At 42.7% G+C, this 57671-nt stretch carries 48 protein-coding genes (2 of these 48 cut by a window edge); 17 read left to right on the plus strand and 31 right to left on the minus strand.

Annotated features, from left to right (window positions below):
• The 6 genes from ACSBL2_RS16995 to ACSBL2_RS17020 form a co-directional block, all read right to left on the minus strand.
• Nucleotides 1–776 carry the 5' portion of a hemin-degrading factor gene (locus tag ACSBL2_RS16995; protein ID WP_442587743.1) on the minus strand. 253 nt of this gene lie to the left of the window's left edge, so 776 of the gene's 1029 nt are visible here — the first part of the coding sequence; its start codon is at nt 774–776; its stop codon lies beyond the left edge, outside the window.
• Nucleotides 777–788: 12 nt separating this feature from the next.
• Complete coding sequence (locus ACSBL2_RS17000; RefSeq protein WP_442587744.1) at nt 789–1571, minus strand: heme ABC transporter ATP-binding protein; 783 nt, start codon at nt 1569–1571, stop codon at nt 789–791.
• A 4-nt stretch (nt 1572–1575) separates the two neighbouring features.
• Nucleotides 1576–2622 carry a FecCD family ABC transporter permease gene (locus tag ACSBL2_RS17005; RefSeq protein ID WP_442587745.1) on the minus strand — a complete coding sequence of 349 codons (1047 nt, stop codon included), beginning with the start codon at nt 2620–2622 and terminating at the stop codon, nt 1576–1578.
• Entirely contained in the window at nt 2622–3485 is an 864-nt protein-coding gene (locus ACSBL2_RS17010; protein WP_442587746.1) for a heme/hemin ABC transporter substrate-binding protein, read from the minus strand. Before ACSBL2_RS17010 ends, ACSBL2_RS17005 begins: the two co-directional genes overlap by 1 nt.
• 112 nt (nt 3486–3597) lie before the next feature.
• Nucleotides 3598–4668 (minus strand): HmuY family protein, encoded by a 1071-nt coding sequence (locus tag ACSBL2_RS17015; RefSeq protein ID WP_442587747.1) that lies wholly within the window; start codon nt 4666–4668, stop codon nt 3598–3600.
• 33 nt (nt 4669–4701) lie between these two features.
• Entirely contained in the window at nt 4702–6795 is a 2094-nt protein-coding gene (locus tag ACSBL2_RS17020; protein ID WP_442587748.1) for a TonB-dependent receptor plug domain-containing protein, read from the minus strand.
• Nucleotides 6796–7094: 299 nt separating this feature from the next.
• Here ACSBL2_RS17020 and ACSBL2_RS17025 point away from each other — a divergent pair, with 299 nt between their 5' ends.
• Nucleotides 7095–9461: a mechanosensitive ion channel domain-containing protein gene (locus tag ACSBL2_RS17025; RefSeq protein ID WP_442587749.1), complete on the plus strand. Its 2367-nt coding sequence runs from the start codon at nt 7095–7097 to the stop codon at nt 9459–9461.
• A 257-nt stretch (nt 9462–9718) separates the two neighbouring features.
• Nucleotides 9719–10837: a hypothetical protein gene (locus tag ACSBL2_RS17030; RefSeq protein ID WP_442587750.1), complete on the plus strand. Its 1119-nt coding sequence runs from the start codon at nt 9719–9721 to the stop codon at nt 10835–10837.
• Between the two features lie 116 nt (nt 10838–10953).
• Here the strand turns inward: ACSBL2_RS17030 and ACSBL2_RS17035 are convergent, their stop codons facing one another.
• On the minus strand, nt 10954–12246 hold the full coding sequence (locus ACSBL2_RS17035; protein ID WP_442587751.1) for a sensor histidine kinase: 1293 nt from the start codon (nt 12244–12246) through the stop codon (nt 10954–10956).
• 334 nt (nt 12247–12580) lie between these two features.
• Between ACSBL2_RS17035 and ACSBL2_RS17040 the strand changes: the two genes are divergently transcribed.
• From ACSBL2_RS17040 to bioA, 5 genes are all read left to right on the plus strand, one after another.
• Nucleotides 12581–13204, plus strand: a complete 624-nt coding sequence (locus ACSBL2_RS17040) for a hypothetical protein (protein ID WP_442587752.1) — start codon at nt 12581–12583, stop codon at nt 13202–13204.
• Nucleotides 13205–13215: 11 nt separating this feature from the next.
• Entirely contained in the window at nt 13216–14343 is a 1128-nt protein-coding gene (locus ACSBL2_RS17045; protein ID WP_442587753.1) for an aminotransferase class I/II-fold pyridoxal phosphate-dependent enzyme, read from the plus strand.
• A 105-nt stretch (nt 14344–14448) separates the two neighbouring features.
• Entirely contained in the window at nt 14449–15069 is a 621-nt protein-coding gene (gene bioD / locus ACSBL2_RS17050; RefSeq protein ID WP_442587754.1) for a dethiobiotin synthase, read from the plus strand.
• 53 nt (nt 15070–15122) lie between these two features.
• Nucleotides 15123–16106 carry a biotin synthase BioB gene (bioB, locus tag ACSBL2_RS17055; protein WP_442587755.1) on the plus strand — a complete coding sequence of 328 codons (984 nt, stop codon included), beginning with the start codon at nt 15123–15125 and terminating at the stop codon, nt 16104–16106.
• Nucleotides 16107–16186: 80 nt separating this feature from the next.
• On the plus strand, nt 16187–17473 hold the full coding sequence (gene bioA, locus ACSBL2_RS17060) for an adenosylmethionine--8-amino-7-oxononanoate transaminase (RefSeq protein ID WP_442587756.1): 1287 nt from the start codon (nt 16187–16189) through the stop codon (nt 17471–17473).
• A 102-nt stretch (nt 17474–17575) separates the two neighbouring features.
• Here the strand turns inward: bioA and ACSBL2_RS17065 are convergent, their stop codons facing one another.
• From ACSBL2_RS17065 to ACSBL2_RS17095, 7 genes are all read right to left on the minus strand, one after another.
• Nucleotides 17576–18424, minus strand: coding sequence for a substrate-binding domain-containing protein (locus ACSBL2_RS17065; protein ID WP_442587757.1), 849 nt, complete (start codon nt 18422–18424; stop codon nt 17576–17578).
• 346 nt (nt 18425–18770) lie between these two features.
• Nucleotides 18771–19637, minus strand: a complete 867-nt coding sequence (locus ACSBL2_RS17070; RefSeq protein ID WP_442587758.1) for a glycosyltransferase family 10 domain-containing protein — start codon at nt 19635–19637, stop codon at nt 18771–18773.
• A 91-nt stretch (nt 19638–19728) separates the two neighbouring features.
• Nucleotides 19729–20220: a hypothetical protein gene (locus ACSBL2_RS17075; RefSeq protein ID WP_442587759.1), complete on the minus strand. Its 492-nt coding sequence runs from the start codon at nt 20218–20220 to the stop codon at nt 19729–19731.
• Nucleotides 20221–20340: 120 nt separating this feature from the next.
• Nucleotides 20341–20979: a hypothetical protein gene (locus ACSBL2_RS17080; protein WP_442587760.1), complete on the minus strand. Its 639-nt coding sequence runs from the start codon at nt 20977–20979 to the stop codon at nt 20341–20343.
• Nucleotides 20980–21125: 146 nt separating this feature from the next.
• Nucleotides 21126–21770: a hypothetical protein gene (locus tag ACSBL2_RS17085; RefSeq protein WP_442587761.1), complete on the minus strand. Its 645-nt coding sequence runs from the start codon at nt 21768–21770 to the stop codon at nt 21126–21128.
• 161 nt (nt 21771–21931) lie between these two features.
• On the minus strand, nt 21932–22573 hold the full coding sequence (locus ACSBL2_RS17090) for a hypothetical protein (protein ID WP_442587762.1): 642 nt from the start codon (nt 22571–22573) through the stop codon (nt 21932–21934).
• 109 nt (nt 22574–22682) lie between these two features.
• Nucleotides 22683–23246 (minus strand): hypothetical protein, encoded by a 564-nt coding sequence (locus ACSBL2_RS17095; RefSeq protein WP_442587763.1) that lies wholly within the window; start codon nt 23244–23246, stop codon nt 22683–22685.
• A 286-nt stretch (nt 23247–23532) separates the two neighbouring features.
• Here ACSBL2_RS17095 and ACSBL2_RS17100 point away from each other — a divergent pair, with 286 nt between their 5' ends.
• From ACSBL2_RS17100 to ACSBL2_RS17110, 3 genes are all read left to right on the plus strand, one after another.
• Nucleotides 23533–23766, plus strand: coding sequence for a helix-turn-helix domain-containing protein (locus ACSBL2_RS17100; RefSeq protein WP_442587764.1), 234 nt, complete (start codon nt 23533–23535; stop codon nt 23764–23766).
• Nucleotides 23767–23785: 19 nt separating this feature from the next.
• Complete coding sequence (locus ACSBL2_RS17105) at nt 23786–24403, plus strand: hypothetical protein (protein WP_442587765.1); 618 nt, start codon at nt 23786–23788, stop codon at nt 24401–24403.
• 290 nt (nt 24404–24693) lie between these two features.
• Nucleotides 24694–26889, plus strand: a complete 2196-nt coding sequence (locus tag ACSBL2_RS17110; RefSeq protein WP_442587766.1) for an ATP-binding protein — start codon at nt 24694–24696, stop codon at nt 26887–26889.
• A gap of 25 nt (nt 26890–26914) precedes the next feature.
• Here the strand turns inward: ACSBL2_RS17110 and ACSBL2_RS17115 are convergent, their stop codons facing one another.
• Nucleotides 26915–27847 carry a 2-dehydropantoate 2-reductase gene (locus tag ACSBL2_RS17115; RefSeq protein WP_442587767.1) on the minus strand — a complete coding sequence of 311 codons (933 nt, stop codon included), beginning with the start codon at nt 27845–27847 and terminating at the stop codon, nt 26915–26917.
• A gap of 288 nt (nt 27848–28135) precedes the next feature.
• On the opposite strand from ACSBL2_RS17115, the gene ACSBL2_RS17120 reads away from it, so the two are divergent.
• Nucleotides 28136–28489: a hypothetical protein gene (locus tag ACSBL2_RS17120; protein WP_442587768.1), complete on the plus strand. Its 354-nt coding sequence runs from the start codon at nt 28136–28138 to the stop codon at nt 28487–28489.
• Between the two features lie 34 nt (nt 28490–28523).
• Here ACSBL2_RS17120 and ACSBL2_RS17125 read toward each other — a convergent pair whose 3' ends face one another.
• The 10 genes from ACSBL2_RS17125 to ACSBL2_RS17170 form a co-directional block, all read right to left on the minus strand.
• Nucleotides 28524–31466 (minus strand): DNA polymerase III subunit alpha, encoded by a 2943-nt coding sequence (locus ACSBL2_RS17125; protein WP_442587769.1) that lies wholly within the window; start codon nt 31464–31466, stop codon nt 28524–28526.
• A gap of 3 nt (nt 31467–31469) precedes the next feature.
• Complete coding sequence (gene dinB / locus ACSBL2_RS17130; protein ID WP_442587770.1) at nt 31470–32627, minus strand: DNA polymerase IV; 1158 nt, start codon at nt 32625–32627, stop codon at nt 31470–31472.
• Nucleotides 32628–32732: 105 nt separating this feature from the next.
• Nucleotides 32733–33356, minus strand: coding sequence for a hypothetical protein (locus ACSBL2_RS17135; RefSeq protein ID WP_442587771.1), 624 nt, complete (start codon nt 33354–33356; stop codon nt 32733–32735).
• A gap of 117 nt (nt 33357–33473) precedes the next feature.
• Nucleotides 33474–33653: a helix-turn-helix domain-containing protein gene (locus ACSBL2_RS17140; protein WP_442587772.1), complete on the minus strand. Its 180-nt coding sequence runs from the start codon at nt 33651–33653 to the stop codon at nt 33474–33476.
• Between the two features lie 4 nt (nt 33654–33657).
• Nucleotides 33658–35082 (minus strand): hypothetical protein, encoded by a 1425-nt coding sequence (locus ACSBL2_RS17145; RefSeq protein WP_442587773.1) that lies wholly within the window; start codon nt 35080–35082, stop codon nt 33658–33660.
• A 237-nt stretch (nt 35083–35319) separates the two neighbouring features.
• Nucleotides 35320–35847: a hypothetical protein gene (locus ACSBL2_RS17150; RefSeq protein WP_442587774.1), complete on the minus strand. Its 528-nt coding sequence runs from the start codon at nt 35845–35847 to the stop codon at nt 35320–35322.
• Nucleotides 35844–36407: a peptidoglycan-binding protein gene (locus ACSBL2_RS17155; protein WP_442587775.1), complete on the minus strand. Its 564-nt coding sequence runs from the start codon at nt 36405–36407 to the stop codon at nt 35844–35846. The genes ACSBL2_RS17150 and ACSBL2_RS17155 overlap by 4 nt, the downstream gene beginning before the upstream one ends.
• The gene (locus ACSBL2_RS17160) at nt 36326–36718 is read right to left on the minus strand and encodes a hypothetical protein (RefSeq protein ID WP_442587776.1); all 393 of its coding nucleotides are present in this window, start codon (nt 36716–36718) and stop codon (nt 36326–36328) included. The genes ACSBL2_RS17155 and ACSBL2_RS17160 overlap by 82 nt, the downstream gene beginning before the upstream one ends.
• A 96-nt stretch (nt 36719–36814) precedes the next feature.
• A complete protein-coding gene (locus tag ACSBL2_RS17165) occupies nt 36815–37471 on the minus strand; it encodes a DUF6266 family protein (RefSeq protein WP_442587777.1) in 657 nt (218 codons plus the stop codon).
• Nucleotides 37472–37795: 324 nt separating this feature from the next.
• Entirely contained in the window at nt 37796–38569 is a 774-nt protein-coding gene (locus ACSBL2_RS17170) for a hypothetical protein (protein WP_442587778.1), read from the minus strand.
• Nucleotides 38570–39131: 562 nt separating this feature from the next.
• Between ACSBL2_RS17170 and ACSBL2_RS17175 the strand changes: the two genes are divergently transcribed.
• Nucleotides 39132–39809, plus strand: coding sequence for a hypothetical protein (locus tag ACSBL2_RS17175; protein ID WP_442587779.1), 678 nt, complete (start codon nt 39132–39134; stop codon nt 39807–39809).
• A gap of 254 nt (nt 39810–40063) precedes the next feature.
• Here the strand turns inward: ACSBL2_RS17175 and ACSBL2_RS17180 are convergent, their stop codons facing one another.
• Nucleotides 40064–42442 (minus strand): redoxin domain-containing protein, encoded by a 2379-nt coding sequence (locus ACSBL2_RS17180; protein ID WP_442587780.1) that lies wholly within the window; start codon nt 42440–42442, stop codon nt 40064–40066.
• 255 nt (nt 42443–42697) lie between these two features.
• On the opposite strand from ACSBL2_RS17180, the gene ACSBL2_RS17185 reads away from it, so the two are divergent.
• Nucleotides 42698–44635: a discoidin domain-containing protein gene (locus ACSBL2_RS17185; protein WP_442587781.1), complete on the plus strand. Its 1938-nt coding sequence runs from the start codon at nt 42698–42700 to the stop codon at nt 44633–44635.
• A gap of 143 nt (nt 44636–44778) precedes the next feature.
• On the opposite strand, the gene ACSBL2_RS17190 is transcribed toward ACSBL2_RS17185, so the two are convergent.
• Nucleotides 44779–45174 (minus strand): hypothetical protein, encoded by a 396-nt coding sequence (locus tag ACSBL2_RS17190; protein WP_442587782.1) that lies wholly within the window; start codon nt 45172–45174, stop codon nt 44779–44781.
• Between the two features lie 241 nt (nt 45175–45415).
• On the opposite strand from ACSBL2_RS17190, the gene ACSBL2_RS17195 reads away from it, so the two are divergent.
• From ACSBL2_RS17195 to ACSBL2_RS17210, 4 genes are all read left to right on the plus strand, one after another.
• Nucleotides 45416–47233, plus strand: a complete 1818-nt coding sequence (locus ACSBL2_RS17195; protein WP_442587783.1) for an O-antigen ligase family protein — start codon at nt 45416–45418, stop codon at nt 47231–47233.
• 105 nt (nt 47234–47338) lie between these two features.
• Nucleotides 47339–47656, plus strand: coding sequence for a hypothetical protein (locus ACSBL2_RS17200; protein ID WP_442587784.1), 318 nt, complete (start codon nt 47339–47341; stop codon nt 47654–47656).
• A gap of 75 nt (nt 47657–47731) precedes the next feature.
• Nucleotides 47732–48076 carry a hypothetical protein gene (locus ACSBL2_RS17205; protein WP_442587785.1) on the plus strand — a complete coding sequence of 115 codons (345 nt, stop codon included), beginning with the start codon at nt 47732–47734 and terminating at the stop codon, nt 48074–48076.
• Nucleotides 48077–48131: 55 nt separating this feature from the next.
• Nucleotides 48132–49274 (plus strand): 6-bladed beta-propeller, encoded by a 1143-nt coding sequence (locus tag ACSBL2_RS17210; protein ID WP_442587786.1) that lies wholly within the window; start codon nt 48132–48134, stop codon nt 49272–49274.
• A gap of 235 nt (nt 49275–49509) precedes the next feature.
• On the opposite strand, the gene ACSBL2_RS17215 is transcribed toward ACSBL2_RS17210, so the two are convergent.
• The 4 genes in view from ACSBL2_RS17215 to ACSBL2_RS17230 are tightly spaced (each overlapping or abutting the next) and all read right to left on the minus strand, a layout consistent with a single transcriptional unit that may run on beyond the window.
• Nucleotides 49510–50970 carry a TolC family protein gene (locus tag ACSBL2_RS17215; RefSeq protein WP_442587787.1) on the minus strand — a complete coding sequence of 487 codons (1461 nt, stop codon included), beginning with the start codon at nt 50968–50970 and terminating at the stop codon, nt 49510–49512.
• Nucleotides 50967–53999 (minus strand): efflux RND transporter permease subunit, encoded by a 3033-nt coding sequence (locus ACSBL2_RS17220; RefSeq protein ID WP_442587788.1) that lies wholly within the window; start codon nt 53997–53999, stop codon nt 50967–50969. The genes ACSBL2_RS17215 and ACSBL2_RS17220 overlap by 4 nt, the downstream gene beginning before the upstream one ends.
• A complete protein-coding gene (locus tag ACSBL2_RS17225; RefSeq protein ID WP_442587789.1) occupies nt 53996–57163 on the minus strand; it encodes an efflux RND transporter permease subunit in 3168 nt (1055 codons plus the stop codon). The genes ACSBL2_RS17220 and ACSBL2_RS17225 overlap by 4 nt, the downstream gene beginning before the upstream one ends.
• A protein-coding gene (locus tag ACSBL2_RS17230) for an efflux RND transporter periplasmic adaptor subunit (protein ID WP_442587790.1) crosses the window boundary here: on the minus strand, nt 57164–57671 show its 3' portion. It continues 479 nt past the right edge of the window; the window shows 508 of its 987 coding nt (coding positions 480–987); its start codon lies off the right edge, out of view; it ends in the stop codon at nt 57164–57166.

A 57671-nucleotide genomic window follows, 5' to 3' on the forward strand; every position in this document is an offset into this window, starting at 1 on the left:
CTGCCGGTATGGATCTGTATACATCCGGGGCTTCCGGTAAACACCATGATATGCAGGTCCTGTTCGGCAGCCTGATGAAGAATATGCTTTAAAGAATCTGTGCTCATCTTCTGGGCATGGCCTGCCGGGGCCAGCTCCAGGCCTTGTGTCCTGCTCAGGCCAAACTTGCGCAGCATGCCATGGAACTCATGGGTATCCTTCAGGTTCAGCCAGCTTTCCTGAAAACCTTCCCGGTCAATTTCTTCCAGTGGTTTTTCCGGGACGATCTTTTTGTCCTTAAGGATCACTAGGGGAACGGACTGATCGCTTTCCTGGAATTTCAGCACCAGGGCATCATATACTTCTTCCCTGCTGTCTTCCACGAGGTAAATTTTATGCACCGCTTCCCCATCCTTACCAAAAAACTGCAGGCTCTTCCTTCCGTTTTCATTGACGGCAAAGGCAGATGACCAGACCATCATAAACAGCCTGAGGTCAATATCAGGGTTAACAGCCAATCCCATAGGGCCAGAAAAAGTAACATTGCTGTATACGCCTTTGCGCTCATGCACGCAATCATCATTGCGGGTCAGCGCCATCACCCTTCCGATTTCTTCTACCGAAAGCAGGATATCCCTGAATTCATTGCGCAGCCGTACCACACCTGCCCCGATGCCCGTGGCGAGCAGTTCTGCTTCGGAGCTGCCCAGTTGTTTCGCAGCATCCCTGATCCTTAATTTTGGCTGTTCTATTTTCAGTGCATCCCACTGATTTTTAAGTGCTATTGTCTTTTCCATTCTTCTCAATTTTTAGGTTTGTATCATTGCCGGAATCACCAGCGGGCAGTCATACCCTTCGCAAGGCATCAGCTTGACATGGATGCTGAAGGTTTCCTGTATATTTTTGGCGTTAATCACCTCCAGGGGGCTCCCTATGGCCACCATACGCCCATTTTTAAGCATCAGGATCTGGTCGGCAAAACGCGAGGCGAAGTTGATGTCATGTAAAATACAGACCACGCAATACCCTTTCGCCGCCAGCTGATGCGCCAGTTCCATCACCTGCTGCTGGTAAAGCAGGTCGAGTCCGTTGGTCGGTTCATCGAGGAACAGGCAGGCATCCTTACAGTCGTACACCTGTGCCAATACGCGCGACAGCTGTACCCGCTGCTGCTCCCCACCGGAAAGGGTATTGTAATCCCTGCCGGAAAGGTGGCTGATTCCCGTTTCTTCCATGACCTGCTTCACAATTTCTATATCGGTCGCTGCCGGCTGATGGTCAAAATGGGGGTACCTGCCCATCATCACCAGCTCATGCACCAGAAAGGAGATCGAAAGCGTATTTTGCTGGGCAAGGACTCCCCTTTGTTTGGCCAGTTCAGCAATTTTCCAGCCCTGGATATCTTTGCCCCTGAACAGGACCTGTCCGCTGCTGGCCGACATTTCCCTGCACAGCAGTTTCATCAGCGTGCTCTTTCCTGCTCCATTGGCACCGAGGATGGCGAGCATTTCACCCGGACGGGCAACAAAGCTGAGGTTACTGAGCAATTCTTTTTTTCCAATCCGGTAAGTAAGTTGTTTGGCCTCAATCATAAAATTACACTTTATTTTTATTACGCTCGGTAATAATGATATATAAAAATACCGGTGTACCGATCATTGCGGTTAATATCCCTATAGGTAACTCTGCTGGGCTCACCATTGTTCTCGCGATCAGGTCTGCCAGGGATAACAAAGCCGCGCCCATAATGGCCGAACCGGGAATCACCAGCCGGTGATCGGCACTGAAGCCCATCCGCAGGATATGCGGGACAATCAGTCCGATAAAACCAATGAGCCCTGCCACCGCAACGGAAGCACCAACGGCAATCGTTGCCAGTACCATGATGATCCTTTTCAGCAGCACCACGTCTATCCCCATGTGCAAGGCCTGCGCATCGCCCAATGCCAGGACATTCAGCGATTTGGCAATAAATGGAAGACCTGCTACCGGAATAAGAATAAATGGCAGAATACCGGTAACCGTAGCCCAGCTTGCCCCACCCAGACTCCCCAGGTTCCAGAAAGTGATGGTCCGCAGTTGTTCATCGGTCGCCACATAGGTCATCAGTCCGGTGAAGGCGCCTGTCAGCGCATTGATGGCGATACCAGACAGCAGCAAGGTGGTAATTACGGTCTTTCCATTCCGCATGGATAGGCTGTATACGACCATTGTGGTGATGCAGGCCCCTACAAATGCGGCCAGGGACAAGGCATAAAAACCGATTGCCCCTGTCAGCATTTTAAAAACCTTTACTTCCAGCACAATCATCAGCACGGCAAAAAGCGTCGCGCCGGAGGAAATCCCGATCAGTCCGGGTTCCGCCAGCGGATTTCGGAACAAACCCTGGATAGCCGCTCCGGAAACCCCTAGTCCTGCACCGATCAACACCCCCAGCATTACCCTTGGCAAGCGTATATTCAGCAACACTGCCGCCTGCTGGGGCTGAAAGTTAACGGATTCGGATAAGCCTGTTTTATAAGACAGTATCGACAGCAGTTCCGGTACCGTCATCTTTACTGCTCCTATGCAGCAAGATAAAACGATCACCCCGAGCAGGACAACCCACAAAAAGGTAAGGATGAGTCCTGTGTTTTTAACCATTATTTAATTTTCGCAGCCAGCTCCTGGATGGCAATACCCAAACGGGGACCAAAACTGCTGAGCAGCTCTCCATCCATCGTGATGATCTTTTTGTGCTTACCGGCATTGGTTTCTTTCACCCCCTGCACCTTCGCCAGCCCTTCTGCGCCACCCAGACTTTGCAGTCCGCTGTCAAACAGCAGGATGACATCAGGATTCGCTTCTACCAATGCTTCCGCCGTCAGCGGTCTGTAATCTGCAAAAGCAGTCACGGCATTTCTGCCGCCGGCCAGCGTAATCGCTTGATCCACCTGTGTCCCTGTACCGCCAACCATCATGGTTCCTGTACCCCGGGCATAAATAAACAATACCTTCGGGCGTTTCACCTGGTCTTCGGCCAGTTTCACCTTCTGCATGTCAGCTTCCAGTACTTTAATGATCGAATCCCCTTTGGCTGGCTGCTGCAGGCTATCTGCCAGGGCATGGATCAGTGTTTTTGTACCTGCAAGGGAATATTCCTGGTCCAGCAGCAACAACTTTACCCCTGCTGCCCTGAACTGTTCCACCAGTGCCGGTGTAATTTCTTTTTTAATCCCTACTACCAGGTTGGGCGATAAGGCCATTACCCCTTCTGCATTGATATTTTTGTTATGGCCCACTTTGGGTTTTGCTTTCAGGCTTTCCGGGTAATTACTCGTGACGTCTGTCCCTACAATATTTTTTTCCATTCCCAATGCGGCAATCACCTCAGACACCGAGCCGCTAAGGGATACGATTTTAGTGCTGTCAGGTAAACCTGCCTGCTGTTCATGGCCTTTTGGATTGCTCTGGCAGGCGGCCAGCACTGCGATGGCGGCCATTGCCGTTAATCTGATTAATTTCATTTTTTTACGTTATTTCCTGTCGGGTAAAACCTTGTGGTTAAAGTATTTTATGCCATAAAAGGCGGCTTCCAACGACAATGAAAGCCAGCCTTTTCAAACACAAACCAAATCTTTAACCTTTTTTAACCAATTTATATTCAATTACGGGTTTTCCACGTGTACCCCCATCTTCGGCAATAAAGCTGACGAATTTCAGTTTATAGACATTTCCTGCAGCATCTTTCAGCACATAGAAACGGTCTGTCAACACTCCCAGCACGGCACCGGCTTCACGTGCAGAGGTGACCCTCCATTTGCTTCCGATAGCTTCCCTTGTACCCAGGAAGGTCACACCAGCGATATTTGACTCCGCAAAGGCAGCATAGGAAACCGTACTGGTCAGCACCTCCCCGGCAGTTACGCCACCAACAAAATTGATCAATACCAGATCAGAAAAAGTGTAAGGGATAGTTGCAGAAGCTTTGTAAGTCGACAGGCCCCATTGCAGGTCCCAATCAGCTTTTAAAGGCTCAACAGTTGCAGCGCCGGTGACAAAAGACACCGCTTTAAAGTTATAAGCAGCGTCTTTGGTAATGGTCAGCGTTTTAAACGTAGTCTCGTTGATTTTCGCATACTGCAGGGTATAACCTGCACCATTGCGGATCACGCGAATCTTTTGCCATCCGCGGGCACCTGACAAGAGGCCGGCGGTACCGCGGTTAACGAGATAAACTTTATTTTCCGCATCAGTAGCAGAAACAGCAGCGATCACTGTTCCGTTTAAATAAGCGGACGTATTTCCGTCCACCGCGTCTACAGCGCTCATGGCTCCTGCACCCTGACCAAGGCTCAGGGAAGTTCCCAGTGCCAGAGAATCTGCTGCAGTCACCAGGTTCAGGTCTGTTTTATCTATAGCAATGGCTGTAGCGCCAACGGAAGGGTTAAGGATCACCCTGAAATCCGTTCCGCAATAGAAACCCAGGTCCCAGGTCTCGCGGGCTACAGAAGTTTGTTTATCGGTACTGAAGTCTACAAAGACACTGTTTCCAGCGCTTGCGCCAGTTTCAGTACCGATAAGGCCGTTCAATGTCAATGTACTTCCATCAGATGGAGGAACAACAACAATGGGATCGCTGTCTTTTTTACAAGCCGTAAAAGCTGTAGCGATACATAAAAATGCAATGAGTTTAGTAAATTTATTCATGTGATATTTTATATTATAAGGTTGGTATGTTTGTTATTTTTTCGTCCAGTTAAAGTTCAGTCCCAGCACATAAGACCTGCCATAGTTCATGATTACCGGTCCCTCCCCGCTGGAGTGTGCCACCCCGGTATTTGCTGCCGTATTGCTTACCGTAGTGACGTTCAAGAGGTTATTCACTCCTGCATTCAGCGTCAGCGAGTTCCCTATCTTCTTGGTAAACATCAGGTCGGCCATACTGAAAGAACCCGTTTTAGCCAGCCTCACATATTCCGGATGGGTTCCATCCGCAGCGATCAACTGATAAACAGGTTTCCTGCCAAGAAACTTATACGCCAGGTTAACAGTCGTTCCACCCAGCTTTTTAAAGGTATAACTGAGGTTTGAATTGACTTCCGGTGTCCACACAAATTCAGGAGTTTCTCCATATTGTGCTGCATTTTCGCTGTACTGGTTATAGGTCCCTATGACCGAGAAACCCAGGGAGAACTGGAAGTTATCGCTGAACACTGTATTCTCCCATGTTCCTCCGGTAGTTTTATAGGTATTGATGTTCAGCAGTGTCGTCGCCGTTGGATCTACCGTATCTACCGCATAATCAATTCTGTCATGAAAAATATTATAAAAACCATTCAGTACAGAGCGGAAATGGGTAGCCTGCGCATTCATTTCCGTCAAGGTCAGGGAAGCATTAAAACTGTCTGAGGTTTCTGCCTTCAGGTTTTCATTGCCATAGATCTTGTGGCTGGCATCTACAAAGTTATAATACAGCTCTCTCAGTGCCGGGGAACGGAACCCGTTGGCATAACCGAAACGCAGGTCCAGTTTTTCATTCAGCCTGATTTTTGTGTTCAATGAGGGGATTGCGGGTGGGGCATCGTATACCGAGTTACTGATAAAACGAAGTCCCGGACGCAGGACGAGGCCTTTCAACAATTCTATTTCAGAAGAGATAAAGAAGGCATAATCGTTGATCGTTGGTGTACCACTAATCCTTGCCCCGTCGGAATGGTCAATATTGATATCTATTCCGGGCTGGAAGGAAACCCTGTCCGATAATTTATACTGTAAAGTAGAACGGAAAGTGGCAGACCTGAATTTATCCATATCCTGGGTGCCCTGGGCCGTCGACAGTGTTTCCTCTCCGGTAGAATAATCATGTATATTCGTGATGGTCCTGCGTTGCAAATTAGAAAAGGCAGCCACTGCATTCCACTGCAGGCGTTCGCTAAACCGGTAATCTCCCTGTACTTGTTGTGTATACCTGTTGGTCACATATTCCGCTTTCAGGGCTTTAAAATTTCCGGGATTATAGGCCTCCTGCGCATAGATATGCTCATTTGCATAATCCATCCGGTACCATACATTGAATTTATCATTGCTGTATCCCAGTTTGGTATTGGCCATCCATTGTTCTTTTGGCTTCCAGCGGTTAGACTCAGCGGCAATAGAAGCGGCCTCCTCCAGGGGTTCAGGGGCATTAAAGCCACCAAAATCATTGTGTGTCAGCCCCGCCAACACACTGAAACCTTTCTTTTGCCAGGATCCCCCCAGGTGCTGGATATGCTGCCCCTCATTTGAAAAAGGCGAATACTCCTTTCCTACCGTTTCTTCCTGTACCCTGGCATTGATGCTCAGCGTTTCTTTACCTGGTTTTTTGGTGATGATATTGATCACGCCGGCAAGGGCATCGGAGCCATACGACACCGACAGTGGTCCTTCTACAATTTCTATGCGTTCTATTGTATTGATATCAATCTGGTTCAAGCTCTCGCGGGTATCATTCCTGTCCACCAGGGACACACCATCCAGTAAGACCTTCACGTTACGTCCGTCCATTCCCATCAGCTGCACATTGCTGGTCCCTAAAGTCATGTCATTGGAAAACCTGAAACCCAGTTCCGTGCTCAGCACCTGCTGCAGATTTGTGGCGGCGCGGAGGCGGATTTTTTCTGCACTGATGATACGGGTTTGGTAAACAGAATTCCTCAAAGACTGGGGAGCGTATTGTCCGGTGATGACCACGTCTTTCAGGTGATGGTCAGCTGCCGAGGACTTCCCTGTTTTTTCCTGGGCATAGCCAGTTCCAACACCCATACACGCTAACACGAAGAAAACACCTGATTTCATGAACAACTATTTAGAATCTTTTTAAATAACTCTGCAAGTATAGCGACTTATCAAGAATAAATCCAAATAATATTTCAAATAATCCGCAATTCTTTGGTTAAAAGCTCGATAACAATAAATGATCTCCATCACCTATGACCGGAATCACACGAAAAGACATCCTCCCCTGCGTTACTTTCCCGCTCAAACAACATTTCCTCCGGAATTAGTGTATAACAATTCTATTACCTATTTTTGTCGCGCCCACAAAGCACCTTTTCTGCATCCGGGTGACAAACAAATTTCTTCTTACAGCCTACATGACAACAAAAAGTTCATCTTCATCAGCTATCCGTCTTGCCCTGGTTTTGGTATTGCTGTGCTTTTCTGCGGCCCCTAGTTTCGCGCAGAAAAGCAAACAGTCGGCTTTAGCGCATGACCTGGCCATCCTCAGTGATTCCGCCACCTTAACCAAAGGGGACTACCTTTCCCATCTTGAAAAAGTATTCGAAGCGGTGAATAAAGTCCCTGTTACGGTAGCTTCGTTCAAGAAACTGGTCCCGATAGAGGGTCACCTCAGCCAGGACGAAGCGGCGATCGCTTTGCTGAAGAGCAGGCTTACCCAGAGTGAAAGAACACTCAACCTGCAGAACCTGCAAATGGACCAGACCTTACTGGAAGAGCTGCAGAGCAACAATAAAGACTGCCTGAGCGACCTGGACGAATATGAAAAAGAATTAAGGGAATTAAAAACAGAGATCCTGAACCTGCGTAAAGACTCGGTTATCATCAAGATCTTCACCCAGCCTTCCATGAACAGCCTGTTTAAAGATCAGTTTGCGGAGCTGAAGAAAAAACATGTGGTCATGGACAGCCTGCTCAAAAATACCACCCTGACCATCAATAACCTTCAGGCACGTACTTCTGCCAACCTGATCAACATCAAGGAGCTCATGTACCTGACCGACAGCCAGCTCAGTGCAGTCAGCATCCGTGCATTCGGGAAGGAACGCCGGTACATCTGGGAACCGACCAACCGCAGGGCCAACCGCAGCGAGGGCTTCCGTAAATTCATCAACGGGGAACAGCAGATCTCCGGGTATTACTTCGTATACACCCGCAGCAGCAGGGCATTATTGCTTTTCACCTGCCTGGTGTTCTTCTTCTGGGTATTCTTTAATTTCAGGAGCCTGAAACAGCGCGACAGGTTGGATGCCGTGGTGGATTTCCGTTTTTCCTTCCTGAGTCCCCATCCCTACCTCATTACCTTCATCATGCTCTTCACGCTGGCACCGGTATTTGACCTGGGTGCACCGGCCTTATACATCGAAGGGGTACACCTGCTGCTGGCGGCACTGTTAACCCTTCTGTTTTACAAAAAACTACCGCGCAGGTTATTCCAGCAGTGGTGCCTGTTTGTGTTATTTCTGCTGGCGCCGGTTATCCTGCGTATCCTGGGCATGCCCCCACGTTACCAGCGCTGGCTCCTGCTGTTTTTAAGCAGCAGTGCCACCATCTACGGCATCCTGGTCTGGAGAACACTGGAAGAGAAATCCAGGCGGTATAAAGTACTGCTCAGCACGGGATGGATCTATGTCACCTTTGCGGTAATCGCTACCTTCTGCAATATTTTCGGGCGTTTTACGCTGACTGGCATTTTCTACAATACCGGGGTAAGCGCATTCCTGAATGCGGTCTCTTTAACGATCCTGGCGAAAATGCTGGTCGAGGCCTTCCTGCTGCAAATGAAAAGCAGCAGGATTAGGAAGGGGTATCCGGAGTATTTTGACTGGAAGCCGGTCATCGCCGGACTCAAAAGGCTGGCCGGCATCGCCGCAATCATCATCTGGTTTGTTATTTTCACCACCAACCTCAACATTTTCAACGGGTTGTACAGCTCGGTCATGGAAGCGCTTACAGCAACACGCACCATAGGCAGCTTCTCCTTTACCTTCGGGGGGGTGGTCCTCTTCCTGGGAATCATCTGGACGGCAAACTTCCTGCAAAAATACATCGCCTACTTCTTTGGGGATACGGGTGATGACACTTTTGAAGACAACAAAGGGGAACGTTCAAAATTGCTTGTTACACGACTGGTCTTACTGATTGGCGGTTTCCTCATTGCTGTTGCCGCTTCGGGACTGCCGATCGACAAGATCACCGTGATCCTGGGTGCACTTGGTGTGGGTATTGGTCTGGGTTTACAGAACATCGTCAGCAATTTTGTGTCCGGCATTATCCTGATCTTCGATAAAACCATACGTATCGGTGACGTGGTAGAACTGAGCAACAAAAAAGGAAGGGTGAAGGAAATCGGTGTCCGTGCCAGCACCCTGCTGAGCGATGAAGGTGCTGAAATCATCATTCCCAATGGGGCCATTCTATCCAATAACATCATCAACTGGACACTCAGCAATAACCAGATGCGTGTGGACATGGCACTATCCATTACCAAGCCCTTCGATTCCACGGAAGTCATCAGCCTCATCCGGGACATCATTGCCGAAAACAGCAATGTTTTTATCAATAAGGAACCGGTGATCATGATCAGTCCCGTGAGTAAACTGAACAGCGACGTAAAAATATATTTCTGGTGCAAGGACATTTCAAAAGCTGACCTGACAAAAAGTATGATCAATGCACAAATATTTGATGTGTTTGAAGAAAAGGGAATTGAAATTTTATAATTTCGTCAAAATATTTATAAAAAAAACCAGGCTATCCTGCTTAAACAGCAAGGTGAAACAGGAAGGGCCTAAATTTATATTCAAATGAAGACAATCCTAAGCCTAACGCTAACAAACAGCAATGAATAGGCTTATGATCGCTTCATCACCTTTAAAAAAAATATATTCTGATGAAACCATCATAAGCCTACCGCTGACAAACAGCAATGAACAGGCACATGATCGCTTCATCACCTTTAAAAAACAACTATACGCTGATGAAAACAATCATTCCGGTAAAATCCAAAAAAGAACTCGGGGCATTCATCGATTTTCCGCACGACCTGTATGCGGGAGACCCGAATTATGTTCCGGAGCTGTTTATTGCCCAGAAAGACCTTTTAACCACCCATCCTTTCCATAAACATTCTTCATTGCAGTGTTTCCTTCTATACGACGGAACTAAAATCATTGGCAGAATTGCAGCGATCCTGAACAATAGCCACAATACCCTGAACAATGCCAGTGATGGTTTTTTCGGATTTTTCGACTGTATAAACGACCAGGCTGCTGCCCAGTTGCTGATGACAACTGCAGAAAACTGGCTGAAGGAAAAAGGGGTAAAAAACAAAATCATTGGCCCTGTAAACTTTTCTACCAATGAATCCTGCGGATTACTGATTGAAGGTTTTGACTCCCCTCCAGTGGTGATGATGCCTTACAACGCGTCTTACTATCCTGCCTTACTGGAAGGTACAGGCCTGAAAAAGCAGGTAGACCTGATTGCCTGGAGATTTACCGGCGACAACTACGATGACCGCTCGGTGAAATTAATGGACAGGCTGGAAGAACGCCTAAAGCGCAATGAGATCACCATCCGTAAGATCAACATGAAAAACTTCAAACAGGAAGCGGCAAGCCTGCGTGAGGTGTACAACAAGGCCTGGGACAAGAACTCTGGTTTTGTTCCCCTCAATGACGAGGAATTCGACTACCAGGCGAAAGACCTTAAACTGGTCCTGGATCCCGACTTCTGTCTTGTTGCGGAGCAAAATGGCAAGCTCATCGGTTTTGGTGCTGCCATTCCCGACATGAACCAGATACAGATCAGGATCAAAAAGGGAAGGTTATTCCCCACGGGAATTTTCAAGCTTCTTTTTGGCAAAAAGAAAGTCACAGGGATCAGGATCTTACTGCTGGGCGTGGTAGATGGCTACCGCAAAATGGGTATTGAAGCCTGTTTATACGGAGGCATCATCAAGGCGTACCGGGCTAAAGGCTTACAGTATGCTGAAGCCGGATGGACGCTGGAACACAATGATATGGTGAACAGTGCGATCGAAGCGATCAAAGGAGATCCTTACAAGAAATACAGGTTATACGAGAAACTGGTGTAAGCGGCGGATACTATTATTCTACCGCATTAAAAACGCAGTTATCCTAAAAAAAAGAGGTTGTCATCAGCCTCTTTTTCTGTTTCCGGGAGGAAGACAAAAAGGGATAGAAAAACGATTTAGTCCTTTTGGAAAGTAAGCAGGAAGGTTGTTCCTTTCCCCTCTTCACTCTCCAGGGAGATGGTGCCATTCTGCAGTTCCACATAACTCTTTGTCAGGACCAGCCCCAGTCCCACTCCCTTTTCGTTGTCGGTCCCGAAGGTAGACTGGCTTTTAAGCGAGAAGATCTCTGCATGGTTCTTTTTGGCGATCCCAATTCCAGTATCCCTGATCATGATGGTAAACCGGAGATCGTCTTCACTGTACTCGATCCAGATCTTTCCTCCTGAGGGGGTAAACTTAATGGCATTGTTCAGCAGGTTACGTACCACGAGCTGCATCATATCGGGGTCTGCAAACATGGTCAGGTCAGAGCTCTCCGGATAATTCAGTTCTATGCCCTTTGCTTTCGCCTGGAGGAACTGTACCTGCAGGGTATTGTGCAATACCCGGGATACGCTGAAACGGACGAGGTTGAGGGAAATCCCATCCATCTGTGCTTTCGTCCAGGACAGGATATTGCTCAGCATTTCTGAAGTTGACTTCGTAGAATGCAGCAGGTGGTCCTGAATATTTTCCTTCTCTTCGTCCGTCAGGTATACCTGTTTAAGCAATTCCAGGTAATTTTGTATAGAGGCCAGGGGCGACCGTAAATCGTGCGCCACGATAGAGAAAAGCTTGTTCTTGGATTCATTGAGGCTGACCAGTTCAACCTCCCTTACATCCGCCTTACTTTTTTCATTGTAATAATTGTCCTTGATATAATAGGTCACCAGGGCAAAGAACATGAAAATCATGAAATAGGCCTGTCCCTGGTCGATCAGGCGGATCGCATCATTGTCATAAATCGGCATTATCCATTCCGGATGAAGGAACTCTGCTGTCAGCAACCCAAAAAGAATCAGGGCACTGGTCGCCAGCCAGTATTTGAGCTGATATTTGGGACAAATGACCGCCAGGATAAAGGTAATGGCCAGCACCAGCAACAGGGTTACCCCTTTTTCCCCTCCACACACAAAATAGGCAACAATACATTCCGTATAGGAAACAAATGCAAAAATAAAGAGACTTATATTCATTCTATCCCTGAATCTGGATAAATAAAACGCGAATATCAGTACAGGAATAAAGGCAAAGGTAAAATAGACGATACCGCTGAGCCCCACAAAAAGGGATGCAGTACCATTGACAAGCATGATCAGGGAAGCCATAAGGGCCACCGCATGAAAAATACGGCTTTCTATAGAAAATACACCGGAATCGCCGATCCATTCATTCCATATACCTGCTATATTTGTTGACTTGCTTTTCAATTTATATTTATAAGTAGCAAATATATAAAATAAACTGACTGTCAACTAACAATCAGCATTCTTTCAGCGCTAAATATTGGATGTTTCCGGCTTTTTTGAGCGCATTTATGGTAAGATTTATAAATTTCAGCTGCCTGGTGGTAGAATGGCCCATTCCCTAACATCTTCCCCCGGACGCCTGTAGATTTCCTTTCAGGCAATTTCCACAGTTCCGCAGGCCATTTAACTGCAGATTCCAATTGTCCAACCCAACCGGACCACCCATAAACTTAAAACTGGCTCCCGTCAGCTATCCGGCGAGGTCATACTTTTGGAAAAAAACCAAGAAAGAACCATGAATATTGAAGAGCTATTAAGGCACATTGTAGGGGAACAGGCACTGCATGCCAGGTTCCTGAATACGCTGTCCCTGCAGGAAAACATCGGGGCAAGGAAAATATCGGCAAGTGAACTCCCGGAAACGACCACCTATATGGTCTTGAAACATGCAGCCGAAGAACACCGCCATGCGTATTACCTGAAAAAGCAGGTAGCGAAACTGAGTCCCGGGCAATTCCTTACCTATGAACCGGACTACCTGCTTGCCCCCCGCGGCAGCCGGTTGTACCTCAACAAGCTCGATCTCGAAACCAGCAGGTACCTGAAAAATACGTTGCGGCTAACCGGGGCAGACTTAAAATTTGGTGCCTACCTGCTGGTCACTTATGCCATAGAAGTCAGGGCAGACTACCTCTACCCCATTTATCAGCAGGTGCTGAATGAAGTCAAGAGCACAGTAAGTGTCAGGAACATTATTGTAGAAGAGCAGGGGCACCTGGAAGAAATGATTGAGCAGCTAAAAAGGTTCTCTTCCGATTGGGAACACCATGCCAAAATCATCACTTTGATAGAGGAAAGACTTTATCACCACTGGATCACTGACTTGGGCAGTGCCGTTCACTATTCCCCTAAGTTTTAAAAATACAAGTGATGAAGGCCACACTGCTGATGGAAAAAAAACTGCAATTCCGCAAAGACGATTTTGCCTGCCGCAAGCTGCAGGTGGTATCCAACCTCATTGATTTCAGCTCCAATGATTATTTAGGTCTATCGAGATCAGAAACTCTACATCAGCAAATTAAGGAATCGACAAGCAAGAAAGGAAAAGCGAAACTGGGATCTACGGGCTCCAGGCTGATCACGGGAAACACGGCTTACGCCGAAGAGCTGGAAGAGGAAATTGCAGCGATACACCAGGAAGAAAACGGACTGATATTCAATTCAGGATATGCAGCAAATATGGCCCTGTTCTCCTGCCTGCCACAAAAAGGAGACACCATCCTTACTGACGAATACATCCATGCCTCGGTCATAGATGGTGCGCGGCTCAGCTTTGCCCGTCGGATCAAATTCAGGCACAATGACCTGGACGACCTGGAAAAAAAACTCAGCAGCCTGGAGGGAATTGTCTACGTCGCAGTGGAATCTGTCTATTCCATGGAAGGGGACAGCCCCGATCTGCTTGCGGTCATGAAACTGTGCCAGACCTACCAGGCCCAGCTGATTGTAGACGAAGCCCATGCATTCGGGGTCCTTGGTACCGGACTGGTCGACCAGCTGGGTTTGCAGGGACAGGTATTTGCCCGGATCATCACCTTTGGGAAAGCACTGGGATTACATGGGGCCATTATCGTTGGCCCACAGCTGCTGAAGGACTACCTCATCAACTTCGCCCGCCCGCTCATTTACAGCACCGCCCTACCCTTAGACAGCCTCATTGCCATAAAAACTGCCTACAACTTTATGCTTTCCCAGAAAGACCTGCAAAGAGACCTGCTCAGGAAGTCGGAATTATTTGTGAACCATATGCCTCCGCAGTCCTTATTGTTCAGCACACGCAATCCCACAGCCATACAATGCGTATTTATAAGCGGGAATATTCAGGTAAGGATGCTGAGTGACACCTTGCAACATGCCGGTTTCGATGTGAGACCCATCCTGAGTCCGACGGTACCTGCCGGAAAAGAGCGGTTGAGGATCTGCCTGCACCTGCACAATACCGATGAGGAAATCCTCTCCCTGTGCAGGGAGTTCAGCAAGGTCAGATTAATCCCCTGATCCCCTCAATTTTAGCCCGTTTTTTATACTGGTCTCAGCTCCTCCCTTTTTCTTTCCCCTATTCAATTTTTTCTTTCCACTCATTCAAACCAAATAAACATATTGATGAAGATCTTCGATACCGACCATACCCCATTATTTATCACCGGCATAGGAACCAACATTGGAAAGACCATTGTTTCCGCGGCACTGGCCGAACAGGAAAAAGCCGACTACTGGAAACCTGTGCAGGCGGGGGATCTGCACGACAGTGACAGCGACAAGGTCCGGCGTTTGCTTTCCAACCGTCAGTCCTTCATCCACCCCGAACGGTTCCGCCTGTCCCTGGCCGCCTCTCCGCATCAGGCAGCACGCCAGGAAGGGATCTGCATCCGGCCGGAAGATTTCAGTCTCCCGGTTACCCGAAACAAACTGATCATTGAAGGTGCGGGAGGATTATTCGTCCCCCTCTCCAATGAATTTTTAATGATAGACCTCATTCGTCAGCTGGGGGCAAATGTGGTACTCGTGGTCCGCAATTACCTCGGTTGCATTAACCACAGCCTCCTCAGTCTACACGCCCTCCGGCATAGTGGCCTGTCCCTAAAACTTGTGGTCTTCAATGGCGCATTTGACACCGACACACAGGAGGTCATTATGGACCATTTGCCAGAAAATACGGCATGGAAACAGCTGACAGAAATTCAAGCACCCCACAAACAACACCTAAAAAACGCTTTCAAATAAAAAAACTAATTTTATACTATTCAAATACTTACAAATCCTATATAAACAATAAGATGAACACAAAAACCCAAATCAGAAACGACTGGACCCGAGCAGAAATACAGGAGATTTACCATCAGCCTTTGCTGGAACTGGTATACCGGGCGGCCACCATCCACCGGGAATTCCATCATCCGGGAGAGGTTCAGGTCTGCACCTTACTCTCGGTAAAAACGGGCGGTTGTCCTGAGGACTGTTCTTATTGCGGACAGGCGGCGCGTTACCACACCGGTATCAAAGTCAAAGCATTGATGTCAAAAACGGATGTGGTCGCCATTGCACAGCGGGCAAAAGATGCCGGTTCCTCCAGGTTCTGCATGGCTGCTGCATGGCGTGAGGTAAGGGACAACCGCGACTTCGAAAACATCCTGGAAATGGTTAAAGGTGTCAATGACATTGGACTTGAAGTCTGCTGCACCCTGGGCATGTTAAGCGAGTCGCAGGCAGAAAGATTACAGGAAGCAGGACTATATGCCTATAACCATAACCTGGACACCTCTGAGGAACACTACCAGGAAATCATCAGTACACGTACGTTCAACGATCGCCTGTCCACCCTCAACCATGTACGTAAGGCAGGCCTCTCTGTTTGCTCCGGGGGCATCATCGGCCTGGGGGAAACGCATGCCGACCGGATCAACATGTTACACACCCTTTCCACCCTTCCCCGGCATCCTGAATCTGTTCCGGTCAATGCGCTGGCCAGAGTCAAAGGAACTCCCCTGGCCGACCTGCCGAAAGTAGATTCCTGGGAAATGACCAGGATGATTGCCACGGCAAGGATCCTCATGCCAAAATCCATGGTCAGGTTAAGTGCGGGGCGTGCAGAAATGAGTACCGAAGAACAATCCTGGTGTTTCATGGCCGGTGCCAATTCCATATTCACCAGTGAAAGCGAAGAATTGCTCGTCACTCCAAACCCAAGGCTGGACGACGACAGAAAAATGTTTGAGGTACTTGGGTTGAAGCCTATGGAGAAAAAAGTCCCTAAAGATTAGCCTAACCCAGCCCTTAACCCAAAAGAAAATAACAAAAACAACAACTTTAAGAACAACACCTTACTCCACTCAACTACACTATGAGTTTAACCAACAGCGCGTATATTGCGAGAGATGCCAAAGTCATCTGGCACCCCTATACCCAGATGCTCAATGCCAGGCCCCCCATCCCCATCGGGCGGGCGGAAGGCAGTTATTTATTTGATCTGGAGGGCCGGAAATACATCGATGCCGTCTCCTCCTGGTGGGTCATCCTTCATGGCCACTCCCACCCTTTCCTGGTTTCCAGGGTCACCGAACAATTGAAAAAACTGGACCAGGTTATCTTTGCGGGGTTCAGCCATGGGCCTGCCATTGAACTTGCGGAAAAGCTGCTGCAGCTCTTACCTGCAAACCAGGAGAAGGTATTTTATACCGACAATGGGTCTACCGCCATTGAAGTTGCCCTCAAGATGTGCCTGCAATACTGGTTCAATAAAAATCAGCCAAGAAAAAAAATCCTTGCTTTCCGCAACGGATACCACGGTGACACCTTCGGTGCCATGTCTGTCAGTGCAAGGGGTGCCTGGACTTCTCCTTTTGCCTCCTTATTATTTGAAGTGGTCTTTATCGACCTGCCCACAGCAGAAAACATAGCAGGGCTCAAAGCTTTTATTTCCGGCATCAGCGATTCCCTGGCCTGCTTCATCTATGAACCGCTGATACAGGGATCTGCCGGCATGGTCACGTACGGCGCCATGGAACTGGACCAGCTCATGCGCCATTGCCGTAGTTCAGGAATATTCATGATTCAGGATGAGGTATTCACCGGCTTCGGCAGGACAGGGAAAAACTTTGCTGCCGACCAGCTACAGGAACAACCGGACATCATGTGTTTTTCCAAGGGACTCACCGGGGGCATGATGCCTTTAGGGCTGACCACCTGCAGTCAGGAGATCTATACGGCCTTCCTCTCGGAGGACCAGTTAAAGACCCTCTTCCATGGCCACTCCTTCACAGCGAATCCACTCGCCTGTGCAGCGGCGGCGGCGAGTATAGACCTGCTGTTAACGGCAGAGACCCAAGCCCACATCCAGCGGATCTGTGCAAACCATACGGCCTTTGCGAAAACCATTGCCGGCCACCCGAAGTTAAAAGAAGTGAGACAGAAGGGAACCATCCTGGCCATGGAGTGGGCGGTACCTGGTGGCAGTTCCTATTTCAGTAACTTAAGGGACCAGCTGTATGACTTCTTCCTGGAACACCACATCCTCATGAGGCCATTGGGGAACGTGTTGTACATCCTTCCCCCCTATTGTATCAGTGATGATGATTTATCAGTGATCTACCACACCATCCACCTGGCCCTGGAAAAAATATCATGGTAACCAGCTATGTTTAAGCATCACCTGCTGATTCCTATAAGAGCAGGATCAGCTTAACAGATCCTGCTTCCTATAAACAAACGCACTAATTAAAAAACAAAGCTCTTATAGTGAATTGCGGATATTCACTTCGAAAGGGACCGCCACATTCCGTACTTCATTGTCCAGTACACAGGCTGCGGCCAGGCTACCCATCATTTCCACATCTGATGACACTGTCGTAATCCCATCAAGGATCACTCTTTTCAGCGGACTCTCCCCATAGGAAACCAGGCCCACATCCTTACCTACCGTTAACCCCACTGCTTGTACCCGCTCAATCACCGATACCAGGTCTTCCTCCTGCAGAAAGATATAGGCCTGTCCAAAGCCAATAGGGCACTGTTCCGGGTAGTCAATCACTTTACCGGCAAAACCATAGCGGTCGCAAAATCCCCTAAAACCTTCCACAATCTCTTTTGCAAAATGATTTGATCCCGGAACAAGGATCAGCAGACCATAATGAACCAGCCGGTCGTACAACTTCTCCATCGCCTCAAAAATATCGCTCTTCACATCTGCATACACAGAAGAAACGGCACCCTCCATCCCACTCAGCTGTTTATCCAGCAACACCAGCTTATCTCCTGACACCTTCCTCAGCAACTTCAGGGGACACTTATTACCGACATTAAAATGCAGAACAATAACCACTTTATCATAGGCCCCATGTTTCTCCAGTAAGCGCTTCCGGAAAGCCGGAAAGTCATTGTTATAAATGTACAGGTCCACAAGGGCACGATTGTCCAGTGCTTTTATAAAAGCATCGAAAAGCACTTTTGTATGTCCGCTAAAGCCATTCATCAGCAACAGCACATTAACCCTGGGTTTAGCTATGACCATCCCGGCCTTTGCCAGTTCCTTGCGGGCAATTTCCACTGTTCTTCGCGGAAAATCTTTGATCAACTTTTGCATATAAAAGAATTAAATCGTGAATCTGCCAGCGCAGGCTGGTTTTTGCTGTGCATATAGCCCTGCAGCACCCAGAAAGAAAACAAGAAAAACTACACTTACTTTATCCCTCAGCTGCATACCGATCGATTAAACTGCAGATAGAAAATTGCCGGGGAATTCACTTCGGCCAAACCGGTGACTTTTGGGGATCCAACGGTTGTGGCCATTGTATTCAGCAGGAAAACTGCCGGGAGAGGACGTAATTTCAATTTCATGGGATAGCCAATTGTTCAATAACAGTTCTTAAGATAGTGGTGCTTTTAAGAACAACCTCCCAAGGAAAAACAAAATATTTATGCACCGGCCTTCAGTCCAGCACAATATCCTTCAACCGGGTATATAAATTGAACTCGTTCCTGTAAATATCCCTGTTCAGGGAAGAACGCGGTGCAGGTTTGCTGATCATCTCCCTGATATCCTCAATAATCGTCGGGCTATCTATATCTATTGTCCTGAAATAGCGCTCATCATAAACCTCGGCGATATTGGGTGCACCATAATAAATAGGTACGGCATGGTACATGGCGCAGTCAAAAAACTTCTCGCTGATATAATTCTTCTCATTTGCACTTTCAATTGCAATGGAATACTCATAGGGGATCAGTGCGCTGTACTTATAATCGGGAGCACCTTTATAGCGAGGGTCATTGACCTCCAGGTTCCTGCCGAAGATATCCACGGGGAGGTCGGACTCCAGGATTTTATTCAGCAGCGCGATTCTTTTCCTGTAATTTCCGTACCCCTTATTCCTATTCGACACCACCATCGACACCTTTTTCTCCTTTTGTACGCTGGCCACAAAATCCATCAGCTGGTACTTCACCCTGTCATTGTAAAACATATATGAGGGGGAGGTAATCACCATTCCACCGAGATTGATCTGGAGGGTCTGTTCAAAAAGCCCGGGATCGTGGATCAGCAGGAAATCACTTTCTTTCAGAAAACGGTTATGCTTGTGCAACACGCTACAGGAAGGCTGCTGCACCACCGTAATGATCCCGGCAGAAGCCTTTATTGGCTCATCCGTCTTATCGAACACCACGGCAAAATCATAATCGTCCTCCAGGGTAAAGGACAACTGGTTATCATTGACCATATAATTGTAGACAAATCTTTCCAAAAGTGCTTCAGAAGACGCATTGCAGGAGAAAAACCTTAGCTTCATACCCATCATACTTTCAGTTTAAGTTACGCAATCAGATAAAGGGGATCCCCTTATCTTTCCATTTTGAACCATTTGTCCCGGCCCGCCTGACAACGTTCGGCTACCAGTTAAACTCCACCTTTTCAAATAATTTGGGTACGCCCATCATCTCAGGGCTATCCATTACCTTGATATAAAAACACTCCTTAAATAAAAAAAGGGGCACCCGCAGCAGGAGTGTTTCTTCCGGTTCCGGTGGGATATCGTTAGGGGTCACATCGAAGGTGATGCATCCATAGCTGATCAGGAAATTCAGCCTGTGTTTTCCATACTCCACGGGAAAGGCAGTCAAGGACCTCATGGTACTGGCAAGGTCGGGAAGGACCCACCTGATGGGATTAAAATAAAGCACGTAAAACTGTTCCGGGAGGTAGCGTACCCTACGCTTAAAATAAGTACTTAATCCTGCCCTCCTGTTCCGCGTTTCCGGCATAAAATGAACAAATTCTGGTATGCCAGTTTCTGTAAAAGGATAGATGATAATACCATTCAGCTGCTGTAAAACACGGTTTTGAGCTTCTGAATAAGCTAAAAATGAAAATTTCCCACACATATTGATCAAAATAATTTGCTTTACAGATCCGCATTAATCTGTTCACTCAATCACCCGATACAATTTACAAAGAAAATAAAACGGTATTGCTGCAGGTTCATTTTAGGGACTTTTATACCTTCAGTCCCCACTGCAATTATAACTGTAAAAGAAATAATTCCCCTTGACTGTCCGTACCAGTTTACATCCGCACTGGCTTTCACAATAACTGTCCAGCACCAGCTGCAGGCAATAGGGACTGATGACAAACTTCAGGAAACGGTTGATAGAGGTAAAGATATCCAGCGGCGAGCGCAGCTTGCGGAAATACCCGTCGCGGATCAGCACCTCCACCATATCGAGGAGGATCAGCAGGTCATAATCCCGTATCCCACTGAAACCGAGGAACACGCGCCGGCCAATATACTCCTGCAGCACAAAGCGGATCTTCCGTTGATGTTCCCGTGTAACGGAAGCACAGGTATAGGTACAGGTATCGCCGGCCAGATTTTTTTCCATACTGATTTTCACCTTATCATCAATGATCGTTTCCGGCATAAAACTGGTATAATCATTTTCCTCCAGGGCCAGGGCAATCCTGCTCAGTTCAGTGACATGGTAACAATCATGGTCAAAACACTCCACCTTTGCAATATAATTTCTCGGGCGGCCCAATAAATAAGAAAGTTGTTCTGCGCTGTACCCTTTGGCAATCCTTTTGATCATCACCTTATAAATGATCTGGAACTGGGTTTCTGTAATCTCGGATAGGTAATTCATTTCCATAAAAAGATGAATTGGACAAAATTTCGCTGTTTACTGGTGGCAAGTATAAAAGTTTTATCCAGAAACAAATATGATCTTGAACACCTATCGGAAAATGTCTCCATTTTATGGGCCTCAGTCCCGGGCCGGCTATCGGGACACTAACATAAGCCACTATAGCCCTGGTCCTTCACATAGGTAAAAAAACCGGGACGCATCACTTTAATCAGCTTAAAATCGTACACAGCGTCGCAGGCTTCTTCCAGTAAAATCATCAGGCCATAGGGATTCACTTCCATCTGCAGCAGGTCATTGATATACAGCAGCACATCCATGGCCAGCATGGGCTGGTCAAAGAGGCCATCGCGCGTCATCAGGTATACCGCATCCACCACGACACTCAGGTCATAGGCACCAATTACGTACGACTCCAGTTTCACCGCAAGGCTTGCAGGTTCCTGCACCAGGAAGCGGGTAATGGCAACGGTTGCCAGATAGGCAGTACATACATAGGTATTGTATCCGCCGATCATGGATTTCTCCATGCCTACCCGAACCATTTCAGCACCATCCTGCGTATTCCCACCCTCAGCCTCTTCCGGGATCCCCAAAAGTTTAATCAGTTTATTGACCACTGAGGGAGGGTAAGACCGTTCCCTGAAAAACTCAGCATTATCGATATAATCACAGGGTTTCCCGATCAAACAGGAAAGCAGTTCAGCACTATACCCTTTACGGATCCGGTTGCACATCACATGGTGTACAGTTTTCAGCGTAGCCTCCGTTACTTCAGCCCAATGCATCATAAATAATCATCTTTGGTTCAAACAAAGATTAAATATAAACAGGCTGAATCTATTCTGCAAATGCAGGATTCCGGATAAACGTTTTAGTCACAGCAATTTAGCTTAAAAAACTTTTCCACATGCGCTTATATTGGGCCCGCTAAGTCCATCGCCTGCTGCCATCAGCCCTGCTCAGGTGCATCAGCCACATAATACTGAAAACCTTTACTTTCTATGGAGATCAGCTTCTTATCTCCGGGATGTTCTTCATACTGGCTGAGGACGAACTCAAAATTATTGGGCTCCACCAGGAAAGTAAAGGTATCCTTGATATAGGCCAGGGTTTCGAATGGCAGGCGCGGTTCATCAAAATAGCCATCACGGATCATCACATCAATAGTTTCCAGGATCGTCGTCAGTTCATAGACTTCAGGGTCATTGCCGGCACCATAAAATGGCAGTTCCATATTTTTCGAGACCATATACATCATTTCCACTCCCCCATCCTCCGTATACATGAAACATTCCTGGTGCAGGAAGTTGTCCTGCCATTCCACTTTCATGCTGGCTTTCACCAGGTCATCGGGTTCACCTGCGGAGATCAAACTGAGGTAATCTTTCTGGTCGAGGGCTTTGGCAATATGCTCCAGCACATCAACGGGGTAACACTCCTCATGGAAAGATTCTACTTTTGAGACATAATCATTCGGTTTACCGATCAAAAACGACAAAGTCTCGGCACTGTAGCTTTTCAGTGTTCTTTTATTAAAAACGTTACGGATCACATAAAGATGAGATCTTTTTACTTCTACTATATCGACCATTTAATTAATTGTTAGGCTAATTATCGTACAACATTGCAAATCTAATATTATACCTAACAAATGCAAAAAAAAATATGAGCTTCTCGGGCCGATTTTTTTATCCCCTGTTTCAATACAGTCCCAGGGTGATTTCAATCTGATTATCAGGTATCAGATGGAGCTGGGACAGCTGCTGGGCCATATAGATACCGGTCAGCCGTCCATTTCCTTCTACGGCTACATAGGGGCCAATCTTATCTACCGCCAGGAGGGTAATTCCTTCCAGTTTCACTTCATTTTTTTTCAAGGCCTGATAAATTCCGGAAACCCTTTTATCGAGGTTGGGGAAATGGTGAATATTTCTTGCGGCATCGGCAATCAGGAAACTCCCGTTTGTATTTCTTTCCCAGCCTGGCAATTGCAGGGTATAAATCATATCCAGGTCAGATTTATTGATTTCGAGGATAGCCTTGTGCCATTTGATATATTGGGAAAGTGAATCGACCAGCACCTGCTTCAGTTCCAGCACCAGTTCAATCCCTTCCGATTCCAGGTACCTGCTGCCGGATTGCAGCTTCGCCAGCGTATCTGCCCGGTAAAACTCATATGCGGGATTAAAGAATTCAGAATATACTTCTCCGATCGCCCAGCGCTTGAGTACTTCATGGCGGTCAATTCTTTCGATGATCTTCATTGGCACATATTGGTTTTTCAGTGGTTCCTATGGAAACAAAAAAATAGGCACAGGAATATTTAGTTGCGGCAAGATACATATAAAAGCAAGCTAAATCGTATTAAAAATTAATAAAGAGGCAAATGTCCTTATTTATTAAGCACATATAAACATCGAAACACATACAAAGACCACAACCAGCAGGCAAAACTTAGGTCATCCGGGAGCTGAATGGCCTTAAAAAAAAATTAAAATGTGGTATTATTGCCACTATTTTATTATTTAAAATACCCAACTTTTGGAGTTTATGAAACCTAACCATCAAAAATATTACAGGACGATTGGTGAGAATATCCGGAGGATCAGACTTGAACAGCAATTGTCACAGCAGCGGCTGGCGGACAACTGTGATAAGGTAGACCGGGCAAAGATCAGCGATATTGAAAATGCCAAAGAGGACTTCATGTTCTCTACGCTGCTGGATGTTTGCGATGCATTACATATACAGTTAGCGGAGCTCATTACCGAGCATCCCAAATAACGTTCATAACTGGTTCCCTATGTTTTCCAACACGTTCCTCTTCAACAATGTTTTTGCGATCACGGCAACCTCCCTGCGGTCCAGCCTTCATTCCTTTGCCGGTTCCCTGTTCAGCTACACGGTAGAGAATGAGTTTAAGGACCTCAAAACCCTGGTCAACAGGAAACACCTGGATCCTTCCACACTCGAGCTCATCCAGGATTCCCGGGATGGTCTCACCAGACTATGCTTTGAATACTTCATGGAAGCCAACCTTACGCTGGAAGGCTGGCTGAGCGAGCACCATCTCGACGCCTCGGCACTGGAAGCTTCAGCCATATTGAAAGAGGCCACAAAGGAATTCATTGACACCTTTAGTATCGGGGAATTAAAAAGTGAAAACCTGAGGGACAGCCTGATCAACCTGCAGGAAGCTGCATGGGACCTGATGCAGACCACCTATGCCCTGTGTTTTTTATTCCTCCTGCAGAACCCCATTGTCCTGTTAAGGACAGAAGAAAATGCGGAAGAACAATTCCAGCAACTGATCCAGCACCATAATTCCTATAACAAGCCCCTGATTATCCTGGGGATGGGCCTGGCGGAAATGTTTGTCGACATCGAAGAGACTATCCAGCACCGGCTGCTCAGCAGTTAACCGCCAACACCTGTTCTGTATCCCGGCACCCGTATCTCCTCCTTCAGCACACCGTACCCGGAACTATAATCTCAATATGTTGAACCATACTGTCAATACTTCAAACCACACTGTCAATCTTTTGAACCATACCATCAATATTTTGAAGTATATCCCTCATATTTTCAAACTGAACTCTCAATAATTTCATGGAATTGAAAAAATCTTACTATATATAAATATATTTGGTCAAGTAATTGCGCATACACCAATCTTACCGCATACCCCTACATCTCCTAATAAATTCTGATATGGATAATACTTTTGGTATTGACATTATTCCTGATAATGACGTCCAGCGTATTGAAGCGCTAAAACGATACAAAATTCTTGACACCCCGCCAGAGCATTCCTTCGACAACCTGGCAAAACTGGCGGCACGGATTTTCAAAGTCCCGGTTTCCCTGATTTCCCTTGTCGATGCCGAACAGGTATACTTCAAAGCCAATATCGGGATGGGAAAGGCCACAGGTGCCGCACGTGGGGTAAGCCTATGTTCCCTTGCCGTGCTCAACCCTGAAGTCACGGTATTTGAAAACGCACCTGAGGAGCCATGCCTGCTCAGCAATCCGAATGTGGCGGGGAAATTCGGGCTAAAGTTTTATGCCGGGGCACCCATCACCACTCCCGATGGTTTTCTGATCGGCACCCTTTGTATCATTGACCAAAAGCCGAGAACATTTTCCGGGGAAGACCGGGAAATCCTGAAGAGACTCGCCGGGGTGGTCATGGATGAAATCGAGCTGCGCCTATCTTCCATTGAAGAAGCAGAGAAACTGCAGTTGCATATCGAGGAAATTGCGGCCATCAATGAAGAGTTGCGCACTTCCAATGAAGAACTGGTCCATACAGAGCTCATCCTCCACAACAGCATCAATGCACTATCCCTTAGTGAGGCGAGGGCAAAATATATGATTGCAGATGCACCTGTAGCGATTGGGGTACTGACGGGAACAGCGCTGATTGTTGAATCAGCCAATACAAAAATCCTGGAGCTCTGGGGTAAAACCAATACCGTCATCAATCAACCCCTGCATATCGCGCTTCCTGAACTCGAGGGGCAGCCTTTCCTGGGCATCCTCAAAAATGTCCTCCTCAGCAATACCCCTTTTTTCGGGAATGAGCTCAAGGCCTTCCTGGTACGCAACGGGAGACTGGAGGAGGCCTATTTCAATTTCGTCTACCATCCGGTTAAGGACAGCAGTGGGCAAGCGGCCAGCATCATGATCGTGGCGACCGAAGTCACCGAACAGATCCGTTACCGGCAGGAAATTGAGGATTTAAATCATCAGCTTGCCGCGATCAATGAAGAAATATCCTCCACCAATGAAGAGCTCTTATCCGCCAACCTGGAACTGAAGGCCGTGCAGGAAGACCTGCTTGGCACCAATACCCTTTTGGCAGCCAGTGAAGAGCTGAAGAACATTGCCATTGAACAGGCCAAGCTGGGCATCTGGTACCAGGACACACTGAGTAAGAAAGTTATATTTTCCAATCGCCTGAAGGAATTTTTCGGCTACTACACCGATGAAGAAATGTCCTATGAAGCCACAATTGCCCAGATCAGGGAAGACTACCGGGACAATGTAGTCAGGGAAATGGAACTGGCCATTGCCAATGGAAGATCCTATGACATGGAATATCCGGTGGTTGAATTCAGGAGCAAACAGCTGCGCTGGCTCAGGGCCACCGGCAAGCTCAACCCTGCACTGAACGGAAAGGAAGCTTACTTCTCCGGGACGATGATCGATATTACGGAACAAAAAGAAGACGACCAGCGGAAGAATGATTTCATCAGCATGGTTAGCCATGAGCTCAAGACCCCGCTGACATCCATGAACGGCTACATTCAGATATTGGCACTTAAAGCAGCCAGCAATGCCGACACTTTCGCTGCCAGTGTACTCGAAAGGGCCGGAAAGCAAACAAAAAAGATGACCACCATGATCAATGGTTTCCTCAACATGAAAAGGATGGAAACGGGAAAAATACCCATTTACAAAAGTGTTTTCGACATGGCGGAACTGGTAAGAGAAACCGAGGAAGAAACTATTGCCACCATTTCCAGTCACCGGGTAATTTTTGCTCCTGTAGCGCGCACTTTTCTTGAGGCCGACCGGGATAAAATCGGGCAGGTCATCAATAACCTCATCAGTAATGCCGTCAAATACTCTGCTGAAGGCAGCACCATCCATGTGGCTTGCACAGGCAAGGGCAATACGGTACAGGTCAGCGTAAAAGATGAAGGTATGGGGATCAGCGAACACGACCAGGCCAGGCTTTTTGACCGTTTCTACCGTGTAGAGCGCAAAGAAATGGAAACCATTGCCGGCTTCGGCATTGGCCTCTACCTCTGCGATGAGATCGTCAGGAGGCATGGCGGCAAGATCTGGGTAGAAAGTGTGCTCCAGGCCGGATCAACCTTTCATTTCAACCTGCCTTGTTAATTCCTTTAAACGCTTCAGCAGTACCTCATCCATTGTCCCCGGGAATATGCGGCAGCGAAGTCAATTCCTGCAGCTCCTGGTACAAGGCCTTCGCTGTTGCCATGTCAAATCCTGCGCGTGCTGCGGCAAGGATTGGCCTCTGATACATATATTCCAGTTCCAGAGGTCTGCCATTGTCATAATCCAGTTTCATGCTGGGCAGATAAGGCCTCATCTTTTCGGTAAAGGCAATCATCTCTCCCACCAGGGAATCCGGAAGGGGAACACCGCAGGAAACGGCCCCTTTAACCACCTCCGACATGATCGCCCTGCATCTTTTCAGGTCCTGTGCATCTGCTAAAATCTCTGCAGTCGTTTTATCCAGCACCACGGACAAGCCATTGAGGGCGACATTCCAGATCAGCTTTTTCCAGCGCAGATAGCCCAGGTTTTGGGTGGTGGACCGCACCCCTGCTGCATTCAGCAGACCAGAAAACTCTTCCAGCGCAGCAGCCTCCTGTACGGTATAGCTGCCAAGGTCGAGATTTCCATAATCCTGGTGCACCACAAGGCCGCTGGCCTCCTTTTGTGCGGCAATCTGTGCTACTCCTCCGGCAATACTTAATCCGGGAAACTGAGCGGCGAGATCTTCCTCCATACCCAGTCCATTCTGAATAAGGATCACCACCGTATCTTTCTTGAGTAGCGGAGGAAGGAGATCCTGTAACACCTTCTTGTTCTGTGTAGTTTTCAGGCAAACAAGGATCGTGTCTGCCACTGGCATATCTGCTGTATGCTTAAACGCATTCACCTTTGGCAAAACGACATCCCCATGGACAGCAGAGCGCATGTGCAAACCATTTTCCTTCACATATGCATAATCGCTGCGCAACAAAAAATCAACCTCATGCCCTGCATTTGCCAGCATCATTCCATAATAACTGCCTATCGCACCTGTACCTATCACTGAAACTCTCATATCCTGTATTTGTTTACCGCCTGTTTTACCATCCTTTATCCTATCGGAAGCCGGACTCCTGCTGCAATAATATACATAAGAATCCGCTTATCAGAAACCTGGTATCTTTTTTATGTTGCTGCTTTTATGTTGCTGCGCCATATCAACTGCCAATTCTACCTTCCACACGCTCCCTTTCGATAAATGGCTGCTTCGCTCCATCAATTATCCCCCCTTTCATCAACAACCGCTATAAATTTACCTTCTTCTTTCCTGTAAAATACTTAAATTGAGCAAAAATCCTTTTTTATGGCACTGAACCAAATTCTTCCTAAAGTATTTTATGCAGACATCCAGATCGGACTCCAGTTCTTCATTGAGGGGCTGGGTTTCAGCCTCAACTACCATGACGACAGTCTGTACATTGTTAAACGCGATGACATCACCTTCCTGCTTGTCCATTACAAGGAATTTGAGGGGGAAAAACCGGAGATCCGGATTGCGACCGATGACATTGAAAGTATCTACCAGGAAATCAGGGAAAGGGCACCTGAGATCCTGCACCCCAACCTAAACGTCATCAAAAACCAGCCCTGGGGACTAAAAGAATTTGCGACGCTCGACCCTACGACCACCTGCGTCATTTTCCAGCAGTCGATCTGACAGCAAAGCCAACAGAAAAGTAAATGGGCTTTGCTTAGTCCATTACCGGATTATCTGCGATCGGCAGTTTTGCGAACTTGCTCACCTCGATGCTGGGGAAGCCAAAATCATCCACTACTTTGCCCAGGATCAGGTAACAGCCTGTGCCGCGGAAAGGATATAGCGGGGTCGTATTCGGAAAATGTGTCGTATCAAAGAAATTCCCGTCGGCATCCAGGAAGGTACCGAACCACATCTTCTTGTTATTTTTGGTATGCACTGTTTTCTCGCACACATACAAACCCACCATTTTCACCGTTTGTCCCACATACGCCATCAGGTCATTCGTGCGGATATCCCCGCGGTATGCAGTTTTCAACAGGTCGAACATCGACAGGCTTACCGGAAAGCCCAGCAATTCCAGTTCATGGTAGGCATCCTCCAGCGCAGTATTCAGCAGTTCAGGCAATTCATAATTTTTCGCTTCCACAGCAAACAGCTCTGCCTCATTCACCGCTTTCTTCTTAGCGGCCAGCAGCATATGCACCTCCCACAACAACGTCTTCTTGCTCTTCTTCGTAAAGCGCATTGCCCCTACGCGGATCAGGATCACGGCCTGTTCCAGTCCAATAGACGTGCGCTTCAGAAAATCCTCCAGGCCAAGAAAAACACCGGCAGTCCTGCGTTCCCGGGGAATCAGTTCCATCAGCTTCTGTTCCAGCCCTTCCACGCCCACCAGCCCCAGGTAGGCATGCCTTCCTGAGATCGACACCACGGCCGTACTGTGGTTTACGCAAGGCAGATGCAGGACCGCCCCGGCTTTACGCAGCTCATGTACATACAGCCAGCGTTTATAAAAACCACCATAATTATTCAGCACGGCCACCATAAACTCCATGGGATAATACGTCTTTAAAAAAAGGCTCTGATAGCTTTCCACGGCAAAACTCGCTGAATGTGCCTTTGAAAAGCTATAGCCTGCAAAGCTCGACACCTGCCGCCACACTTCATTGGTCACCTCAGCGGGGCGTCCAAGCCTAGCGGCGCCCTCATGGAATTTCTCCACCAGCTTATCAAACTCTATCCTGGAGCGGTATTTCCCGCTCATCCCCCGCCTTAAAATATCCGCATCCGATCCATCCATCCCTGCATAATGGATACAGATTTTAATCACATCCTCCTGGTACACCATCACCCCATAGGTCTCCTTCAGCTGTTCTTCCATCACCGGATGCAGGTATTTCACTGTTGCCGGGGCATGGTAATGCTGGATATAGGCCTTCATCATTCCCGATTGTGCCACTCCGGGCCTGATAATCGAACTGGCGGCAACCAGGGTCAGGTAGTTGTCACATTGCAGCTTGGTCAGCAATTGGCGCATTGCCGGGGATTCGATGTAAAAACAGCCGATCGTATCTCCCGATTTCAGCCGTTCGTTCAGGGTGGGATTCTCCATGAAAGCCTTCACCTGGTGGATATCCAGCCGTTCCTGCCGGTTTTCCTCCACCAGTTTAACTGCTTCCTTGATATGGCCTATCCCCCGCTGGGAAAGGATATCATACTTATCGTAGCCAATCAGCTCCGCCTCGTACATGTCCCACTGCACCGTAGCCATGGCTTTTGGCGGCAGGTCCAGTGCCGTATAATAGGTCAGGGGTTCTTCGGAGATCAGCACTCCGCCGGCATGGATACTCCGCTGGTTCGGCATATCCCCCATGATCTCATAAATCGCCAGGATCTTCTTGAAAGTCAGGTTATCCCTGTTGAATACCGACCTTGTCGGATCCGTAAACCCATCGATCTCCGACTTGGGCAAGCCCATCACTTTACCGATCTCGCGGATCACCGACCTATCCTTGAAGGTCGACATCGTTCCCAGTAAGGCGGTATGCCGGCTGCCATAACGCTTAAAGATATAATCCTGCACATCCTCGCGCTGGTCCCATGAATAATCAATATCAAAATCCGGGGGACTGCTCCGTTGTTCATTCAGGAAACGTTCAAAATACAGGTCCAGTTCAATCGGGTCGACATCCGTAATCCGTAGGCAATAGGCCACGGTACTATTCGCGCCTGATCCGCGGCCCACATGGTAATACCCCTGTCCCATTGAATACCTGATGATATCCCAGGTAATCAGGAAATAGGCGGCAAAATCCATGGCAAAGATCACCTTCAACTCCTCCTTCACTTTTTTCAGCGCCTTGCTGTTCTTTTCCCCGTAGCGGTACACCATCCCTTCCATCGCCAGCTTCGTCAGCAGGGCCTGGTCGTCCGTTTTATGGCCTGTAAACGTCCTGCGGTTCAGTTTCATCTTCCCTTCGGGATAATCCATTTCGCAAAGGTTCATCAGGTTCCGTGTATTGTCCAGCATAAAACTGTATTTCGAAAACTTCTCCTCCAGTTCGCCGGGGTCCAGAAACTTATCCGTCTCCCTGCATTTATCTTCCGGTGCCACCTTGGTCAGCAATTCGTTCAGGTCAATTCCCCTCAGGTACTCATGCAAGCGGTATTCCAGCCGGTCCGCAACAACCACCGGCTGCAAAGCCAGCAGCCGGGGTTTCAGCTCCTTCAGGTCGGCCCCAAAAAGCGTATGCAGCTGGTCAAAGCGGACCCCGATAAAATGGCCGTTTTTCAGCTCCCCTGTATACCCATAGGGATAAACAAAAAAGGCATCCGGCAATTCCGGGGCTTCATCGGGCAGTTCCTTCTGCTCCAGGTTATGGAAAGTCAGGAATTCATTCAGCTGCCTGATGCCCTCCCTGTTTTTGGCGATGCCGATATAGGACAGGCGGTTATGCTTCCGGAACTCGATCCCTCCGATGGGTTTCAGGCCCTTTTTCCGGCACCAGCGCATCAACTCCATCAGCCCTGTGGAATTGTTGATATCGGTCAGCACCAGCTGGTTGATCCCGCGTGCCATGGCCTCATCCACCAATTTCTCAATAGACATCGTGCCGTAGCGGAGGCTGTAATGGGAATGGACATTCAGGTACATCGCTTAAATATCTATGTCCATCATTGAAGCCCTGGTCACCGCTGCCTGTCCGAAGCGGAGGCGGATTTTATCGAGTGCCTGCACCAGCGCATACTGCTCATTCGATTCACTGTACAGGTCGATCTGCTCAAAACCCGAAACCAGATTAGAGAAACGTACCCCGATCAGGCGCAGCAGCATCCTTTTCTGGTACACCTGGCGGAACAGTTCCTTTGCTTTTTCGATCAGTACGCTATCCAGTGAAGTATAGGGGATCGTCACCTGTTTGGTCACATCCTCAAAATTGGAATAGCGGATCGTCACGGTAATGCAGGCCGTCAGTTTCTTTTTCTGCCGCAGCTGGTAGGCGATATCGATCACCATGGAAGCAAGGAGGTTATTGATCAGGGTGACGTCTATCGTATCCGCCTTAAAGGTACACTGGGTGCCAATCGACTTTTGCTCCGTAAAGGGGACCACTGGAGAATGGTCAATTCCTTTCGCTTTTTCCAGCAGGGACAGGCCATTTTTTCCCAACAGGTTCTGCATCTGGTTGGGATGGATCTGTGTCAGTGTCACTATTTTTTTGATGCCCATATCGCTGAGCCTGATAAAGGTCTTTTCTCCCAGTCCGGGGATTTTCCTGATCGACAAAGGGTTCAGGAAAGGCTGCACCTCCTCCATCCTGACATTCTTTTCCCCTGCGGGTTTACATTCATTGGTCGCCATTTTGGCCACCGTCTTGTTTACCGACAGGCCGAAAGAAATGGGCAGGTGGAGTTCATGGATAATCTTCTGCCGGATCTCCTGGGCATACTGCATGCAGCCGTAAAAGCGGTCCATCCCTGTCATGTCGATATAATGCTCATCGATACTCGCTTTTTCGAAGAGGGGGACTTTCTCGCGGATGATCTCGGTAATTTCCAGGGAGGCTTTGGAGTAGGTATCCATATTGCCTTTGATAAATATGGCATGCGGACACAATTGCCTGGCGAGCTTGGAGGGCATGGCGGAATGCACGCCGTATTTCCTTGCTTCATAGCTGCAGGATGCGACCACCCCCCTTTCAGAAGTTCCGCCAATGATGACTGCCTTTCCCGCCAAAGCAGGATCCTTACGGACTTCGACCGACACGAAGAAGGCATCCTGATCCATGTGGATGATGTGCTTATCGCTTTGCATAATTTGAAGGTTTAACCCCACAAAGTTATACTAATATTTTTAGTAAATCGTTATAGCGATATTCTTTTTTTAGTATTTATACTAAAATGTTCAGTATAAATACATTCAGGGTTCAGTCAGTTGCTGCTGAACCCTTTCCAGTTTTCTCGTAATGGCCGAAAGACGGGTGGATACATCATGTTGATGACCTCCCTCAAAGAGATAAGCATGCGGCATATAGATATACCATTCCCAGTACACTTCATCGGTTTCCATAGTGATCTTACCCGTTTCCAGGAAAGCATACATTGCCGAGTACAGCCCTCTCAGGCTGTACAAATATAACATCATGTCATTTAAGGTGACTGCATAACCAGTATCTTCCCCGCCCGTCTCCTCCCGGGTAAAAATGGTATAGGTATAAAAAATCTCATGCACAGTTGCGGTATATTCGGTCGACTCCAATAGCTTCTCCAGATGGATATGATATGTTTTACATATCCAGGATAAGAGGGCATAAATTTTTTTGCTGAACTTCCTGAGCAATTGAGAAGCCTCATCATCCAGTTCTTCCACCAATTTGGCCATCTCCTGTGTTGGCTCAAAGGAATCAAATTTTCCTTTCAGCTGATCATACTCCCCTTCCAGGGCAATCCGAAAGATCAGACTGATCATTCCCATGCCCGATAAAGCCAATACTGCGGCTACGATGGGCGTAACATCTTCTGTCTTAAATTTTACTATTTTCATTGGTAAATATTGTTTTTTAAAGGATATGAAGCTATCATCAGCATTCTCAGTTGCTGTTTTTCAGCGGTAGGCTCATGATGGTTTCATTGGTAAATATTGTTTTTTAAAGCTAATTTGCTATTCACCCAGCCGGCGGAGCAAACTGGCCACATCTTCCCGGTGATAATAATAGCCTGCACCCACCTTATTTTTCGGGAGCAAGCCTATCTTTCTCCATCGCGAAATGGTTCGCAGGCTTTTGTGGAACATATGGGCTAAATCATTTGAGTCGTAAACCTCTCTTTTGAGTTCTTTCATCTCCCTATCCTTCCACTTTTAAGTCCATCACCTCATGAATGAATTCGTTCAGGTGCAGGAGATCTTCCATCAGGTGGATACCATCCAGATAAGCGGCAATGCTAATGACCAGGGCATTCCCGGAATGCTTTACCACAAAGATGTGTTTTGCCCTGAGCATCTCCTCAATCCCCTCCGGCAGGCATCCATTTTTAAGTTCCAGGTAAAAGAAAAAACCTGCTTCCTGCTGCAACCGCCTCTGCTTCCATAATTGAGAAGAAGTAAGCACCCCCATAGCCAGTTTCCTGTTCGATCTCAACTGTTTTTGCACCTTCAGCTCATAGAGCATTAACAGGCGGCTTTGCAGCAGTTGGTGCACGGAATATAAATCTCTCAGGTTCACCAGGGGGCCAACAGTTTTGAACAGGTTCTTCAGTTTATTCATTAACCCGGTTCTGGCCACAACGATATTCAGTTCCATCAATACCGGGTGTGCGTGCGACAATGGCCTTATATACACCGTATTCCTGCTGCATGCCTGAGCATGCTTCATTAAAGGATGATGTTCATTTGCATGAAAAGCGGCATCCCTGTCATCTTCTATCAGCGTAAAACGGAATTTCCCCTGAAACTCCATCAAACGGTCAATCCTTTCCATCGTCATCGTTTGCCTATAGGGAACACTGGATCTGCTCCGTAAATAGACAGTCCCAACCATCTTTTCGGTCAACAGTGCTTCCAGTCGCTCCATATCAATCCCATCGGGATCTGATGTGATCACCATCACTTTAAATCCGGAGGCCTTCACCACATCTATGATGGCGGAGGGTGTAGTATCGGCTACGACAAACACTTTTCTTGGATTAAGCATCGCAATGCAGATGTGATGAATGAGTTGGGTATAACTCTGGGAATAATACAACTCATTTCCCTGATAGGTTGTACAAAGGGCATTGTTGACCAGCATCACCAAGGCGTTCTCCAAGTGGGGAAGCATTGTTTCGAACTTCGTTTCATCCGGCAGCGCATAATCTTTAAACCTTTTACTGAGCTGGATTTCCAGACCTTTCACTAAGCGGTCTGTCGGAGGAACGCTATTTTTGTCAAAGCGCTTCTCCCTGGGACGATACATAATTTTAGGGATTTCCGGGGTTTGCTCAGCAGCAGTTGTTTTTTTGCCCACAACATGGCTACCATGGCCTTTTCTGGTCCCTATGACCCGGTATTCATTCTTCAGGATATGCCAGGCCAATTCTATAGTCGCTCTGCTGCATAGGGTGCCCAGGTGTTCGGATATTGCTCTGTTGGTTGGTAATGTCGTGCCCGGCAGCAATATCCTCTTCCGGATAGCACGATTGATCTGTTTTGCGATGATCCGGGCAACCGATTGCTTGCTGCAATCTGCCGGAATTTCGACATCTAAGATTCGTACCCATAATGGAGATAACATACTCAATAAATTTTTATAACGCAAATTTATTAACAGAATTACAGTTTACACACAGCTAAAATAGAAAATAACTTTCCAAACAATCCTTTACTACAGTTTCCAGAATCCGAATTGATGAAAGCATTCCACCTATTTAAAGAACAAGACTCAAAAAATCGGTCTCTACACCCCCGCTAAGCATGATCAGAAAGATGAACACGATGGGTATGGAGAAGAGAAGGAGGAGAAAATCAGGCGCTAATCAAATCCACACTTTGACGTAAAATCCTTTCTTTTATATAAAAATAAAACCGTTACGGCCAGGATCATCAGGACAAGAATACCCAGGGCATAAGCCGGTTTACGCTGGACAGCCTTCTCCACCTGCCTGGATTTTGTTTGAAGCTGCTGACTTGCGGTAGCAGTCACCGACGTCTGCTGAGCTGATGATGTACTCCTGAGCGCTTTGTGACGGGTAGATTTCTGGAAGTCACCGTTCAGCTTAACGCTATCGGCCTCCCCTTCAAAGCCTTTTCCTTCGCTTAGGCTAAATCTGCCTTTCGGCCAGATCAGGAGATGGAAGCTGCCGGCCGCCGAATCACTGTCCTTCTCCATCTGTATCATTTGCTCCCGGTTCGCTGTTTCCGTTTTTGATTGCTTTTCAATTTTCAACAGGGAATCCTGCGTCATCGCCTCCTTTGATTTGTTCATTTGTCTGAAAGCACCGCAACTGTACAAAGCCAGGCCCATCAGTGCAAAGAATTGTATCCCATATTTTCGTTTCATTTTTTCAGCTCCTTTCCTTTTACCCAATCCGCTATACGGTAAATGGTTCTGATATGCCGTCTTTTTTCGTAAACGCCATCTCCTTCCCTGCTTCCGCTGCTATTGGTATTCCCTTCCAGACTAATGATCCAGTCGCCATCCAACTTTTTAATCAGCCCCACATGTGCAATCCGCTGATGGGTAGAAAAATAGACCCCAAAAACATTACCGGGGTTAGCCTCTTTTGTCACTCGTGTGGCGGGGAAAAGCGCGGGCGACCAACCCGTACGCGGTGCTTTGAATCCTGCCCGGGCATACACCCAGCTCACAAAAGCAGCGCACCATGGCTGTCCTTTTTTGAGTTTGACACAAGCGAGATAAGCCTCCACCCTTATCCCATCATTATTGCCTGTAAGTTCCCTCACGCCCAATTCCCGCGTAGCGATAGCCAACAATTCATTTCGCTGCGAAACCAACTGTTGCTGATGCCATCGTTTTTCTAACAAATTGCGATCAGGCAGCCCAGTGCTGCCAATAAAAGCAAAGCAAAGGAGGCATAAAAGAAGATTAATTGTTGCCATAGCGGTAGATATTTAAATTTTGACACCATTAGTTCAAGTGAAGGGAGCTGCAGGATCATCCAGAACCGCTGCAAGAGCCACCAGCACAAGGCGCAGACCATAAGGAAACTGATCAGACTGATTAAGATCACCAGCCAGATGCCCTGGTCAACGCCACCTGCTGTTTTATCTATGCCGTTCAGCAGCAGCGGCATATAGAACCACAAGATCATTAAGGAAACGAAGAGCACTATTGGTGAGGAATACCACGAAACTGGAGACACCTGCAGCTGATCCTCCTCAGCATTGGGGTTAAAATATTTTATATTCATGATTTCTGATTTTTATTGTTGTCATTCTGTTTTGTAGGGTAAGAAGCCATAGCGGAGGCGCCCCCGCTATGGCTTCTTCATACGGACTTAAAGCATTTAAGCAATCAGCTTAAAGCTGCCCAGGTAAACATCCCTGAAGGCTCTCTTATGATCTGCTGATATAAATACCAGCCAGGCATGCACATTGCCGCCCAGAAACAGTTTGGGATAGGTGATCTGGCATTGACCGTCTTCCCTCTTTGCCACAGCCATTCTGGTGTAAAAGATTCCCTCAGCTTCTGAATAGGCAACGACTGCAGCCTGGTCTGTACCCATCATGTTACCCGCCACCATGTCTGCTTCTTCTGGTACGTCCCAGCTCAGGTCTACCAGACGAGTAGCGGATGGAACAATACTGACATTGGTTACCGTATTCAGCTTTACACTTGTCAGCCTCACTTTACTGTAATTGAGACTAAAATCGGGCGACACCCCGGTGATCGCATTATCCAGGTGGTAGCGCACTGCCCTGTTCATCGCTGAAGTCGACTTTTCTTTCGATTGGTAGCCGAGTTCCACGATGTTTGCGATGGTCGGCAAAAATTCGGTAACGATTTTGAATCTGCTTCGCTGGTCCACCTGCGACTGTACAGCCGGCTTAGAGGATTTTTTTGGTTTTGTTTTCATCACTTCCTGGTCGCGATAGGTACACAATACCACCGGACCAACTTTACCTGAAACACTTCCCAGTATTCCATTACTAACGATTCCCATTTTTCTAAAATTTTAAATAAATAATTCTGTGAATTCAACGTGGCTACTACCGGTAGGTTAAAAACGTTGAGTCAAACTTACGGTAAGAACTGACGATTGCAGCTCATTCAGCTCCGCGTGTCCACATTTGTCCGTTCATGTCCACATTTGTCCTGTTTGAACTAACTGTTTAGTTGATTTTTTTCAGAAAAAACTCCTTCCGTACTACCGCCCAGGAATTGTCCTGGAGGCTGTAAAAAAAACATAAAAAAACCGCATCGATTTCGAATGCGGTTCATGGTTGTCTCTAACCTTTATGATGGTATTGGCGCCTGCATGATGAAATTAAAAACACAGATCCATCTCCTGCCATAGGATTTTTTTGCTTTCCATATACACTCCTTGAATCATCCGGGCAGCAAGAATCCCTCCTACGTTCAGTCCGGGATCCGCTACTTGTTTTTTTCTGTTAAAGTATTCCATACTTGCCGCTATAATGTACAGGCAATCATTGGGCACATCAAAGCTAAAAGACAGCCCGTTCAGGTCCTCATTTTCATTAAGCACCATCCTAGAATGTCGTATCGTTTTTTGGCTGATCAGCCCTTTGTTTAACCTCATCAGTATCATGCTGAACGTAAGTTCACAGGAAGTCACCCCCCTGGAAAATTTGAGCGTGCGTGGAATTTCACGTTCATCGAAGCCAAGGGTAAGCACTCCATCATTCACCTGCAATGTCAGTTCTCCGGGTAAGCGGTCTGCCAATCGCCGCTCCCCATTGAAATCAAAGCCTGTCAGTCCATGGAAACTGTCTTTCATCAGCCGGTACTCATTGACTAGCTGATCACGGCATTGGATCAGCAATAGATTGAGCGTTGCACTAAGCCGGGAAGGTACAGAGCCATCACCTGCTATTTGAGTTTCCAGGTTTAAGGCACTCCTGATCCAGCCACTTAACGCACTTGCAAGTCCAAAGGTTGTTGAAGCCTGTTTGGTTGCCATCGTTTGTTTAACTGTACCTGGTGCTTTCTTTGCAAGCACCTGTTGCGTGTTTCCTCTTTTTTTAAGGACCGTTGGTCCAATAACTCCGCGAAGGAATTTCCCATCAAATTTAGCCATAACTGATTTGCATTTATTTTTGGATCAAAGTTATAACCGGCATCCAGGAAATCTACCCGCGGCTGCAAAAATGGATTAAAATAACAGCCATTGTCTGCTCCTGCGTCTCAGCAGACCAGCAACAAACAATTGATCAACTGTCGCCAACCATTGGGGAACCGTTCGCTCCGCCTGCGTGTCAACTGCGACTTGACTGCGACTTTTGAGGGGGTAAAAAACACTAGTGATTTTTACACGGACTTTTCTCGGAAATAATACGCTACTGAGTCGCAGCCTAACCGAGGACGTAGCGGGCAGTTCCCGCAGACATCACGGAACATCCGGGAGCTGATCATTCCCTTTTCATCCTGTTCCCTTATTTCAGGGAAAGCCTGGCAAAAACGGATTACAAAATTGACTAAGGAATTAGTTCAAACAGGACAAACGTGGACATGAACGGACAAATGTGGACACGTCCGTCAGAATCTTTGGATTTTTTTGATTTGCACCCTACATTCGGTTCATGAATCGGCTAAAACGGTAGCAAACCAATTGAAACATTTGTTAATCTAAAACAATTAAGATGAAGAAACCTTCCAGAAAAGATCCGTTTGATTTGAATTTAACTTTCAGAGGACTAGGGAACCTGGTTACTGAGCTATACGACAATATTTACGAGTATGCTTATGTTTTCACTTTCAAAAGATCGATGAAGATGTATCGTGAAGAGTTTTATGATGCCTATGAAGTTCCGATAGACGATCTGAGTTTTTTTAATAACACAGGCGATCCGTATGTAGAGCACTGTATGCTGGTGTTCGAACTGCTGGCAAAATACAAAATCCGGTTGCGGGAAATTTTCGGTCTTGATGAACTGTGCGACCTTGAAGATGAGCGTGTCATACACGAAGCAAAAAGGTATGCTCCATATATGTTGCTCTATAAACATTCAAAAAGTTACAAGCGCCTGAAGCTGTATTATGAACGGCAACTGAGCGAGTGTTGCCTTTGTTTTTTCACCTATGCCTGTATGTTGACGGCACAACGTTACCAGATCCCGCGACAGTTGATGAAACCATATGATTCTCCGGACGGGAGCTGGAAGAGGCTACTTAATGATGAAGATTATCAGGTAGCATTGCTGATTGATTTGATCAGTGACCTGAAAAAATGCCTGGCAGACCTGCGGGATATCATGAATAAACAAATGGCAAAAACCATTGCCAGGCGGAAGAAAAAACCCATCACAGCCGGGGTTTAAGATATATCTTCCGAGAAGAATCTCTCTGCTGGCCATTCAGGGAGAAATAGGCCCTGACTGTTCATATGAATAGTTCAGGGTCTTTTTTTACATGATCAATAAGGAGGTTACTGCTTCATCAAGCACAGTTCAGGAATTAAATTAATAACAAGAAACGCTGAAATCATAAGTTTATCAAATAATTTTCATGTCCATCCCTATCTTGTCACAGTGGTTTTCACGTTCCAAATCAATTTCCCCCCACATTCTTTAAATTAGATTCCCCAAGCAAGATACTTTTCCACAATGGCCCTATAGTCCTGACTATAGGGTATGACAACAAAAACGCCTATAGGGAGAATGAGAACCTTTTTAGGATAGCTGCTCACATGATATTTTTTTTGCACCCGTTCGTCGGACATCAAAACGTCAAAAGAATACTTATTATTTAACATAAATTTCGAAACATATTCTTTTTTGTCAAAACAAGCAATTGTTTTGACCAACAATTCACTACTCTTATTCTGATTATGAAGATTTTCAATATACTGGATCTCATTGATACAAGCTTTGCACCAAGTCCCCCAGAAGTCGATAAATATATGCTTATTGGCATACTTCGTATTACTAAACTCCTTTCCATACCTGTCATATAAAACAAAATCAGAAGCTTTTGGAAGCTTTTCTTTCAATGACTTTCGGAAATACATCTTAAAATCTTCTCCAGGATAGATTTGATTATATTTATTTTGCAGATCTACATATCTTTCTGGTTCTAATATAACCATGTCCAGGAGCTTATCTAATACTTTGTCAGCAGTATTCTTATCAGCAACATCATTTTCAACAAACAACTTATTATAATCAATGTATGGCAGGAAATAATATTCATTTTCTATCGAGCCATTATCAGCAAGTAAATCTTGCTGATCTTGCATATATTCACTTGCCAGTTGCAGAAATCCAGGATTTGCGGGAAATAAAGAATTCTTCCTAAAATAAGCATCTGACAAATACTTACGTAAATAAATCCTCTGATCACGCAAATGGTTATTGAAGAAAAAGTCGCCATAAATGGCTTTTGCTTTTTCTGTGGCAAGATCACTTAAACTACTTTTAAGCATTTCGATAGTATAGTCGATATAAATATTCTTAACAGAATCGGGTCTGTTTTGCAGGGTTAACTCATCGAAAATCAATAACCTGTAGCGTCCATAATGACTAAAGACACCATTATCTTTTTTTTCCAGGATAGCTTCTGGATCGGAATCAACAGGAGTTAGTTTTAGAACAACATACGATCTTAAAGAGCCTAAGATTTCTGTTAGCTGCGGTATTTTAAATGCCTCCATTTTTTCAAGTAGCAAATGTGCTGCCCTTAATGTATCAGTATCCTTAGAATTGAAGACCGATTTTGCAATTTCTGAATGTATAAATTCGGCTAATAAATGAGTATTATCGATATAATAACCATTACCCCTGAATTTATTAAAAAAAAGTTTTACACTTTTTAAAAATTTTTCCCTGTTGCCAAGATGATATTCACATTTAGATTTTTCAATAACTTGATAGCCTTCTATGAGGCTGTCGACAGGAATTTCCGCAATAAGATCCAGATAAGCCTTATAATCCAGAAATTGAAGAATACCCAATTTTAGGGCCTTATATTTAAAAGTCTGCCGCCGTAATGTGTTATCCAGAGAATCAAGCTTAGTGTAGATGATCTTGTCTATTCCAGGCATTCCCCTTTTTGAGTAGTGAAACGCTTTTAAATCTTCCAGCCCCCTCATCGCTGTGTTAACAGATGAATAATAGTTTTCCAGATCAAGGCAGGTATTTACAGTAGAAAATAAAGAGGATCCAATATTGAATTTGTCGCCCTTATTTATCTTTAACAAGATCTTCAACACTGTTTGATTATTAAACTTCTTATCAGGAATCACTACCCCTCTGCATGTTGAATCCAAAGTATAAGATTCTAAAAGTTTGTTACCTGAATTTATATTTCCCCGCACAAAGACGCTGATTGTATCGAGCGATTCCAAACCAACTTTCTTCCATGTTCCATTCTCATTCGCATACGATACCTGCATGCCAGTTTTTGTGTATTTTTTTTCCCCCTTCAAAACAGAGGGCTTTTTGAATAGTACTTCGGCAGTTCTTTTGAAATATTGGGCAGTAAAAATGGAATTTATCAATAACGTATGCTGCTGATTTATATCAGATAGATCTAATGACTTTGCAACTTCGAGGATTCGATTTCTTATAGCATCAACTCCTTCAACTTTAATAAAATTTCCATCACGGTCAATAATAAGTTTGAACGACATTTCGCTTAAAACTTTATTAGCAATAGCTTCTATGTCTCTTTCCTGTTTTTCATAGGAAAATTTAGAATCAAAAATCCTCTTTTTTAATGAAACATTATTAATCAATCTTGGATGGTTAACTTTCAGAATAACAGTTGTATCAGAGATCTTTAATACTTCAAAAATGATATCAGAATAATTTACCATGCTTTGATCATTAAAATCCAATGATCTTTGAATAGATAGATACTCATAATTAATTTTCTGTCCAACAGTTAAATCCAAATGTTGCCCATTAACAAAAAAAGACTGAAGCAGTATAATGAATAGAAATATATTTCTCATAAAAAACATTAGTAAACAATGTAAGCTTTCGATAGTATAATTTAGAATCATCCATCTGTATATCATAAATTTTACACATACTTATTCCACCATAATTTATGTTCTTAGTACATAAAATATTTAGAACAAGCTATTTTTAAAAAATTTAATTAAAATTCAGTAAATAAACAAATAACATTATATTGTAATATATTTCATAATAAAAGAAATGCACTACGTAAGAAACATATTTAAACCATTTATTTCAGGTAAAAAATGAAATATAGCATACAATTGTTTTTGTCAGTTGCGATATTGGGCCTGTTATCTACATGTTCTAATTTTAATAAAAACAGTGATAATAAAGGATTATCACATGATGATCAAAATAGATTAGATTTATTAACTCAGAGGATCAACAAAGATTTTTTATTAAAAAATGATACAATTCTAAGATCATCTCAGTTTGTACTTGAAGCTATCAGATACAAAAGTTATATGGTTAGCAGTAAACAAAGTCAATCTCTGGATTTTATTAATAAATATATATCAAATGATTCACTTCTCATTTCAAAAATTGATTCACTGAATCAAAATGCAATTCCAAGCTCAAAAGACATTCTAGATTTACATGAAATAAACGCAAAAGAAATAGAAGAAGATATACTTTTTGCCTATAAGAATTTACAAAAAACAAAATGGAAGAAAAGAATATCATTTGATACCTATTGTAATTATATTCTTCCCTATAAATTAAACAATACTTTTCCTGATCCAAGCTGGAGAAAATTTTTCCTGAATACATATATGCAAAGTACGGATAGTTCTATTTATAAACTAAATCTCGAAGAAGCAGTAGCCACGGTACATCACTGGATTTATAAGAAAAAAAAGGATTTCAAGATTCTGCCATGGTTAGGTTTGCACAATTTACCTCCAATTGTTTCTTACCAGATAAATATTGGTTCCTGTGAAGATCTTACAGTTCTGGGAACGGCCATATTCAGATCATTGAGCATACCAGCAAGTATAGATTTCACACCACGTTATTTAAATAAAAATGCGGGACATGAGTGGAATGCGATTATTCTGGAAAACTCTACATTCATTCCCTTTGACATTACCTCTGCGGTATTATACAGACATAAATTACCTGATGATCTATTGTCAAAAGTTTACAGAAAAACTTTCACATATAACAAAAATAGCCATTTTGCTATCGCAGGATTTCAGGAGCATCTACCGGGATGGTTAAATGATCCATATATAACAGATGTTACACACTTATATTCAGAAACATCCGATATAACCATTGAACAGGAAAAACATGAAATTTCAAAAAATAATATTGCATATCTATCAGTTTTTGATGCAGGCAACTGGATACCTGTAGCATGGGCTTTACAAGGTCAGAGAAAAGCAAAATTCGAAAACGTTGCAAGAGGAGGTGTTTATCTACCAATAATATTCAGCAATAGCAAATTTATAGCTATTGATGATCCCTTGATTTTAGATAACAAAGGAATGAGCTCTAAACTTAAAGCCAACCTGAATTCCCTTGAAACTGTTGAAATAAAACGCAAGTATCCACTTAATAAAATGAAGGAAATCTTTCTTCAGAGAATGGTAGGCGGATCTTTTGAAGGGTCAAACACCGCTGACTTCGCAAAATCCACAAAATTACATGAGATTAAAACTACTCCTGGTGAACATTACGAAAAAGTTTTTTTGAAAAATACTGACAAATTTAGATTTATAAGATATCTCTCTCCAGTTTCTTCCTATGGTAATATTGCTGAATTCAAGTGTTATAATCAGAGTTCGGATCGGGTAAAAGGAAAAGCGATTGGATCTGAGGGGTCATTAGATCCCTATACAGGAAAAGAGGCCGCATTGGACAACAATCCACATACATTTTTCTATAGCAATGAGCCTGATTCTAATTGGGTTGGAATGGATTTCGGAACTTCACAAAACATATCCATGATTGAATTTTTACCCCGCAATGATATGAATAGCATACAAATAGGTCAACAATATGAATTATTTTTTTGGAACAATGAATGGAAATCACTAGGTAAGAAAACAGCCAGCTCCAATACTTTAATCTATAAAAATGTTCCAAAGAACTCATTATTATGGATTAAATGCTACGATGAAGGTGTGGAAGAGCGCATATTTACCTTTAAAGGAGGTAAACAAATTTGGTGGTAAAATAAATCCATAATAGGATTTATTCCAAAATCAGTCTTAACTATATCGCTGCGATAACAAGATCAGATCTCAATGCAAGCAAGAGCACTCCATTAACTGAAGGAATTCGGAATCAAAAGATACAATAATCCGATTTTAGGCATTTACAATTCATTCATCTTAAATAATTTTTGCGTTTTATCAGTAAAAAACAGTTCTACCTGTGAAACATTTTTATTCAGCTTTTTTGAATATCCAAATGTAGTTCTGCAGATCATTTTTGTATACCGACGATCACCATCCGTATATAAGTTAAAATTTCTTCTTGTAGGCTCATTATCCGATGGATATTCACCTGTAAGTAACAAAAAACAGTTTACCTCTTCCTCTCCATTTCTATATTTCAAATAAAAATTCTTTTCTCCAAATTGAAAGAAAATCAAAGCAGATTTTGAATTCTTATTTTCTTCAGATACAAAAACCTGACAAGCGGGGAATTCCTGTGCACTTACAAAGTAAGCGACAAAGTTCAGTACAAAGAATAAAAATATAGTTTTCATAATGCATTTTCTTAAATAGATTCATTTAAATTACATAAATTTACGATAATCAAATGACTGTATTGCAGTTTATTATAAAATTATTTTTCAGTAATAAAACTCAAATCAAACATAGAAGTTATGTGCCCATCAAAAATTAAGGTTCTGTTAGTTTATTTAAGGTTTAATTATCCATAATACAATCAATCACGATGGATGATATCACCACATCAGTTCTTTTGGTTCATAACACTTATTAAATATGAAAGCAGGGACTTTAAGCGCGATCTTATTTTTTCTTTTACTTGCCTCTTTACCTTACGACATTGAATTACCTAATGGAATAATTGTGGCAAAACAAATAGCGTTAATAATCATAACAGGATTAATCTGCGTAATCGCATCTTTTGCAATAGAAAAAAACTCATTTAAACCCACAATCACTTTAACAGACATTTTAATAGGTTTATACTTATTAGTAATGCCATTTTTGGGGGGGCTGAATGATTCCATTTTTAGAATTGAAACCATACAAAGTATTTGTTTCGGATTTATTTATTTTTCAATCAGAATAGTTCTCCAAAATATACACCACGGTGAACAGATCAAAATAACTAACTACTTCATAATAACTTCACTTGTTATACATCAGATCGCTGCAATCTTACAACAACTAAATTTAATACGTTCACTTCATGTTGAATTTAATTTTACTGGATTTTTCTTCAATCCTGGTCCTTATGGAATATATATTGCATCACTCCTCGCCTACGTTGTAATTTTTTACGGCCACTTATTCTGGACATTCAGCATCAAAAAACGTCTAGGCCTTTTACTTGTAACTTTCACAGGCACGTTGCTTATTTTAGCCTCACAGTCAAGATCCGCTTGGATTGGAATTTCCATCAGTCTTTTAATTTTTCTTTTCAAATCAAGATCAAATGAAATCAAATGGTTTGTAAAGAAGAATGTTCTTTTAGTTTCTATACTTTGTTTAGCGGCATGCATTTTAATTTATTACATTTATGAATTAAAAAGCAAATCTGCACTAGGCAGGCTGTTAACTTGGAAGGCAACTTCTGATGTGATTAAAGAAAACTGGCTGACTGGAGTTGGATCCGGAAATTTTGCAACTCATTATAATAACAAACAAATTGACTTTTTTCTAAACCACCCTCCCCCCAATAATCGTTACAGTTCAATAGCAGGAGATGTAAGGTATGCCTTTAATGACCTGATGCAAATATTTGCCGAGAGTGGGGTTTTCGGGTTGTTGCTATTCCTAATGATCATTAGCATGACTGTATTAAATTCAAGGAAAGTACATTTATCCACGCTCTTACCATCAAGAACATGGAATTCAGCATTAATTGCTGCAATTATGGTAATCTTATTTGCGGGATTAACTTCCTACCCATTGTCTGTTACGCCTGTTAGCCTATTATTCTGGATTCTGATTGCCTTATTAATCAGTGACAATAGTAAATTACTCCCGGACAGTCATTTAAAAAAAACAATCAGAATTTCAAGTAAGAAAATTCTACTTGGATTCCTCATTATAGCCGGATCATTGTTTGTTTATAAGGGAACTGGTATTTTAAATAGTTTCGCCAAATGGCATACCTATAATGACCTGCCCGACAACAGGAAAAAACTCGATTTGTTCATCAAAATCAGCCCACAACTCGACAACAATCCAGACTTTCTTCTTTCTTTAGGAATTCTATTTTATAAAACAGGCGATTATAAAACAGCTATAAAAACACTGAATCAAGCCGCTGATTTGTCTCCGGCCGCAGAGATAAAGTATGCACTTGGAAAGTGTTACGAAGAGATCGGAGAATACAAAATTGCAGAATTAGAATATAAAAAAGTAATGCTTGCAATCCCGAGCCTACTAAAACCTATATATATGTTAGCAAAATTAAATTACAAAATAGGTAATGAAACTGAATTTTTAATTTTTGCAAATTCTGCTCTAAGGCACATTCCTAAAGTTCAATCTTACGAAACTGAAGCTATGAAAGTGGAATTATACATAATGTTAAGTGACCTTAAGAAAAAAAATAAAACAAAATAACTTATGTATTACAAATAATACATAAACACCTATATATTAATGACTTTTATATGTTTCTTTATACTATACAAACAACTTAATTTTTAATTTTTAAAATTCGAAAGTATGAAAAAGAAAAAGAATTTTAAATCCGTATCCATTTTCACTTTGTTGATATTATGCGGATCATTTTTAGCACCAAATGCAATGGCGGATGGTGAATCTGGGCCTGGGAATGACTACTTAACGAAAGTAGATTATGAAAGGGAAAGTAATCAAAAAATCCCTGTTGCAGATGGTAATCCATTATGTACCTACATTATATGGTTAGAGAAAGGCACAGATTGCTATGGTTCCGGTTCAGTGAAGTGCAGTTTTTACTATTCCAAAATGGTGAAAAGCACGAGTATACAACCATGTAATCCTGCAGGTCCACCTCCATAATTATTTCTTTATCTAAATACAAAAAAAGAAACTATACGTTTATAAGAAATTCATTATCAACCTAACAATACATATATGAATACTAGAAAACAAACTACTTTATTCAAAAGTATTATAACGATTACATTTTTAGCATTATGTTTTTTTAACATCACTACAAATCAAGGGGATATCAATTTTTTTACAACCGTAAAAGCACAGAGTGAAGGAGGTCCCGGATGGAAATATGCTAGCAGAACGACAACTACTAATACGAACATTGAAAGAGTTCCACTTGACGGAATTTTGTGCGTAAATCGTACTTATGTTGAAAAAAGGACAATCTGTTATGGTCAAGGTACAGTTGATTGTGAAGCAGATTACGAAATATCCTATACGGACGGAGCTCCATTTTTATGTGCTCCCCCAAGGTTGCAATAAATATACTCCTGTTCACTGCCGCGAATTAACCTATTAACAATTAGTATTCCCCATAATGTATTTGTATAAGCGTAACCTATACTTCACATCCCTATTATTTCTAGGTTTTCTTGGTTGTACTCCTTCTAAAAGAAAAACATCTAAAGAAGGAATTAAAATATCCCTGGCTACAAACGAGGCACCTGACACTGCATATTCAACGTCCTATACACAGGTTAATCTGGAAACAAAAGGTGCACCTTCCTTTTTAAAAGAAGTTAATCGAATCTATTTCGATGAAGAGAAGTTTTTTATATTAGATAGAGGGCTAAGAAAAATTGTAATATTTAATTCATCAGGTAAATATTTGAGTACAATAGATAGAATAGGAAGAGGTCCAACAGAATATAATCAGTTGAGTGATTTTTATTTAGATACAAAGAATAAACAGATAGTTGTACTTTGTTCACGTCCATATAAAGTAATGTTCTTCAATTACAATACAGAATTTATTAAAGAAAACAAAATCGATGATTTATTCTTACAGATGGGGAGTGATGATAAATTTTACTATTTCCAAAAAGCAGAGATGATTAATGGTGACATAGGAAAATATAATCTGGATGTATACTCAAAAGATCTAAAGTTTATCAGAAGTCTTTCTCCTATAGTTGGCAGTGATTTAAATTATATTGATATCGTTGGTAATTCGATCACTACCGGGAGAAATTTATTTTTCTCAAAAAGGTATGATGACAATATCTATCATTTGGAAAACGGTAATGTTACGATCAAATATCGTATAAATTTTGAGGAGGCAACTTTACCAGAAGATCTACAAAGCCAAAGTACTTCTGATGAATTTTTTAAAAGGGTAGATGAAAAAAAATATGTTTATGGCATTAAAGATGTCGTAGAAAGCGATCAATTTGTAGTTTTTCAGACGAATCAGGGAATGTATTTCTTAAACAAAAATAACAAAGTTTTAACTCAGGTCAGAACTCTTGTCAGTAGTGATATAAAATTCAGTCTTTCTAATTATTTGGTTTTAGGAAATACAAAAGATCAAATTGTATTTATCCAGGATCCTGTTAGATTAAAAAGTCTGTATGAGTATTCAATTACCAAAACAAAAGATTTAAATAAAAAATTCGTAGAAATTGCGAAAAATATTGAAGATGGAGATAATCAAATACTTTTTATCTACAAGTTAAAATAAACAGATCTTTTTAAAAACATACAGTCTTATAGTGGCTATTTCTGTATAGTTTCTATAGGACTGTATGCTACATACATCCTCTCAAAATTTCAACTTCAAAAGTACCAGGATATTATTATTTGCTATTGATCTGGTTTTCTTCCACCCCGGTCAATTTTTAATACAGGACTCCCGCCAATAGGGTAATTATAAAATGTGAGGAATACTTACCAAGCCAGGCTCATCATTAGCATCGTTAATACAATGCTTTTTTATCAAAAAAATCATACCCGGTAAGTTGCCGAATGGCATAATATAACGACCAATACTCCTTAATCGTCTGCAAATATATAGTTGTAGCTGCATCTTTTTGGGTTTGAGCATTATTAAGGTCATAAATGGAAATAGCTCCGTTCAAATACCTATTCATTTCAAGATTGTAGTTTTGAATAGAAATATCTCTAGATGCTTTAGCCATTTCAAAATATCTACTGCCAAGATTCCACTGGGAGATATTTAACAATAATTCCTGTTCAATTATTAGATTGTCCTGTTTAATTTTACTCTCGACCATATTCAAGTTATTCTCAGCCCTTTTTTTTTGATTTTTCGTCATCCCCCAATCCAAAATGGGCAAAGAAAAAGATATCACCAAATTTTGCTGGTTTTGCAAGTTTGTTAAAATATCCGGCACAGACAACGCCGTATTAGAAACCCCAAAATTGGCGTTCACGTTAAACTTCAATCCACTTTCAGCTCTCACCTTCATCAGATTTTTTTCTGCTTCTAGACGTTTTATTTTATAATCGATAACATTTTGACCGTGTTCAGCAGCCAGTTTTATTGCTTCTTGAATATCAATTTCAATAAAATGTATATCATCAGGAATTGTAAGAATATTTTTTTGATAATCGGGAACCATTAGGTAGGATGAAAGTCTCCGCTCCGCCAAAACAGTATTCAAACTATCCATTGTTAACTGCTTTTGTATATTCAACAAATTCATCTTCAGCTGCATTAGATCTCCTTTTGAAACCGCTCCCAATTTGAACCTTTCCTGAGAAATAGAATAGAGTCTCTCCGCATTTTTCAAATTTTGTGTAGATAATGCCAGACTGGATTGTGCAAATAAGTTATCAAAATAATATACTGCCGTTTGAGAAGCAATTGCTTCAAGACTTGAATTATATTCACGCTTTGAATATTCATATTTCAATGGCTCAATTTTTTTGTTCCATCTCAAACTATTATAGCCGATTGTATTTTGTGAGTAGGAAAGCAAAAATGGAATAGATGAGTAACGTGTAGACCTGTTATCTCCGAATACATCGATTCGGTCTAACGAGGTATTTAAAGAAACTACTCCTCCAGAAATTCCCACATTTTGTTTAAGCCCCATAATTAGGGAGCTGTATGCTTGGTTTTGAGAAACAAATGTATCATCTCCCGAAGGAAGTGTAATTCTATTAATTGATCGGCTGTAGTTCGGCACTATACCATCGAGATACAAAGTCGGTAAATTCTCTGCTTTGAATTCCTGAAAATTAAAAAAGTCTGTCTGCTGTTTATTCTTTGCCAGCTTGTAATCATAGGAATTCTTTAGCGCCATCTCAATTGCATCATCCAGCCTCAATATTTTTCCCTGTCCCAGGCAGAAGCCAGGCAATAGCAACAATAGCAGTGTTATAAAACTATTCGATTCTAATTTGAACTTCATTCAGAGGTTTTTTGATAAATTAAACGATATAACAGTGGTAAAAAAAATAAGCTAATTAAAGAGCCAAAAATAATTCCTCCTATAAGTGTTAGAGCCAGTGGCTTTTGTATTTCTGATCCAAGATCGTTCATAAATAATGTTGGCAACAGGGCTCCGATACTTGTTAGACTGATCATAATTATTGGTCTTAATCGCATTTCACCACCTTTGTGAATCGATTCTTCGAGGGAATATCCCTTTTTTCTAAATTGATTGATTGCATCAATTTTCAAAATTGAATCATTTATTATAAGTCCACACATGATCACTATACCTATGAGTGACATTAAATTGATTGAATTTCCCCCAATATATAAAACTATTAAAGCGCCGGAAATTGATAACGGTAATTCAATTAAGATAAACAATGGTTGTATGAGTGATTCAAATTGAGCAGCTAGTATAAAATAGAGAAGCAAAATGGAAATACTGAGGACAATCGCCATCTGCCGAATAAGTTTTATATTTTCAAAATGACTTCCTATGATATCTACGATTATGCCAGGTCTTGATTTTTTTAATAACTCCCTAATTGTCTCCAGATCCTCCACGGGATTTTCTGTTTGAACATTTATACTATAATATTTCGCATTGCTATCTGTCGTAATATTTTTGAACTCTTTTTTGTGACTTATAGTGATAAGCTGATTCAAAGGAATATTCACCTGTTCTCTGTTCTTTACAAAATTTTCTTTAAAAAAATGTATACTTTTTGCCTGATCAGATGTGGATAGAAGTATTGGGATCCGAGTATTACTTGTTTCCAGATTATCGATAAAAATAGGTGTCAGTAAATGCTCAACTTTTTTTACTACATTTTCACCATCTACATTATACAGCGATAAATTATAGGTATTTAATTTAAAAATGGTTTTTTCCTGCATCTCTATGGGATTAATACCACTTTTTGGTAAGTTTGATCTCAGAAGATCTATCACGTATTTGACATCATCTTCCTTCGGCATTTCAGAATCATCCATGTTTTTAATATTTAAAACAAGGGGAGCCATGCGACTTCTAAAGGCTGCATCTAAAGCATTTTCAGCTATCGAAAAGGTTAAGATACTATTGGGGTAGTCCTTTTGACAGGAAAGAGCTAAAAGTTTACGGATTTCATCAGGATTTTGATTGTTATTGGTTTTTAAATATATCCTCGCCTCATTGTAATTCGGTGAAATGGTAGACCTTAGTAAGTATTGCTGTTCTCCAAGCCAATAATTTAATTCACTTACCAATGGTCTGATCCTTTTTATTAATGATTCTGTCCTATATTTATTTTCCCTAAGATCAATATCTTCGTTCCACTTAATCGTAACGTAAGTTTCATCCCTACTAAAATCAGGAAGACGACTCTTCTGTATATTCTGAAAGATTAAAACACCAATCAGCAAAACAATTACATTAAGTGCTATCATTGAATATGGATGTCTATACACAAAACTTACCCCTCTTTCATAAGAAAAATTCAGGGTGTTTCTCCTGTTTTTCCTGATTCCCTCTGGTTCAATATTATGGTCCTTATGCAGTTTTTTATATAATACAGGAATAAATAAAATTGACACTAGTATAGAGGAAAGAACCCCGATCATAACTGATATAGCCTGATCATAAAATAATGCTCCTGCCATTCCACCTAAAAAAAGAAGCGGAACAAATACACCGCAATTAGTGAATACTGCAGTAATTAAGGGAGAAGTTACGTCGTTGGTTCCTAATATAATAGCAGTATCAATTTTTTCACCGGATTTTTCTAGACTATTTATACTATCGACAACAACAATTGAATTATCAATGATCATTCCCAAGCCCAATATCAGTCCGCCAAGCGATATGATATTGAGAGAGATGTCCAATAAATAAAATCCAACCAGGCTTAACAATAAAGTAAGAGGAATGGTGATAAAAATTATAATGGCGGCTTTTAATTCTCTGATAAAAAACAACATAAGCAACAGTGCCAAAATACCACCAAACAATAAATCCTGAACAAGATTGCTAATTGAGAAATCAAGCAGCACTGATTGATCTTCAGAAAGTTCAAAACCGAGATTTGGATAGTCTCTTCTCATTTGTGAAATTAGAAGATTAAAATTTGACTTTAGGTGATCGATCTTGGCGCCATGATTTTTTAGAATTAGAATATTGAGTGCTCTAGCATCATTCGAGTAATATTGCCCACTATCCTCCTGCGTCGCAAATTTAATATCTGCAAGTTCCCTCAATTTAAAGATTCTTCCTCCCACATTCACAGAAATATTTTCAACATCCTTAATATTAAGAAGTTCTGTATCAAATTTTAAATAAAACTGATGATGTCCATCTTTTACCAAAATATTATTTATGTTAATTTTAGTATGGGCAAAAGCATCAATTAATTCATTAGCAGTTATTCCCAAAGTTTGAAGGTACCCTTGCTTTTCCTCAATAAGGATTTCCTGGAAGGAAACTCCCGTAACATCTACCATAGCAACCTCTTCTAGCTGTTCAATTCTGCTACAAATGACATTTCGACAAAAACCGGACATCTCTGTAAATTGTTCAACGGATAAAGGTTCATTCTTAGGGAAAACATTCAGCTGAAATATTGGAATGTCGGCAATATCGAATCTGGTAATAATCGGCCTATCTATATCACGTGAAAATCTGTTCATCATCTGGTCAATTCTATCATTCACTTCAATAAAGGCGAGACTTATATCAGTACCATGAATGAAATTAAGTCTGATACTGCATACTCCTTCAGAAGAATTACTTTCTATATGTTCAAGATTACTGACTTGTAGCAAATCATTTCTAATTGGATCAGTGATTTGCTTTTCCAGTTCATTCGCTGTTAATTTTAGATTTTTAATACTGACTAAAATCTCGGGAATATCGGACCTTGGTATTAACCCGGTGGGTAAATAAAAAAAGGAGCCCACACCTAATAACGCCAAAGAAAAAAATGTTATGAAAACAGCAATAGGCCTTTTAATCAAGTATGCTATCATTTTTTATTTGTTGGTTTATGTAAAATAAAGATTGGCAAGATCAGATACACACAAAAAATTGATACGATTAATCCACCAATGGTACCAATCGATAAGGTGAACCAAAAACCATCATCTTCTTTAGTAAATAAGAAGGGTAAAAGACTCACAATCGATGCCATAGCAGTGATTAAAATTGGCCCTGCCTTCGCAGCAAAAGACTTTATGTAAGTTCTAATCTCATCTTGATGATTCTGATGAGATTTAGTCATAAAATAATGATTTAAATCATTAATGACATAAAGACACATATTACAGACTAAACCGCATAACATTAAAAGTGATGCATATGCTCCCTCGTCGAAACCGATTTCAAATAAATAAAAGAAGATGAAAACACCCGTGAATGAAATGGGTACCATGATTAATATCGCAATTGACTTGCTAATCGACTCCAATAAAGCTGCAACTATAATAAAAATAATGAATAATGCCATTGGAATTACCCATAGATAAGCAGAATCTCTTTTACTGTTAACAGAATCAGCAAATGATTGAGAGATACTATACCCCAGCGCGAGTCCGGACTGCATTTTTTCTATAAATGATTTTTGAAAAACATCATTGCTCTCATAGGATCCTAAATACCTGTAATGGATATTCAGGACGTACTCCATATTTTCTCTTTTTATGTTTCCATGAAATACATTAAAATTTAATTGCCCAAACTTAGAGAGCTTGGTATAACTACTGTCCTTTGATGGTATAGGGCTGTGTAGCAATGTCCAAACATCCGGAGGTAATTCAGGTTCATTTTCAATAAAGAGCGGATAAAAGTCATTCGTGGTATTAATGATAACCCCAATCTGGTACATGATCTTTTCATCAAAGGAGAAACTCTGTCTCAGATCTGAAGCACGAATATCTGATAAATAGGAGCTATTTCGGGAGGAAAGATCTATCTCGAACTCTTTATTAGGTTGGACATAATTTCTCTTTTCAGAAGAGATTTGTGTCATTTCTACCCTAACATTTTGCAAAAGAACTTTTTGTACATTCTTGGCAATATTCATTAAATGAGTGTAATCATATCCTTTCAAAACGAGAGTAGCATCTGAAAGATCCTCATTGAGCTGATTCGAGAATCCATCACCAATTCCATAAACTATCGTTTCTACTGAACCAGAATTAGACGCCAACTCTTCAAGCCTACTTTTTAACCGGAATGGAAAATGTTTATTATAGTGAGGCTTAAATTTTATCAGGATACTCGCCTCATTATCGTTAACATGAATAGTATAATAAGATATTTCTTTGTTGTAATTTTTTAAGCATCTTTCGAACTCTCTGGTCGCATTATTCAATTGATCGATTGTTGAACCGTTTGAAGGGAGTATCCTTATATTTATGTCACCATCTTTACTTGCCTTTTGTGAATGGCGGTTACGCTTATTTGAACTAATATATAAATACATAAATCCACCTAAATATTTATTAAGCGGATCTCTTATTTCCGAATTATAAAAATCACTCCCAAAAATTGAATTGTATATATTTTTTCCTATGACATCATCTTCGATTTTTCTGGGAAGTAAAAATACTGGAATACCAAAAATCAAAATCATGCAGATAATACAGAAGTTACGATACCTAAGCATAAAACATAATTGCTTGTAATAGAAATGATTGAATTTTATTAATAATCTACTTTTAGCTATTGATCTTTGATGGTTTCCATTCTTAAAAGGAAAATAGAAGAGCAATGAAGGAATTAAAAAATATGCAATCGGTAACGAAACAGCCAACATTATTATTATTGCCTTAGCAAAATCAATAATATTTACCTGTTGCTCCTCGGGTAAAAAAAATAGGGCAATAAGCGATCCGAAAGTAGTGAATGTAGCTGCAACAATCGCTGAGAATATCCGATTCTTTCGATGTCTTTGGATATCTTCAATGATTATTATAGTATTGTCAATGACCATACCTAATGATATTGTTATACCAACTATGGAGTATAAATGAATATCGACTCTGCATATATAATAGAAATTAAATGCTATGCAGATATTTGCAAATAGAGAAATTATTATGATTGAAATGTATTGTATTCTCTTAGTGAATACAATAATAAAAACCACCAAAATAACAATAGATAAAACTGCCCTGAAAGCAGTTGCATATAACTCACTTCTAAGCGGTTTGGTATTATCTTTTAACAAAACAAGTGAAATATCTTTAGATAATGTTTTAGCAACCGAATCCAGTTTCCTCTGGATTCGGTTGCTTAATTCAATCGTATTAATATTTGGCGCAGCAGAAATATCGATGCTAATTACTTCCCTGCCATTGATACGATGATAACTTGAAATGGGTGAGAGGCTTAGTTTGAGTTCGCAAACATCTTTCATTGTTATCAAACGATCTTCCATTTTTTTAATTGGAAAACTATAAATATCCTGGATGGACAATATTTGGCTTTCAAATGAAATATTGTAAATATTACTCTTTATTTTTGTTAAACCATATTCATTTCCCGTAATCCCCCGACTAACGGCTTCAGTAATGTCAGTTATAGATAATCCAAACGATTTAAGTTTAGCAGGAAAAACATGTATAATAACAATGGAATCTCTAGCATACTGTACTGAAATATTGGAAATCCCTCTATTTTTTTTGATTGCTGGAAGTATTTTGCTTCTCAAAGTTAGCATTTCTGCATTGTTTAATCCTGAACAAAGCAAGCCATAATTTAGTAGTACATCATTAAAATTTTCATCATACGCTTTGTCAAGCGTAATGTTTGGATACACAGTACCATTGGGGAATGTTTTAAATAATGCCCTTAATTGAGAGTTGGCTTCAAATTTAAATTTCACAGGATCAGTCCATTTTTGGAATGACAAATTGATTATACTGTAATTAGCTCCTGATGACGATTTAATAGTTTCAATCCCTTTAAGCCTCGATAAAACCTTTTCAATCGGGATAGTTATGGTTCTCTCTGTAATCTCCGGCGTGGATTTATCAGTCGTAGTTTGTATTGTTAATGAAGGTAAACTGGAATCAGGTGTTAATTGTACAGGAAGTTCAGTTAACAAGAAAATTCCAGTCACCGAGCATAGAAAAAAAATTATTATTATCTTAAAATCTGAAATCTTCTTATTTTTAGGCAAAGTACTCATCTATTTATCACCATCCTCTATTATAATATGTTTATCATTAGCCAGATTATAGTTTCCAGAAAAAATGACCTTATCCCCTACTTTTAGTCCGCTTTTAATATTATAATAGGAGCTATTTTCACCTGCTATTTCTACATAGTTCCATTTTGCAACTGAGTTATTGATTGTGAAAATTACTTTTCGATTTTGTCTATCTAATACTGCATCTCTCGGAACCACTAGCTGGTCATTCAAAATTTCCTCAATAACAACTTTTACATTCATGCCATCAATCAGTTCACGATTATAATTCTTTACCAGTCCCTTAATTGAAACCATCCCAGATTTTTCAATTGAGGGGTTTATACTAACTATTTTTCCAAAAATTTTTTTTGTGGGATCACTAAAAGGCCGAATTGTGATACGCTGCGCTGAACGAACAAACTTTAATTCCTGTTCAAGAACCTGGAAATCTAATATAAATTCATCATCATTTATGAGGAAACAAAAATATTCCTGAGAAGACCCC

The organism is Pedobacter sp. AW31-3R (assembly GCF_052180285.1).
Classification (GTDB): Bacteria; Bacteroidota; Bacteroidia; order Sphingobacteriales; family Sphingobacteriaceae; genus Pedobacter.

Coding starts and splice junctions, on each gene's coding strand:
- ACSBL2_RS17095 (WP_442587763.1), bottom strand. CDS start 23,246: ATGAAGATCATCGAAAGAATTGACCGCCATGAAGTACTCAAGCGCTGG.
- ACSBL2_RS17205 (WP_442587785.1), top strand. CDS start 47,732: ATGAATACTAGAAAACAAACTACTTTATTCAAAAGTATTATAACGATT.
- ACSBL2_RS17150 (WP_442587774.1), bottom strand. CDS start 35,847: ATGAAACGAAAATATGGGATACAATTCTTTGCACTGATGGGCCTGGCT.
- ACSBL2_RS17120 (WP_442587768.1), top strand. CDS start 28,136: ATGGCACTGAACCAAATTCTTCCTAAAGTATTTTATGCAGACATCCAG.
- ACSBL2_RS17180 (WP_442587780.1), bottom strand. CDS start 42,442: ATGAGAAATATATTTCTATTCATTATACTGCTTCAGTCTTTTTTTGTT.
- ACSBL2_RS17070 (WP_442587758.1), bottom strand. CDS start 19,637: ATGATGGGTATGAAGCTAAGGTTTTTCTCCTGCAATGCGTCTTCTGAA.
- ACSBL2_RS17140 (WP_442587772.1), bottom strand. CDS start 33,653: ATGAAAGAACTCAAAAGAGAGGTTTACGACTCAAATGATTTAGCCCAT.
- ACSBL2_RS17145 (WP_442587773.1), bottom strand. CDS start 35,082: ATGTTATCTCCATTATGGGTACGAATCTTAGATGTCGAAATTCCGGCA.
- ACSBL2_RS17125 (WP_442587769.1), bottom strand. CDS start 31,466: ATGTACCTGAATGTCCATTCCCATTACAGCCTCCGCTACGGCACGATG.
- ACSBL2_RS17075 (WP_442587759.1), bottom strand. CDS start 20,220: ATGTGTGGGAAATTTTCATTTTTAGCTTATTCAGAAGCTCAAAACCGT.
- ACSBL2_RS17085 (WP_442587761.1), bottom strand. CDS start 21,770: ATGATGCATTGGGCTGAAGTAACGGAGGCTACGCTGAAAACTGTACAC.
- ACSBL2_RS17160 (WP_442587776.1), bottom strand. CDS start 36,718: ATGAATATAAAATATTTTAACCCCAATGCTGAGGAGGATCAGCTGCAG.
- ACSBL2_RS17225 (WP_442587789.1), bottom strand. CDS start 57,163: ATGAGTACTTTGCCTAAAAATAAGAAGATTTCAGATTTTAAGATAATA.
- ACSBL2_RS17175 (WP_442587779.1), top strand. CDS start 39,132: ATGAAGAAACCTTCCAGAAAAGATCCGTTTGATTTGAATTTAACTTTC.
- bioD (WP_442587754.1), top strand. CDS start 14,449: ATGAAGATCTTCGATACCGACCATACCCCATTATTTATCACCGGCATA.
- ACSBL2_RS17065 (WP_442587757.1), bottom strand. CDS start 18,424: ATGCAAAAGTTGATCAAAGATTTTCCGCGAAGAACAGTGGAAATTGCC.
- ACSBL2_RS17080 (WP_442587760.1), bottom strand. CDS start 20,979: ATGAATTACCTATCCGAGATTACAGAAACCCAGTTCCAGATCATTTAT.
- ACSBL2_RS17190 (WP_442587782.1), bottom strand. CDS start 45,174: ATGAAAACTATATTTTTATTCTTTGTACTGAACTTTGTCGCTTACTTT.
- bioA (WP_442587756.1), top strand. CDS start 16,187: ATGAGTTTAACCAACAGCGCGTATATTGCGAGAGATGCCAAAGTCATC.
- ACSBL2_RS17135 (WP_442587771.1), bottom strand. CDS start 33,356: ATGAAAATAGTAAAATTTAAGACAGAAGATGTTACGCCCATCGTAGCC.
- dinB (WP_442587770.1), bottom strand. CDS start 32,627: ATGCAAAGCGATAAGCACATCATCCACATGGATCAGGATGCCTTCTTC.
- bioB (WP_442587755.1), top strand. CDS start 15,123: ATGAACACAAAAACCCAAATCAGAAACGACTGGACCCGAGCAGAAATA.
- ACSBL2_RS17115 (WP_442587767.1), bottom strand. CDS start 27,847: ATGAGAGTTTCAGTGATAGGTACAGGTGCGATAGGCAGTTATTATGGA.
- ACSBL2_RS17030 (WP_442587750.1), top strand. CDS start 9,719: ATGAAAACAATCATTCCGGTAAAATCCAAAAAAGAACTCGGGGCATTC.
- ACSBL2_RS17015 (WP_442587747.1), bottom strand. CDS start 4,668: ATGAATAAATTTACTAAACTCATTGCATTTTTATGTATCGCTACAGCT.
- ACSBL2_RS17220 (WP_442587788.1), bottom strand. CDS start 53,999: ATGATAGCATACTTGATTAAAAGGCCTATTGCTGTTTTCATAACATTT.
- ACSBL2_RS17195 (WP_442587783.1), top strand. CDS start 45,416: ATGAAAGCAGGGACTTTAAGCGCGATCTTATTTTTTCTTTTACTTGCC.
- ACSBL2_RS17215 (WP_442587787.1), bottom strand. CDS start 50,970: ATGAAGTTCAAATTAGAATCGAATAGTTTTATAACACTGCTATTGTTG.
- ACSBL2_RS17170 (WP_442587778.1), bottom strand. CDS start 38,569: ATGGCTAAATTTGATGGGAAATTCCTTCGCGGAGTTATTGGACCAACG.
- ACSBL2_RS17090 (WP_442587762.1), bottom strand. CDS start 22,573: ATGGTCGATATAGTAGAAGTAAAAAGATCTCATCTTTATGTGATCCGT.
- ACSBL2_RS17040 (WP_442587752.1), top strand. CDS start 12,581: ATGAATATTGAAGAGCTATTAAGGCACATTGTAGGGGAACAGGCACTG.
- ACSBL2_RS17010 (WP_442587746.1), bottom strand. CDS start 3,485: ATGAAATTAATCAGATTAACGGCAATGGCCGCCATCGCAGTGCTGGCC.
- ACSBL2_RS17200 (WP_442587784.1), top strand. CDS start 47,339: ATGAAAAAGAAAAAGAATTTTAAATCCGTATCCATTTTCACTTTGTTG.
- ACSBL2_RS17165 (WP_442587777.1), bottom strand. CDS start 37,471: ATGGGAATCGTTAGTAATGGAATACTGGGAAGTGTTTCAGGTAAAGTT.
- ACSBL2_RS17155 (WP_442587775.1), bottom strand. CDS start 36,407: ATGGCAACAATTAATCTTCTTTTATGCCTCCTTTGCTTTGCTTTTATT.
- ACSBL2_RS17005 (WP_442587745.1), bottom strand. CDS start 2,622: ATGGTTAAAAACACAGGACTCATCCTTACCTTTTTGTGGGTTGTCCTG.
- ACSBL2_RS17045 (WP_442587753.1), top strand. CDS start 13,216: ATGAAGGCCACACTGCTGATGGAAAAAAAACTGCAATTCCGCAAAGAC.
- ACSBL2_RS17105 (WP_442587765.1), top strand. CDS start 23,786: ATGTTTTCCAACACGTTCCTCTTCAACAATGTTTTTGCGATCACGGCA.
- ACSBL2_RS17185 (WP_442587781.1), top strand. CDS start 42,698: ATGAAATATAGCATACAATTGTTTTTGTCAGTTGCGATATTGGGCCTG.
- ACSBL2_RS17110 (WP_442587766.1), top strand. CDS start 24,694: ATGGATAATACTTTTGGTATTGACATTATTCCTGATAATGACGTCCAG.
- ACSBL2_RS17025 (WP_442587749.1), top strand. CDS start 7,095: ATGACAACAAAAAGTTCATCTTCATCAGCTATCCGTCTTGCCCTGGTT.
- ACSBL2_RS17100 (WP_442587764.1), top strand. CDS start 23,533: ATGAAACCTAACCATCAAAAATATTACAGGACGATTGGTGAGAATATC.
- ACSBL2_RS17000 (WP_442587744.1), bottom strand. CDS start 1,571: ATGATTGAGGCCAAACAACTTACTTACCGGATTGGAAAAAAAGAATTG.
- ACSBL2_RS17210 (WP_442587786.1), top strand. CDS start 48,132: ATGTATTTGTATAAGCGTAACCTATACTTCACATCCCTATTATTTCTA.
- ACSBL2_RS17020 (WP_442587748.1), bottom strand. CDS start 6,795: ATGAAATCAGGTGTTTTCTTCGTGTTAGCGTGTATGGGTGTTGGAACT.